The 57518-nt window shown below is 51.1% G+C and carries 53 protein-coding genes and 2 pseudogenes; 32 read left to right on the plus strand and 23 right to left on the minus strand.

The annotated features are described in order from the left end of the window. The 5 genes and pseudogenes from ACHHZ7_RS21050 to dbpA form a co-directional block, all read left to right on the plus strand. The coding region (locus ACHHZ7_RS21050; protein ID WP_019725171.1) for an IS1 family transposase at nt 1-110 on the plus strand (110 nt) is incomplete at its 5' end. Nucleotides 111-127: 17 nt separating this feature from the next. Then, a pseudogene (locus tag ACHHZ7_RS21055) lies at nt 128-1096 on the plus strand (methyl-accepting chemotaxis protein); the annotation flags it as partial. Between the two features lie 154 nt (nt 1097-1250). Continuing rightward, entirely contained in the window at nt 1251-2234 is a 984-nt protein-coding gene (zntB, locus tag ACHHZ7_RS21060) for a zinc transporter ZntB (RefSeq protein WP_032943570.1), read from the plus strand. A gap of 275 nt (nt 2235-2509) precedes the next feature. Further along, nucleotides 2510-2677 (plus strand): hypothetical protein, encoded by a 168-nt coding sequence (locus ACHHZ7_RS21065; RefSeq protein WP_095533097.1) that lies wholly within the window; start codon nt 2510-2512, stop codon nt 2675-2677. 28 nt (nt 2678-2705) lie between these two features. Then, nucleotides 2706-4079, plus strand: coding sequence for an ATP-dependent RNA helicase DbpA (gene dbpA / locus ACHHZ7_RS21070; protein ID WP_008784890.1), 1374 nt, complete (start codon nt 2706-2708; stop codon nt 4077-4079). 78 nt (nt 4080-4157) lie between these two features. Here the strand turns inward: dbpA and ttcA are convergent, their stop codons facing one another. The 7 genes and pseudogenes from ttcA to nifJ form a co-directional block, all read right to left on the minus strand. Then, nucleotides 4158-5093, minus strand: coding sequence for a tRNA 2-thiocytidine(32) synthetase TtcA (gene ttcA / locus ACHHZ7_RS21075; RefSeq protein ID WP_286587527.1), 936 nt, complete (start codon nt 5091-5093; stop codon nt 4158-4160). Between the two features lie 49 nt (nt 5094-5142). Continuing rightward, a pseudogene (locus tag ACHHZ7_RS21080) lies at nt 5143-5421 on the minus strand (tyrosine-type recombinase/integrase); the annotation flags it as partial. 304 nt (nt 5422-5725) lie between these two features. Next, the gene (locus ACHHZ7_RS21085; protein ID WP_032943565.1) at nt 5726-5968 is read right to left on the minus strand and encodes a DinI family protein; all 243 of its coding nucleotides are present in this window, start codon (nt 5966-5968) and stop codon (nt 5726-5728) included. Between the two features lie 186 nt (nt 5969-6154). After that, entirely contained in the window at nt 6155-6589 is a 435-nt protein-coding gene (gene uspF, locus ACHHZ7_RS21090) for a universal stress protein UspF (protein ID WP_003833207.1), read from the minus strand. A gap of 81 nt (nt 6590-6670) precedes the next feature. Beyond that, a complete protein-coding gene (locus ACHHZ7_RS21095; RefSeq protein WP_003833205.1) occupies nt 6671-6883 on the minus strand; it encodes a KTSC domain-containing protein in 213 nt (70 codons plus the stop codon). A 145-nt stretch (nt 6884-7028) separates the two neighbouring features. Beyond that, nucleotides 7029-8180, minus strand: coding sequence for a porin OmpC (ompC, locus tag ACHHZ7_RS21100; protein ID WP_060682149.1), 1152 nt, complete (start codon nt 8178-8180; stop codon nt 7029-7031). 365 nt (nt 8181-8545) lie between these two features. Next, nucleotides 8546-12070, minus strand: coding sequence for a pyruvate:ferredoxin (flavodoxin) oxidoreductase (nifJ, locus tag ACHHZ7_RS21105; protein ID WP_060682150.1), 3525 nt, complete (start codon nt 12068-12070; stop codon nt 8546-8548). A 274-nt stretch (nt 12071-12344) separates the two neighbouring features. On the opposite strand from nifJ, the gene ACHHZ7_RS21110 reads away from it, so the two are divergent. Then, a complete protein-coding gene (locus tag ACHHZ7_RS21110) occupies nt 12345-12611 on the plus strand; it encodes a DUF333 domain-containing protein (RefSeq protein ID WP_003833199.1) in 267 nt (88 codons plus the stop codon). 13 nt (nt 12612-12624) lie between these two features. Here ACHHZ7_RS21110 and hslJ read toward each other — a convergent pair whose 3' ends face one another. Continuing rightward, nucleotides 12625-13044 (minus strand): heat shock protein HslJ, encoded by a 420-nt coding sequence (hslJ, locus tag ACHHZ7_RS21115; protein WP_057069038.1) that lies wholly within the window; start codon nt 13042-13044, stop codon nt 12625-12627. 112 nt (nt 13045-13156) lie between these two features. Further along, complete coding sequence (locus ACHHZ7_RS21120) at nt 13157-14146, minus strand: 2-hydroxyacid dehydrogenase (protein WP_003833196.1); 990 nt, start codon at nt 14144-14146, stop codon at nt 13157-13159. Nucleotides 14147-14762: 616 nt separating this feature from the next. Between ACHHZ7_RS21120 and ACHHZ7_RS21125 the strand changes: the two genes are divergently transcribed. From ACHHZ7_RS21125 to ACHHZ7_RS21140, 4 genes are all read left to right on the plus strand, one after another. Beyond that, nucleotides 14763-17402 (plus strand): YdbH family protein, encoded by a 2640-nt coding sequence (locus ACHHZ7_RS21125; protein ID WP_060682151.1) that lies wholly within the window; start codon nt 14763-14765, stop codon nt 17400-17402. Continuing rightward, nucleotides 17399-17590 (plus strand): YnbE family lipoprotein, encoded by a 192-nt coding sequence (locus tag ACHHZ7_RS21130; protein WP_008784882.1) that lies wholly within the window; start codon nt 17399-17401, stop codon nt 17588-17590. The genes ACHHZ7_RS21125 and ACHHZ7_RS21130 overlap by 4 nt, the downstream gene beginning before the upstream one ends. Nucleotides 17591-17597: 7 nt before the next feature. Beyond that, nucleotides 17598-17924: a YdbL family protein gene (locus ACHHZ7_RS21135; RefSeq protein WP_060682152.1), complete on the plus strand. Its 327-nt coding sequence runs from the start codon at nt 17598-17600 to the stop codon at nt 17922-17924. A 124-nt stretch (nt 17925-18048) separates the two neighbouring features. Beyond that, nucleotides 18049-18237 carry a hypothetical protein gene (locus tag ACHHZ7_RS21140; RefSeq protein WP_060682153.1) on the plus strand — a complete coding sequence of 63 codons (189 nt, stop codon included), beginning with the start codon at nt 18049-18051 and terminating at the stop codon, nt 18235-18237. 46 nt (nt 18238-18283) lie between these two features. Here ACHHZ7_RS21140 and azoR read toward each other — a convergent pair whose 3' ends face one another. Further along, nucleotides 18284-18889: an FMN-dependent NADH-azoreductase gene (gene azoR, locus ACHHZ7_RS21145; RefSeq protein ID WP_003020341.1), complete on the minus strand. Its 606-nt coding sequence runs from the start codon at nt 18887-18889 to the stop codon at nt 18284-18286. Between the two features lie 201 nt (nt 18890-19090). Here azoR and hrpA point away from each other — a divergent pair, with 201 nt between their 5' ends. From hrpA to aldA, 3 genes are all read left to right on the plus strand, one after another. Next, on the plus strand, nt 19091-22993 hold the full coding sequence (hrpA, locus tag ACHHZ7_RS21150) for an ATP-dependent RNA helicase HrpA (RefSeq protein ID WP_060682154.1): 3903 nt from the start codon (nt 19091-19093) through the stop codon (nt 22991-22993). Between the two features lie 85 nt (nt 22994-23078). Next, entirely contained in the window at nt 23079-23870 is a 792-nt protein-coding gene (locus tag ACHHZ7_RS21155; RefSeq protein WP_060682155.1) for a YdcF family protein, read from the plus strand. A gap of 199 nt (nt 23871-24069) precedes the next feature. After that, entirely contained in the window at nt 24070-25509 is a 1440-nt protein-coding gene (gene aldA, locus ACHHZ7_RS21160; protein WP_060682156.1) for an aldehyde dehydrogenase, read from the plus strand. Between the two features lie 41 nt (nt 25510-25550). Here aldA and ACHHZ7_RS21165 read toward each other — a convergent pair whose 3' ends face one another. After that, nucleotides 25551-26477, minus strand: a complete 927-nt coding sequence (locus ACHHZ7_RS21165) for an alpha/beta hydrolase (protein WP_060682157.1) — start codon at nt 26475-26477, stop codon at nt 25551-25553. Between the two features lie 126 nt (nt 26478-26603). Then, the gene (gene gap / locus ACHHZ7_RS21170) at nt 26604-27605 is read right to left on the minus strand and encodes a type I glyceraldehyde-3-phosphate dehydrogenase (protein ID WP_060682158.1); all 1002 of its coding nucleotides are present in this window, start codon (nt 27603-27605) and stop codon (nt 26604-26606) included. A 189-nt stretch (nt 27606-27794) separates the two neighbouring features. On the opposite strand from gap, the gene cybB reads away from it, so the two are divergent. Next, nucleotides 27795-28325 carry a cytochrome b561 gene (cybB, locus tag ACHHZ7_RS21175; RefSeq protein ID WP_008784870.1) on the plus strand — a complete coding sequence of 177 codons (531 nt, stop codon included), beginning with the start codon at nt 27795-27797 and terminating at the stop codon, nt 28323-28325. A gap of 75 nt (nt 28326-28400) precedes the next feature. On the opposite strand, the gene ACHHZ7_RS21180 is transcribed toward cybB, so the two are convergent. Continuing rightward, nucleotides 28401-29327 carry a DMT family transporter gene (locus ACHHZ7_RS21180; RefSeq protein WP_032943549.1) on the minus strand — a complete coding sequence of 309 codons (927 nt, stop codon included), beginning with the start codon at nt 29325-29327 and terminating at the stop codon, nt 28401-28403. Between the two features lie 260 nt (nt 29328-29587). Here ACHHZ7_RS21180 and ACHHZ7_RS21185 point away from each other — a divergent pair, with 260 nt between their 5' ends. The 4 genes from ACHHZ7_RS21185 (at nt 29588) to ACHHZ7_RS21200 (ending at nt 32828) form a co-directional block, all read left to right on the plus strand. After that, a complete protein-coding gene (locus ACHHZ7_RS21185; protein ID WP_060682160.1) occupies nt 29588-30007 on the plus strand; it encodes a translesion error-prone DNA polymerase V autoproteolytic subunit in 420 nt (139 codons plus the stop codon). A 2-nt stretch (nt 30008-30009) separates the two neighbouring features. Then, nucleotides 30010-31278: a Y-family DNA polymerase gene (locus tag ACHHZ7_RS21190; RefSeq protein WP_060682161.1), complete on the plus strand. Its 1269-nt coding sequence runs from the start codon at nt 30010-30012 to the stop codon at nt 31276-31278. A 150-nt stretch (nt 31279-31428) separates the two neighbouring features. After that, nucleotides 31429-32475, plus strand: coding sequence for a porin OmpA (ompA, locus tag ACHHZ7_RS21195; protein ID WP_060682162.1), 1047 nt, complete (start codon nt 31429-31431; stop codon nt 32473-32475). 185 nt (nt 32476-32660) lie between these two features. Then, nucleotides 32661-32828 (plus strand): hypothetical protein, encoded by a 168-nt coding sequence (locus ACHHZ7_RS21200; protein ID WP_192464114.1) that lies wholly within the window; start codon nt 32661-32663, stop codon nt 32826-32828. A gap of 347 nt (nt 32829-33175) precedes the next feature. Here the strand turns inward: ACHHZ7_RS21200 and ACHHZ7_RS21205 are convergent, their stop codons facing one another. After that, a complete protein-coding gene (locus ACHHZ7_RS21205; protein ID WP_079934080.1) occupies nt 33176-33673 on the minus strand; it encodes a DUF3828 domain-containing protein in 498 nt (165 codons plus the stop codon). A 336-nt stretch (nt 33674-34009) separates the two neighbouring features. Between ACHHZ7_RS21205 and ACHHZ7_RS21210 the strand changes: the two genes are divergently transcribed. The 3 genes from ACHHZ7_RS21210 (at nt 34010) to ACHHZ7_RS21220 (ending at nt 37294) form a co-directional block, all read left to right on the plus strand. Next, on the plus strand, nt 34010-34285 hold the full coding sequence (locus tag ACHHZ7_RS21210; RefSeq protein WP_003833178.1) for a metal/formaldehyde-sensitive transcriptional repressor: 276 nt from the start codon (nt 34010-34012) through the stop codon (nt 34283-34285). Between the two features lie 32 nt (nt 34286-34317). After that, complete coding sequence (locus tag ACHHZ7_RS21215; RefSeq protein ID WP_008784862.1) at nt 34318-35436, plus strand: S-(hydroxymethyl)glutathione dehydrogenase/class III alcohol dehydrogenase; 1119 nt, start codon at nt 34318-34320, stop codon at nt 35434-35436. Between the two features lie 169 nt (nt 35437-35605). Continuing rightward, on the plus strand, nt 35606-37294 hold the full coding sequence (locus tag ACHHZ7_RS21220) for a methyl-accepting chemotaxis protein (RefSeq protein WP_032943540.1): 1689 nt from the start codon (nt 35606-35608) through the stop codon (nt 37292-37294). Nucleotides 37295-37334: 40 nt separating this feature from the next. Here ACHHZ7_RS21220 and pcaQ read toward each other — a convergent pair whose 3' ends face one another. Further along, the gene (pcaQ, locus tag ACHHZ7_RS21225) at nt 37335-38258 is read right to left on the minus strand and encodes a pca operon transcription factor PcaQ (RefSeq protein WP_060683723.1); all 924 of its coding nucleotides are present in this window, start codon (nt 38256-38258) and stop codon (nt 37335-37337) included. Between the two features lie 231 nt (nt 38259-38489). Here pcaQ and ACHHZ7_RS21230 point away from each other — a divergent pair, with 231 nt between their 5' ends. The 4 genes from ACHHZ7_RS21230 (at nt 38490) to ACHHZ7_RS21245 (ending at nt 43096) form a co-directional block, all read left to right on the plus strand. Further along, nucleotides 38490-39392, plus strand: a complete 903-nt coding sequence (locus tag ACHHZ7_RS21230) for a manganese-dependent inorganic pyrophosphatase (RefSeq protein WP_060682164.1) — start codon at nt 38490-38492, stop codon at nt 39390-39392. A 119-nt stretch (nt 39393-39511) separates the two neighbouring features. After that, on the plus strand, nt 39512-40855 hold the full coding sequence (locus ACHHZ7_RS21235) for a VOC family protein (protein WP_003020282.1): 1344 nt from the start codon (nt 39512-39514) through the stop codon (nt 40853-40855). 193 nt (nt 40856-41048) lie between these two features. Continuing rightward, complete coding sequence (locus ACHHZ7_RS21240; protein WP_060682165.1) at nt 41049-42704, plus strand: glucan biosynthesis protein D; 1656 nt, start codon at nt 41049-41051, stop codon at nt 42702-42704. Between the two features lie 167 nt (nt 42705-42871). Next, nucleotides 42872-43096, plus strand: a complete 225-nt coding sequence (locus tag ACHHZ7_RS21245; protein ID WP_003833168.1) for a YdcH family protein — start codon at nt 42872-42874, stop codon at nt 43094-43096. Nucleotides 43097-43162: 66 nt separating this feature from the next. On the opposite strand, the gene alr is transcribed toward ACHHZ7_RS21245, so the two are convergent. Further along, nucleotides 43163-44389: an alanine racemase gene (gene alr, locus ACHHZ7_RS21250; protein WP_192464115.1), complete on the minus strand. Its 1227-nt coding sequence runs from the start codon at nt 44387-44389 to the stop codon at nt 43163-43165. 218 nt (nt 44390-44607) lie between these two features. Here alr and rimL point away from each other — a divergent pair, with 218 nt between their 5' ends. Continuing rightward, entirely contained in the window at nt 44608-45153 is a 546-nt protein-coding gene (rimL, locus tag ACHHZ7_RS21255; protein WP_060682166.1) for a 50S ribosomal protein L7/L12-serine acetyltransferase, read from the plus strand. On the opposite strand, the gene ydcK is transcribed toward rimL, so the two are convergent. Continuing rightward, nucleotides 45145-46125, minus strand: coding sequence for a YdcK family protein (gene ydcK, locus ACHHZ7_RS21260; protein WP_060682167.1), 981 nt, complete (start codon nt 46123-46125; stop codon nt 45145-45147). The genes rimL and ydcK overlap by 9 nt on opposite strands. Nucleotides 46126-46238: 113 nt before the next feature. On the opposite strand from ydcK, the gene tehA reads away from it, so the two are divergent. From tehA to ACHHZ7_RS21275, 3 genes are all read left to right on the plus strand, one after another. Further along, a complete protein-coding gene (gene tehA / locus ACHHZ7_RS21265) occupies nt 46239-47240 on the plus strand; it encodes a dicarboxylate transporter/tellurite-resistance protein TehA (RefSeq protein ID WP_003833162.1) in 1002 nt (333 codons plus the stop codon). Next, nucleotides 47240-47836, plus strand: a complete 597-nt coding sequence (gene tehB / locus ACHHZ7_RS21270) for a tellurite resistance methyltransferase TehB (RefSeq protein ID WP_060682168.1) — start codon at nt 47240-47242, stop codon at nt 47834-47836. The genes tehA and tehB overlap by 1 nt, the downstream gene beginning before the upstream one ends. A gap of 155 nt (nt 47837-47991) precedes the next feature. Next, nucleotides 47992-48666 (plus strand): DUF3313 domain-containing protein, encoded by a 675-nt coding sequence (locus ACHHZ7_RS21275; protein ID WP_060682169.1) that lies wholly within the window; start codon nt 47992-47994, stop codon nt 48664-48666. Between the two features lie 37 nt (nt 48667-48703). On the opposite strand, the gene ACHHZ7_RS21280 is transcribed toward ACHHZ7_RS21275, so the two are convergent. Then, the gene (locus ACHHZ7_RS21280) at nt 48704-49612 is read right to left on the minus strand and encodes a DMT family transporter (protein ID WP_032943534.1); all 909 of its coding nucleotides are present in this window, start codon (nt 49610-49612) and stop codon (nt 48704-48706) included. A 184-nt stretch (nt 49613-49796) separates the two neighbouring features. Here ACHHZ7_RS21280 and ACHHZ7_RS21285 point away from each other — a divergent pair, with 184 nt between their 5' ends. Continuing rightward, nucleotides 49797-50666 carry an AraC family transcriptional regulator gene (locus tag ACHHZ7_RS21285; protein WP_057068172.1) on the plus strand — a complete coding sequence of 290 codons (870 nt, stop codon included), beginning with the start codon at nt 49797-49799 and terminating at the stop codon, nt 50664-50666. Here the strand turns inward: ACHHZ7_RS21285 and ACHHZ7_RS21290 are convergent. Continuing rightward, nucleotides 50649-51815, minus strand: a complete 1167-nt coding sequence (locus ACHHZ7_RS21290) for a benzoate/H(+) symporter BenE family transporter (RefSeq protein WP_060682170.1) — start codon at nt 51813-51815, stop codon at nt 50649-50651. The genes ACHHZ7_RS21285 and ACHHZ7_RS21290 overlap by 18 nt on opposite strands. A gap of 105 nt (nt 51816-51920) precedes the next feature. Between ACHHZ7_RS21290 and ACHHZ7_RS21295 the strand changes: the two genes are divergently transcribed. Further along, the gene (locus ACHHZ7_RS21295) at nt 51921-52457 is read left to right on the plus strand and encodes a helix-turn-helix domain-containing protein (protein WP_032943531.1); all 537 of its coding nucleotides are present in this window, start codon (nt 51921-51923) and stop codon (nt 52455-52457) included. 79 nt (nt 52458-52536) lie between these two features. Beyond that, nucleotides 52537-54498, plus strand: coding sequence for a 23S rRNA 5-hydroxycytidine C2501 synthase (rlhA, locus tag ACHHZ7_RS21300; protein ID WP_060682171.1), 1962 nt, complete (start codon nt 52537-52539; stop codon nt 54496-54498). A gap of 3 nt (nt 54499-54501) precedes the next feature. Here rlhA and ACHHZ7_RS21305 read toward each other — a convergent pair whose 3' ends face one another. The 4 genes from ACHHZ7_RS21305 to ACHHZ7_RS21320 all read right to left on the minus strand — a co-directional run bounded on the left by ACHHZ7_RS21305 (nt 54502) and on the right by ACHHZ7_RS21320 (nt 57460). Next, nucleotides 54502-54732: a DUF2554 family protein gene (locus ACHHZ7_RS21305; protein WP_057068178.1), complete on the minus strand. Its 231-nt coding sequence runs from the start codon at nt 54730-54732 to the stop codon at nt 54502-54504. 189 nt (nt 54733-54921) lie between these two features. Continuing rightward, nucleotides 54922-55047: a DUF2474 domain-containing protein gene (locus ACHHZ7_RS21310; protein WP_057068180.1), complete on the minus strand. Its 126-nt coding sequence runs from the start codon at nt 55045-55047 to the stop codon at nt 54922-54924. After that, a complete protein-coding gene (cydB, locus tag ACHHZ7_RS21315; protein WP_060682172.1) occupies nt 55047-56057 on the minus strand; it encodes a cytochrome d ubiquinol oxidase subunit II in 1011 nt (336 codons plus the stop codon). Before cydB ends, ACHHZ7_RS21310 begins: the two co-directional genes overlap by 1 nt. Then, a complete protein-coding gene (locus ACHHZ7_RS21320) occupies nt 56057-57460 on the minus strand; it encodes a cytochrome ubiquinol oxidase subunit I (protein ID WP_060682173.1) in 1404 nt (467 codons plus the stop codon). The genes cydB and ACHHZ7_RS21320 overlap by 1 nt, the downstream gene beginning before the upstream one ends. Nucleotides 57461-57518: the final 58 nt, after the last annotated feature.

The following is a 57518-nucleotide window of genomic DNA, read 5'->3' on the forward strand; positions in this document are numbered from 1 at the left end:
TGAGGCAGCACCTGGCACGGCTGGGACGGAAGTCGCTGTCGTTCTCAAAATCGGTGGAGCTGCATGACAAAGTCATCGGGCATTATCTGAACATAAAACACTATCAATAAGTTGGAGTCATTACCTATTATGCTTATGGTGGTATATGACGAAATACCTGGTCATGCCGATCAATACGGTAAAAAGGAGCATTGAGGAAGTGACGTCTGGGAATCTGGCGATCAGTATTCCAGAGTTTGGTAATAATTGTGCAGGTAGACTAATACCGGGCATCAATAGTTTATCGAGTAATATTTCAACACTCGTTAATGAGATCCGAACATCCTCACAAACGGCGATGGCGCTCTCTGAACAGCTTGCGGAACGCAGCGCCGAGCTTTCAGTGAAAACGGAACAACAATCCGGAGCATTGATGCAGACGGCTGCTAATATGGATGAAATAGCCGTTAATACGCGAAATAATGCTGACAACACGCAGATCGCCAGCGTCCAGGCAACAGTTGCCACGCAATGTGCCATTCAGGGTGGCGAATTAATGGTGCAGGTTGCGACAAATATGCGTTCAATCACCGAATGTGCACAGCAGATGACGGAAATTATTACGCTAATTGATGGTATCGCATTCCAGACAAATATTCTGGCATTGAATGCTGCCGTGGAAGCGGCGAGGGCCGGTGAACATGGCAAAGGTTTTTCCGTGGTGGCCGGTGAGGTCAGAATGCTTGCACACCGTAGTGCGGATGCTGCTAAGAATATTAAGCAGCTGATTGCGCAAACCCATCAAAATGTTCAGCAAGGTGCAGCTATTGTGCGTGAAGCAGAAAAAAATATGCATGATATTGTCGGTGGTGCCGGTCAATTAAACCAACTGATGGGCGAGATATTAACCACTACACAGGAGCAGGAGAAAGGAATTATCAGAATTACTCATGCACTGGCCGAACTGGAGAATGTAACCCAAAGTAATGCCATTATGGTTGATGAGCTTTCTGATTCCTCGGGTATCCTGAAAAACCAGGTGATTGATCTCCAGTCGCGAACACATAAATTTCGCTTAAGTAACGCTCTTGAGTCAGCGAGATGGCAGCGGGCTTAACTGGGCATCTCGATGCAAGCGTCGCAATCGTCGGCGCTTTTTGTATTATCAGATATTTTTATGAATCATTTCAGCACAATGGGACAATGAGATATTGCTTAACATATTCTGACAGCTAGACTAACGAAAAAAGCTGAATGTTTGTGGAGGCGCTGTGGAAGCCATTAAGGGAACGGATGTTAATGTGCCGGATGCCGTGTTTGCCTGGCTGTTGGATGGCCGGGGTGGGGTGAAACCCTTGGAAGATAACGATGTTATCGATAGTCAGCATCCCTGCTGGCTACATCTTAATTATACCCATCCTGAAAGCGCCCAATGGTTGGCGACAACACCTCTTCTTCCCAACAATGTGCGTGATGCGCTGGCAGGCGAAAGTACACGCCCGCGCGTCAGTAGAGTCGGGGAAGGTACGCTGATTACACTGCGCTGTATTAACGGCAGCACCGACGAGCGTCCTGACCAACTTGTAGCGATGCGTTTATATATGGATGAACGTCTGATTGTCTCAACCCGCCAGCGCAAAGTGCTGGCGCTGGATGATGTGGTCAGCGATCTCCAGGAAGGGACGGGACCGGCTGATTGTGGCAGTTGGCTGGTGGATGTTTGTGATGCGCTAACCGACCATGCCAGCGAATTTATCGAACAGCTGCACGACAAGATTATTGATCTGGAAGATAACCTGCTCGATCAGCAGATCCCACCGCGTGGTTTTTTGGCTTTACTGCGTAAGCAGCTAATTGTGATGCGCCGTTATATGGCTCCTCAGAGAGATGTTTATGCGCGTCTGGCGAGTGAACGTTTACCCTGGATGACCGACGACCATCGGAGACGGATGCAGGATATCGCTGACAGGCTGGGGAGAGGGCTGGATGAAATAGACGCCTGTATTGCCCGGACCGGTATTATGGCGGATGAAATTGCGCAGGTGATGCAGGAGTCTCTGGCTCGCCGAACGTATACAATGTCATTGATGGCAATGGTTTTTCTTCCCAGCACATTTTTAACTGGGCTTTTCGGCGTTAACCTCGGCGGTATCCCCGGCGGTGGTTGGCAGTTTGGTTTCTCACTTTTTTGTATTCTGTTAGTGGTCCTGATTGGTGGTGTTACTTTATGGTTGCACCGTAGTAAATGGTTGTAACAACAACGTTTTTTAGTGGCTTTTGCGCATGAAAACGTCCTGATTTTTGAGCGAAGTCAATAAACCATCTACCTATTCGGGGCAATATCTCTCTCGCAGGTGAATGCAACGTCAAGCGATGGGCGTTGCGCTCCATATTGTCTTACTTCCTTTTTTGAATTACTGCATAGCACAATTGATTCGTACGACGCCGACTTAGATTAGTCGGCTTTTTTTTGCCTGCAGGAAATCAGCGTCTACCCTAAAAGAGTCAACCTGAATGACTGGAGGGGTATATGACCTGTCTGATTGCAACGTCGAACACTGATTCGCTACCGACCGATCCGGTTCCCATTCCCGACCCCATACCTCGTCCGCAGCCCATGCCGGATCCGCCGCCGGATGAAGAACCGATTAAATTGTCGCATCACGGGCACAGATCTGCGAGGATACGCGCCTGCTGAATGTGAGTTTTTACCGCGAGATTAAATTGTGACCGCTTTTTCAACCCTGAATGTTTTACCTGCTGCTCAACTCGAGAATCTTAACGAGCTGGGCTATCTTGAAATGACGCCTGTTCAGGCTGCTGCGTTACCGGCAATCCTGGCGGGTAAAGATGTTCGCGTGCAGGCTAAAACCGGCAGTGGCAAAACGGCTGCTTTTGGTCTTGGGCTATTACAGCATATTGATGCCGCGCTGTTTCAGACGCAGTCTCTGGTACTGTGCCCAACGCGCGAGCTTGCCGACCAGGTGGCGGGTGAACTGCGTCGTTTAGCGCGCTTCCTGCCAAACACCAAGATCTTAACGCTGTGCGGTGGGCAACCTTTTGGCGCACAGCGTGACTCCCTGCAACATGCGCCACATATTATTGTTGCCACACCGGGTCGTTTACTTGACCACCTGCAAAAAGGCACCGTTTCTCTGGATGCCCTGAATACGCTGGTTATGGATGAAGCCGACCGCATGCTGGATATGGGCTTTAGCGATGCGATTGATGATGTCATTCGCTTTGCGCCTGCGTCACGTCAGACTTTGCTGTTTTCCGCAACCTGGCCGGAAGCCATTGCTGCTATCAGTGGCCGGGTACAGCAAAATCCATTAACGATTGAAATTGATACGGTCGATGCGTTACCGGCGATTGAACAGCAGTTTTTCGAAACCTCCAGCCACGGAAAAATTCCGCTGCTGCAAAAGCTACTCAGCCAGCATCAACCCGCATCGTGTGTGGTTTTTTGTAACACCAAAAAAGATTGTCAGGCCGTTTGTGATGCACTGAATGCGGCAGGGCAAAGCGCACTGTCATTACATGGCGACCTGGAACAACGCGATCGCGATCAGACGCTGGTTCGTTTTGCCAACGGTAGCGCGCGCGTCCTGGTCGCAACCGATGTGGCTGCACGTGGTCTGGATATCAAATCACTTGAGCTGGTAGTTAACTTCGAACTGGCGTGGGATCCGGAAGTCCACGTCCATCGTATCGGACGAACTGCGCGTGCCGGCAACAGCGGTCTGGCGATTAGCTTCTGTGCGCCGGAAGAAGCGCAGCGTGCCAACATTCTTTCTGAAATGCTGCAACTGAAGCTGAACTGGCTAACTGCGCCAGCTAACGGCTCAATCCTGCCGCTGGAAGCAGAGATGGCGACGTTATGCATTGATGGTGGTAAAAAAGCGAAAATGCGTCCTGGTGATGTTCTGGGGGCTCTGACCGGTGATATTGGTCTGGATGGCGCAGATATCGGCAAAATTGCTGTTCATCCGGCACACGTCTATGTCGCCGTTCGCCAGAACATAGCGCACAAGGCGTGGAAACAATTGCAAAACGGTAAGATCAAAGGCAAGACTTGCCGGGTCCGGTTATTGAAATAACTACCCGTTGGGGCGCCTGATGGCGCTCCGCTTATCAGGCCTACAGGCGCTTATGCACGTTGTAGGCCTGACAGACGCTTACTTCACTTCCACCACGTTCAGGCGTAACTCATCCAGTTGAGCATCATCTTCTTCTGGCTGCCAGCCCGCAGGTTGCAGCGGGATCTCTTCACGATCGAACGCTAAATCCCCGCCGTCCACAACCTCTGAACCGTGCTTAATGCCTTTAAAATCGAACAGATTGATATCGCTCAGATGTGAAGGTACAACGTTTTGCATCGCACTGAACATGGTTTCAATGCGGCCTGGATAGCGTTTGTCCCAGTCACGCAGCATGTCAGCAATGACCTGACGCTGTAGGTTAGGCTGTGAGCCGCACAGATTACACGGAATAATCGGGAAACCTTTCGCTTCGGAGAAACGCTCGATATCTTTCTCACGGCAGTAAGCCAGCGGGCGGATCACGATGTGCTTACCGTCATCACTCATCAGCTTCGGCGGCATGCCTTTCATTTTCCCGCCGTAGAACATGTTTAAAAACAGCGTTTGCAGGATGTCGTCGCGATGGTGGCCGAGCGCAATCTTGGTGGCTCCTAATTCGGTTGCCGTACGGTACAGAATGCCGCGACGCAGGCGAGAGCAGAGCGAGCAGGTCGTTTTGCCTTCTGGGATTTTGTCTTTGACGATCCCGTAGGTGTTTTCTTCGACAATCTTGTACTCAACGCCCAGCTGTTCCAGATACTCTGGCAGAATGTGCTCCGGGAAACCGGGTTGTTTTTGATCGAGGTTAACCGCAACTAAGGAAAAACTGATCGGGGCGCTTTGCTGCAAATTACGCAGGATCTCCAGCATGGTATAGCTGTCTTTCCCGCCGGAAAGGCACACCATAATGCGATCGCCGTCTTCGATCATATTGAAATCGGCAATGGCTTCGCCCACGTTACGACGCAGACGTTTTTGCAGTTTGTTCAGGTTGTATTGTTCTTTCTTTGTAACTTGTTGATTATATTGCATTCTTACCGTTCTCAAAAACCAAAAGGGGCATATAATGGGCAAACTTCAATCACAGGGCTAGTTGGCTATTCAACATTGCAACCCGATCGTCATTCATTTCTTCAATCCATGTACTGTAGACGTCGTACACTATTTGCGCGTTTTCATGCCCCATCTGATTAGCTATAAATGATGGGTTCGCTCCAGCCGATAACAGCCAGCAAGCAAAGGTGTGTCGCGTATGGTACGGATTACGGCGACGAATACCAGCACGTTTTACAGCGGTGTTCCATCTGGCACCAATGCTACTCATAGAGTAGTAAGATTTTTGCTCTTCGTGACCAGACCAGAATAAACTGCGAACAGCATGATTGAATAAAGGTACATGGCCCCGGACAGGAAGCAATTAATCAGCTGAAAGCAGATATTGAAGCGCTGAAGAAAATTGTGGAGCAGTTCACCGCCAGATAATTCAGTTCTGAACTATCAACGAGCAATGTCAGGGAGCGAAACGCAGGGTGTGGCAAACTGCCGCAACCATGCCGTATGCAAGAGCATGGCTGCGGCCGACCGGCAAACGTCCGATAGTGCGAGTATTGAATGATTGCCAGTCACAGCGGATGGTACTTAAGCAATATGACGATTCAAGGTGCTTAATCTGAAACCAGCCACATATCAGCCTCTTCAAACATTTCTTGAACCGTTCGGCTTATCTGTTCTTTTTCATGCTTGCTGGCGTCAGTGTTGATCGCCGGAAGTGTCATCATCGGTTTAACCCGAACTTCAGCATCGGGGAAGATCCGATGAACCCTCTTGGTCAATTCGCCGAGAATAATATCTTTTGCACCGGGCAGACCATCAAAATTCCTTTTGTCATAAACGAGTTCCACGAACATTGCTTATCGCTCTTTTTGCTGGATGTATATACAGTATTTGTACTCTGTTTTTATCCGGGTTTCAAGAGAGGGCGTAATGATGTCACGACATAGCGATACTGAAATGGCCTTGTATGCTTCGATCAGGAATCGTGGGGAAAATGAGGGAGAAACAAAAAGCCCGCAGCGATGTGCGGGCCAGACAGCTTAGCGGACTACCAGTACCGAACACTCCGCGTGACGCACTACAGCCGCGGCGTTAGAGCCCAGCAGGTAGGTGGTGATGTCAGGTCGGTGTGAGGCAATAATGACCATATCGGCCGGTAATTTTTTGGCGATCTCCAGAATCTTATCTTTCGGCGCACCTTCTGCGACATGAACGTGCACTCTGTCCGTTGGGATATTGAACTTCTTGATAATCTCTTCCAGTTGAGATTTCGCTTCGGCTTTCAGATCGTCCATGGCCGGTAACTCTGCCGAGTAGGCCAGTCCCAGGGAAGCGTAATAGGGCAATGACGGAATGACGGTCAAAAAATGAACCTGCGCATCGTCAATCTTTGCTTCTGCTTCAACATGGGCAATAACGCGTTGAGTTAATTCTGAGTCTGAAATATCGATGGGTACAAGAATCGTTCTGTTCATAAAACCTCCTGTTTAAGTATCCACCTAAAGCTTACCGCGTAATGGCACTTTATGTACAATGACAACGATCACATTTTGGCATCACTTTATTTTGATTTCAGGAAATTTGCCTTTTATTACCCCATCGTAAAATCGGCCTTTAGAGACCACGATCAGGAAATCACGAAAAATACGGGCAGGGACCTGCTGATATTGCAGGGTAGCCAACTGGTGAAAGCGAATTTCTAGCGTGCAAGAGGATTCGTCATAGCCGACGGATGCAATACGGGATGATTTTACAGGATGATGATTCATTGCAGGTATCCTCTACTACAGACCTTAATGCAAGATATCATCTATCAGAGATGTGTTTTAACGCAATAGATATAATGTTTTGATCTGGATAATACAGAGTTATTAGAACATAAAGAGAGCCCGCTGTTGCCAGCGGGCTGACGGATTAGAACTGGTAAACCATACCCAGTGCTACGATATCATCGGTAGAAATACCGGCATCTTTGTAGAACTGGTCATCTTCGTCCAACAGGTTGATTTTATAATCAACGTAGGTAGAGAAGTTTTTGTTGAAGTAGTATGTTGCACCAACATCAGCATATTTAACCAGATCTTTGTCATCGTTAGCGCCTTTGTAATTCAGATCCTTACCTTTAGACATCAGGAAGGAAACAGCTGGACGCAAACCGAAGTCAAATTGGTACTGTGCAGTAACTTCAAAGTTTTGGGTTTTATTAGCAACACCACCAACATCGCTATTATCAGTTTTACCGTAAGGAGTCATATTACGGGTTTCAGAGTACATGGTTGCCAGGTAGATGTTGTTCGCGTCGTATTTCAGGCCGGCAGTCCATGCGTCGGCTTTATCGCCACCAGAAATATTTGCATTGTCTGAATTTGACTGTTCGCTGGTACGATCAGAAGAGGTATAGGCAGCCCCGGCACTAAAGCCCATGCCCATATCATAGGTTGTAGAAATACCGAAACCATCACCATTATCGTAACGCACATCATCACCAGCATTGCGGTTGTTGGTGCCTACATTTGCGTCATTCAGGCTCTGGCTTTCGTTTTTACCTTGATACTGCAACGCAACGTTCAGACCATCAACGAGTCCGAAGAAGTCGGTGTTACGATAAGTGGCTACACCATTAGCACGACCAGTCATGAAGTTGTCAGACTGAGTGTAAGAATCGCCACCGAATTCTGGCAGCATATCGGTCCAGCCTTCAACGTCGTACAGCACGCCGTAGTTACGACCATAGTCGAATGAACCGTAGTCACCGACTTTAATACCTGCGAAGGCCAGACGAGTCCAGGAGTTGCTATTATCGCTCTCAGTCGTGTTAGCCTGAACCTGATATTCCCACTGGCCATAGCCGGTGATCATATCGTTAACCTGAGTTTCGCCTTTGAAACCCATACGCATATAAGTCTGATCGCCATCTTTAGAAGAATCATCAGAGAAATAATGCAGGCCGTCTACTTTGCCATAGAGATCTAATTTGTTGCCGTCTTTGTTATAAATTTCAGCAGCATGAGCTGCGCCTGCAGCCAGCAGGGCAGGAATTACGAGAGCCAGTACTTTTCTGTTCATTGAAATAATCCTTTAGTTTTTTTATTAACCTGTGACCACCCATGTAGGGAGTAAAAGCATGCTAAAGGAGAAGTTCCGTAAAGAGATAAATATGAATTGTTACGTCTTAAGTAAAACCTTAAACAAATAATTCTACGGAAATAGTGATAATTGCCGTGAATGAGTTTGTAAAATATATATAAAATAAAAATTATACAATTGAATTTTGTTGGGCTATTCTGCGCGTGTTATATGCCTTTATTGTCACGTTTTATTTTTCGTTGGTATATTGATGACACTTATTAACTAGCCAGCGAATAAATTGACAAGCCCGAACAACTGTTCGGGCTTTTTTTTGGTTCCGGGCTAATACTGAGAAAAACGTATTATTCGGTACCGTTCTTTTCCGCTTTGCCTGCCAGTTGGGCCAGGAAGTCGTAGCGTTTTTGCAAATCAGCCGTTGCATCCTTCCACAGCTGTTCAGCGACTTCTGGCTGTTGGGCGTTCAGGCGGCGGAAACGCTGCTCGTTAAGCAATGTTTCGGCCAGCGCATCTGACGGTGGGCGCGAGTCGAGAGCCAGCGGCAGCTTACCTTCGTCTGCTCGGCGTGGGTCAAAGCGGTACAGCGGCCAGAATCCGGTAGCCGTGAGTTGACGCATCTGATCGTGGCTTAGCGCGAGGTCATAGCCATGCTCCTCACATGGGCTATACGCGATAATCAGCGACGGGCCTGGGTAGGATTCAGCTTCCTGGATAGCTTTGACCGTCTGATTCAACTGGGCGCCCAGAGAAATCTGTGCGACATAAACATGCCCGTACATCATCATGCTGACGCCAAGATCTTTGCGAGCCTTGCGCTTGCCATGCTCACCAAACTTGGTAACCGCCCCAAGCGGCGTGGCTTTCGACGCTTGTCCACCCGTGTTGGAGTAACACTGGGTATCCAGTACCAGAATATTGACGTTCTCGGTGAGACTCAGGACGTGATCCAACCCGCCAAAACCAATATCGTAAGCCCAGCCGTCGCCGCCAATCAGCCAGATGGACTTCTCGACCAGCGCGTCGGCATCGGTTAACAGTTGCTGTGCACCTTCGACATCTTTCAGATGCTGGCGCAGCGCAGCAACTTGCTCACGGCGTACTTCTGGCGTCGCTTCTGCATGCAGGGCGTCATTCAGTTCAGCCGGAATATTATCCGCAAACTGCTCCAGCAAACGCATGACGCGCACACGGTGTTGATCCACCGTCAGGCGGAAGCCCAGACCAAACTCAGCGTTATCTTCGAACAGAGAGTTTGCCCACGCAGGTCCACGACCATTGGCATCGGTCGTATACGGCGTTGAGGGGAGGTTACCGCCATAAATCGATGAACAGCCGGTCGCGTTAGCGATCAGCATGCGGTCGCCATACAGCTGCGTAAGCAGTTTGATATACGGCGTTTCACCACAACCAGAACAGGCGCCGGAATATTCAAACAGCGGAGTGATTAACTGCGAGGTACGGATATCAATGCGTTCAAGCTTGCTGCGGTCGATCTCCGGCAGATTGAGGAAGAAGTCATAGTTAACTTTTTCTTCTTCAACATGCTCAAGGCGCGACATCATATTGATGGCCTTGATTTCCGGGTTTTGGCGATCTTTTGCCGGGCAAACTTCGACACACAGATTACAGCCAGTGCAATCCTCTGGTGCAACCTGCAGGACATACTTCTGACCGCGCATATCGCGTGATTTCACATCCAAAGAATGCAGACTGGCAGGGGCGTTTTCCATCGCTTCAGGTGAAACCACTTTGGCGCGGATTGCCGAGTGCGGGCAAGCGGCAACGCAGTGGTTACACTGGGTACACAGCTCTTCCTTCCAGATGGGGATCTCTTCGGCGATATTGCGTTTTTCCCAACGCGTGGTGCCCATTGGCCAGGTGCCGTCTGGCGGCAACGCTGATACGGGGAGGGCATCACCCAGACCGGCGAGCATTGCCGCGGTGACGGTTTTCACGAAATCAGGTGCGGCATCAGAAACCACCGGTGGTCGGTTTGCGCTGTGCGGATCAACCGGCTGGAGTGCTACTTCGGCGACGGATTCGCGCGCCAGGGCCAGAGCCTGCCAGTTACGTTCAACAAGGTCCTGTCCTTTACTGCTGTAACTTTTCGCAATCGCCCCCTGCAATTCAGCCAACGCGCTGTCGACGGGTAAGATTTGCGTCAAATGGAAGAAGGCCATTTGCATAACGGTGTTAATACGCGCTGCCAGACCGCATTCGCGGGCGATTTTGGCCGCATTAATCACGTAGAAACGGGCTTTCTTCTGATTCAGTACCGCCTGAACTTCCTGTGGCAGACGACCCCAGACTTCATCCACACTGTATGGCGTATTAAGCAGGAAGATACCGCCTGGTTTCAGGCGCTCGGCCATCTGATACTTATCGATAAATTGCAGCTGGTGACAGCCAACAAAATCGGCTTGTGAAACCAAATACGCTGATCGAATAGGTTGCTCGCTAACACGCAGGTGGGAAACCGTCAGACCGCCTGCTTTTTTCGAGTCGTAGACGAAATAACCCTGCGCATACCATGGCGTCGAGTTACCAATAATTTTGATATTGTTTTTGGTGGCTGACACGCTACCGTCGCTGCCCAGCCCGTAAAACAGCGCTTCGAGCTTAGCCGTACCGGGCAGGGTGTTTTCCGGTAACGGTAGCGACAAGTTGGTGACATCATCATAGATACCGACCGTAAAGCGAGGTTTCGGCTTCGCGCTGCTCAGCTCATTAAAGACCGCCATCACGCAGTCTGGACCAAACTCTTTGGAAGAAAGGCCATAACGTCCGCCAATCACGCGCGGCAGCGTTTCTCGCTCGCCACAGTTGAAGGCTTCTGCTAACGCGGTCATCACGTCCAGATACAACGGTTCTGCCTGTGCGCCAGGCTCTTTGGTGCGATCCAGGACGGCGATGCTGCGTACGGTTTCCGGTAGCGCGCGCAGTAAATGTCTGGCAGAGAATGGACGGAACAGACGCACTTTCAGAACGCCGACTTTCTCGCCATGCGCCAGCAGTTCTTCAACGACTTCTTCGCAGGTTCCAATCGCCGAGCCCATTAAGATAATGACGCGCTCAGCCTGAGGATGGCCGTAATATTCAAATGGCTGGTACTGGCGACCTGTCGCTGCGGCGAAATCGTTCATCGCCTGTTCTACATGATCGTAAACCGCGTTGTACCACGGGTTTGTTGCCTCGCGTGACTGGAAATAGGTGTCCGGGTTCGCAGACGTACCGCGAATAACAGGATGCTCAGGATTAAGCGCCCGAGCGCGATGAGCATCGATTTCCGCCTGCGGCATCAGTCCGAGGATCGTGTCGTCGGCCAGTGGCACAATTTTATTGATTTCATGGGATGTACGGAAACCATCAAAGAAATGAATAAACGGAACCCGGCTTTTCAGGGTGGCTATTTGCGAAATCAGCGCAAAGTCCTGTGCCTCCTGAACGCTACTGGCACACAGCATCGCGCATCCTGTCTGGCGCACCGCCATCACGTCGGAATGATCGCCAAAGATCGATAATGCGTGAGTTGCAATTGTGCGAGCCGCAACGTGCAGTACAAACGGGGTCAACTGACCGGCCAGTTTGTACAGCGTTGGGATCATCAGCAACAGGCCCTGCGATGAGGTAAACGACGTAGAGAGCGCACCGGTCTGCAACGCGCCATGAACGGTTGCGATCGCGCCGCCTTCTGACTGCATTTCTACGACGCGAGGGGTATCCCCCCACACGTTCTTAAGCCCGTTCCCGGCCCAGGCATCTGCCTGTTCAGCCATCGTCGAACTGGGCGTAATCGGGTAGATGGCGATAACCTCGCTGGTACGAAATGCGACTGAAGCAACCGCACCATTACCGTCAATTGTGATCATACTGACACCCTTACATTGCGCAAAAAGAGGGACACGCGTAACAGCGGCGAGTCCTGTAGTTATCTTTCTATTTTAGCAAAAGCGCTAAAGACAGATTTTCGCTTTTGTGTCCCTGGAATAAACAGAATGAATGGTTTGATCAAAGGAGCAGGCAAAAAATTGCCAGAAAATGTAAACAGTACGCATAAATGCGTATTTTGCCTCTCGACGGCGGTGTTTCCGCTGCCTATTATTTATGGCTGTGTCGTTTGGTTAATATTCAGAGGGGAGTAAGATGCGCGCAGCGTTTTGGGTAGGATGTGCCGCGTTATTATTATCGGCTTGTAGCAGCGAACCTGTTCAGCAGGCAACCGCCGCACATGTCGCACCGGGCATGAAGGCAGCAATGTCCAGTTCAGGAGAAGCTAATTGCGCCATGATTGGCGGTTCGCTCTCTGTTGCTCGTCAACTGGATGGTTCTGCTATCGGGATGTGTGCGCTACCCAACGGCAAACGCTGTAGTGAGCAGTCGCTTGCCGCTGGAAGTTGTGGGAGCTATTAAGCCACCACGTTTCCTACATTAAATCCGCGAGTTTATACGTCAGCGTTTGTTCTGCTGTCGCCAGCGTTAACTGGTCAGCAGTCAGATCGACCTGTGCGCCTTGCTTAAACATTTCGCTGACGATCCCGTCGAGCGCGTTAAGCTGTGGATCGGCGCACATCATACGCGTCATCGCCATATCTTTTACCTTCAACTCACCGTCGGACAGCTTGCCCTGACCGCGGAATTGATTACACATCTTTCCTGATACCGTCATGTTTTCGCCAAAACTTAACTCAGGTGGGTTGTTGGTGGTGGTGACGGCTTTACCATTCACGCTTTGCAAAACGAAGCGGTGATGCTGCAACTGTTCGCGATTGACGGAAACTTTTCCATTGCTCACACAGCCAGCCATCAGCATGCTGAGCGCAATCAACGTGACAACTTTCTTCATTAAATTTCTCTACGTTTGTGACGGGAATACATTCAATATAATAATGATACTGACTGTTTTATCATCGGTGATTATCTGAAAATGCTCCCCTGACGCCAGGGGAGCACAGGAATTAGAAGAGGGCGTTTGGACAGGTCTCGCCTTTGGAGATTTGGGCCAGATTCTGTAGCGTAGTCTCAGAAATACTGGTCAACGCTTCAGCTGTCAGGAACGCCTGATGTCCGGTGAACAACACGTTATGACAGGCTGACAGACGACGGAACACATCATCCTGAATGACGTCATTGGATTTATCTTCAAAGAACAGATCGCGTTCGTTCTCATACACGTCCATACCCAGAGAACCAATTTTCTGGTTTTTCAGCGCATCGATAGCGGCTTGTGAGTCGATCAATGCACCACGACTGGTGTTAATGACCATCACGCCGTTTTTCATCTGTTCAAAGGCTTCGTGATTGAGCAGATGATAATTCTCCGGTGTTAACGGGCAGTGCAGAGAGATGACATCTGACTCGGCAAACAGCGTTTTAAGATCGACATATTCAACGCCTAGCTCCAGCGCAGCAGCGCTCGGGTAAGGATCGAACGCCAGCAGACGCATACCAAAACCTTTCAGGATCCGCAGTGCAGCAATACCGATTTTACCGGTACCGATCACCCCAGCGGTTTTGCCATACATAGTAAAACCGGTCAGCCCCTCAAGAGAGAAATTGGCATCACGGGTACGCTGGTAGGCGCGGTGAATTCGGCGATTCAGCGTCATCATCATGCCAATCGCATGCTCAGCGACGGCCTCTGGTGAATAAGCTGGAACACGCACCACCTGCAGACCCAGCTCTTTTGCTGCGTCGAGATCGACGTTATTGAACCCGGCACAACGCAGCGCAATGTATTTCACGCCATGCTTTTTCAGTTCTTCCAGAACGGGGCGGCTGCCATCGTCGTTGACGAAAATGCACACAGCTTCACAGCCATGGGCGGTTTTCGCTGTTTTTTCCGTCAACAGAAAGTCAAAGAATTCAAGTTCAAAACCAAAAGCCTCGTTAACCTGCTGCAGATACTTCTTGTCGTACTGTTTTGTACTATAGATGGCGAGTTTCATAAGACTTTCTCCAGTGATTTTGACGTCACATTAATCCAATTCAAATTATTTTACAAAATCTAAAAAGTTATTGATAGTCATAGGCGTAATGAATAATTTCAGCGTATCTGTTGTTAGTGTGGGCAGGTTACACAATTTCAACAACTGGATATTTTTCTATCCAACTCAACACCTGAATATCGCGGCAGGTAAAAAGCCAGCCGAATCACATCCGGACAGCTACGCTTATACAGGTAGCAATTATCGGGAGGGGTTATGCTGACTCACTCTGAAGCAAAACGATGGGCCACCCTAATGCTCAAGGCGGCATTATGCGATGGTATGAAACCTGATGAGATTTCCCGGCAGGTACATCTGGTCTGCGATCATCATGGTAGGGAGTGCCTCGAAGAACTCATTGAGGAAATTCTGATAGAAGCAGGTCGTATCGGACCTAAACATAGCGATGGACAACTTAGGCCTCATTGAGTCTGAATCTTAATATCCCAGACGGCACGTGTAACAGCGTGCCTGGAAATCGGTTATCTATCCTTAATGTGGGCATATCCAGTTAAACATGCCACAATACAGGCCTAAACCGGCTTAAATTTTTGCTAAATCAGGATATTAACTACCCATGAAGGGTAAATATAAAGCCGTTCTGGCACTCCTCTTATTATTGATTCTCGTGCCGCTGACGCTAGTGATGACGCTTGGCCTGTGGGTGCCTACGTTGGTGGGTATCTGGTTACCCGTTGGAACACGCATCGCGCTGGATGAGAGCCCGCGGCTGACACGGCATGGGTTGCATATACCTGAACTCCGCTATCTGGTTGAAGATTGCCCGCTAGCACGCATCACTCAGGCGGATCTGTCTCACCCCAGCCGCTGGTCGCTGAATGTCGGGACCATTGAGTTGGATTCAGCTTGCCTGGCCAAATTGCCGCAGGCAGAGCCATCGCCGGCAGCGCCTAAAACGCTGGCTGAATGGCAGTCAATGCTGCCCAATACCTGGATTAACATCGACAAACTTATTCTTTCTCCATGGCAGGAATGGCAGGGAAAACTGTCACTCTCGCTCACTCCCACCACTCAACAGCTGCGTTATCAGGGTGAAAAAGTTAAATTCCAGGGGCGTTTGCACGGACAAAACCTCACGGTAACTGAGCTGGATGTTGCGGCATTTGAAGGCCAGCCGCCGGTAAAATTGGTCGGTGAATTTACTATGCCACTGGTTCCCGATGGGCTACCGGTAAGCGGTCATGCGGTTGCGACGTTAAGTCTGCCGCAAGAGCCTACGCTTGTGGACGCCGAACTGGAGTGGCAAGAAAACAGCGGACAACTGATTGTCATGGCGCGTGATAATGCCGATCCGCTGCTGGACCTTCCGTGGGAAATAACACGCCAGCAACTGACCATCAGCGACGGACGCTGGAACTGGCCTTATCAGGGATTCCCGTTAAGCGGGCGGTTGGGCATAAAAGTTGAAAACTGGCAGGCCGGACTGGAAAACGCGGTGGTGAGCGGGCGTCTGAACGTTCTGACGCATGGCGACGCCGGTAAAGGAAATGCCGTATTAACGCTGGGGCCAGGTAAGCTTGGCATGGATAGTAGCGATATGCCGCTACAGTTGACCGGTGAAGCGAAACAGGGCGATCTGATCTTCTACGCGAAATTACCCGCCAGACTCACTGGAAGTCTGAACGATCCGCAATTGGCTTTTGAGCCAGGAGCGCTGCTGCGCTCACGTGGGAGGGTGATTGATTCGCTGGATATTGACGAGATTCGCTGGCCGCTGGCAGGCGTAAAAGTCACGCAACGTGGTGTGGATGGGCGTCTGCAGGCTATTTTACGTGCGCATGAAAACCAGATGGGGGGCTTTGAACTGCATCTGGATGGCCTGGCAAATGATTTTCTTCCTGATGCCGGTCGTTGGCAGTGGCGATATTGGGGGGAAGGCAGCTTTACGCCGATGCATGCCCGATGGGACGTCGCGGGTAAGGGAGAATGGCATGACAACACCCTGAAGCTATTTGATCTTTCTACCGGATTTGATCATCTGCAATACGGCACGATGAAGGTTGAAAATCCGCGTCTGGTGATGGACGAACCGATAGTTTGGGTGCGGGATGCAACCAAACCGACATTTAGCGGCGCGCTGTCGCTGGACGCAGGATACACCACCTTCACCGGGGGAAGCGTGTTACCACCATCGACGCTGAAGTTCAGTGTGGAAGGTAGCGATCCGACAATTTTCCAGTTCAAAGGCCAGCTTCACGCTGGGGCGATTGGGCCCGTACAGCTGAATGGTCGTTGGGACGGTATCCGCCTGCGCGGACAGGCCTGGTGGCCAAAACAATCGCTCACCGTATTCCAACCTCTGGTTCCACCTGACTGGAAAATGAAGCTACGTGAAGGTGATCTGTATGCGCAGGTCGCATTTTCGGCAGCCCCGGAGCAGGGCTTTGAAGCAGGCGGTCATGGGGTGTTAAAAGGCGGTAGCGCCTGGATGCCCGATAACCAAATCAACGGTGTCGATTTTGTATTGCCTTTCCGGTTTAGTGAAGGCGCATGGCAACTGGGTACGCGTGGACCTATTTCACTGCGTATTGCGGAAGTGGTGAATCAGGTGACGGTGAAGAATATCGCCGCCGATCTGCAGGGGGCGTACCCCTGGAGTGAAAACAACCCGTTACTGTTGAGCGATGTCAGTGCCGACCTGCTGGGTGGCAAAATCATCATGCAGCAACTGCGGATGCCGCAGCACGACCCGGCCTTATTGCGGGTGCAGAATATCTCTTCCAGCGAGCTTATCAGTGCGGTTAACCCCAAACAGTTCGCCATGTCTGGTCCGGTCAGTGGCGCGTTGCCATTATGGCTGGATAACGAAAAATGGATCATAAAAGACGGCTGGTTGACTAATCCAGGACCGATGACGTTGCGTATTGATAAGGACACAGCGGATGCGGTCGTCAAAGATAACATGGCGGCGGGGGCGGCCATTAACTGGCTGCGTTATATGGAAATAAGCCATTCGTGGACGAAAATAAATCTGGATAACCTCGGTGTCTTAACCATGCAGTCAACCGTGACTGGCAATAGTCGGGTAGATGGCAAAGTAGGTACGGTTAATTTGAATTATACCCACGAGGAAAACGTCTTTACGCTATGGCGCAGTTTGCGTTTTGGCGACAATTTACAGGCATGGCTTGAACAAAATGCAGCGCTGCCGGAAACCCATTGCCCGGAAGGCAAGGAATGTGAGGAACAACAATGAAAACGATAGCTGCCATGCTGGGTCTGCTGACTTCATCTCTGCTGGTAGGGTGTACTCCCAGAATCGAAGTGGCTGCGCCAAAAGAGCCCATCACCATTAATATGAACGTCAAAATCGAGCATGAGATCCATATCAAAGTTGATAAAGACGTCGAAAGTTTATTGAAATCGCGCAGCGATTTGTTCTGAGGTCATGATGAGAAAACAGTTTGCAGTGGCGCTGGTCGTCCTGAGTTTACTCTGCAGCAATGCGTGGGCATTGACCCTGAATGAAGCCAGAACTCAGGGGCGAGTAGGGGAAACGCTCAATGGCTATCTGGTTGCATTGAAAACCGATGCCGAAACGCAGGCGCTGGTGAGTGAGATTAATAAAGCGCGTAACGCCAGCTATCAGCAACTGGCTGATAGCAATAATATTCCGCCAGATGAAGTGGCGAAAATGGCCGGGCAAAAGCTGGTTGCTCGCGCTAAACCGGGAGAGTATGTGCAGGGTATTAATGGTAAGTGGTTGAGAAAAGAGTAAATCGCTTTTTCACACAGCCAGAGGGACACGACGCTGGATTATTCATCGACATCGCAATAGTTGCCACACGGCATAAAATGGATGCTGGTATAGTCCAACACCGGTCGCGTCGTGGGATGAAATCATGTGGCTTCTCAAGTGGTATGTCTGGAATCGTTGGGTATTCAAGCTGTTAAGCCGGGATGTCGCGGAGCCTGAACAATTTTTGCTTCATTGCTGGGAAGAGAATCTGGCGAAATGCAGGGATTATGCAACCATCTGGCGTGATATTAATCGCATTCACGGCAAACAGATACAGATGCAGGGAAAGTAGTAAGTGTCGGAGAAACCCTCCCACCGGATGGTGAGAGGGGGAATTATCAGGCAGCTACCACGCTGTCGATAGCGGCTTTCGCATCGGACTGTGCTTTAGACGCCACTTCCGGGCCGTAAGCAATACCTTCAGCAAAGACGACATTCACGTCGGTGATGCCGATAAAGCCCAGGAATACGTTCAGGTACGGCGTGATCAGGTCGGTTGGTGTGTCTTTATGGATACCACCACGGCTGGTCAGCACCACCGCGCGTTTACCTGTCACCAGACCTTCCGGGCCTTTCTCGGTATAACGGAAAGTCACACCTGCACGGGCAATCAGGTCAAAGTAGTTTTTCAGCTGCGTTGGGATGTTGAAGTTGTACATCGGCGCGGCGATAACAATCACATCATGCGCTTTCAGCTCAGCAATCAGCTCATCGGAAAGCGCCAGCGCTTCTTGCTGACGCGGCGTCAGCGGTGTATCGCTCGGGCGCATCGCACCCACCAGTTCGCCATCCAGTACCGGTACAGGATTTGCAGCCAGGTCGCGGACAGTGATTTCATCAGCAGAGTGCTTTTCACGCCACTGTTCAACAAAATAATCAGACAACTGACCAGACTGAGAGTACCCTGCCAGAATACTGGATTTAAGAACTAATACCTTGCTCATGGGTGTTTCCTTTTATGTGTTTGAAGGGGTAGTGCCCCGTTGCTTGTTGACACTTTATTCACAATCCTGTCGCAGTGATAGCGCAATATATCGAATCCTATGTTCGAAATTATTGAACAACACATGAAAAGCGCCGATGTGGTACTCTATACCCATCATCTAAAAGAGATTTAACCCGGCAGAGCACTGCCTTTTAACGCTATGACAGAACAACAAAAATTAACCTTCAACATGTTGCAGCAACAGCTGGACTCACTGATGCTGCGTGACAGACAGCGTTTTGCCCGCCGCCTGCACGGTGTGAAGAAGGTTAAAAATCCTGATGCACAACAGGCCATTTACCAGGAGATGGCGAAAGAGATTGAGCTGGCAGCCGGTAAAGTTGTGCTGCGTGAAGCGGCGCGTCCGGAAATTAGCTACCCGGAAAACCTGCCCGTCAGCCAGAAAAAACAGGATATTCTGGAGGCTATTCGCGACCATCAGGTGGTGATTGTCGCCGGTGAGACCGGTTCGGGGAAAACCACCCAGTTACCCAAAATATGTATGGAACTGGGGCGCGGGGTAAAAGGGCTGATAGGCCATACCCAGCCGCGTCGTCTGGCGGCGCGCACCGTGGCGAACCGTATTGCGGAAGAGCTGCAGACCGAGCCGGGCGGCTGTATCGGTTATAAGGTTCGTTTCAGCGATCATGTCAGTGATAACACCATGGTCAAGCTGATGACGGACGGTATCCTGCTGGCAGAAATCCAACAGGATCGGCTGCTAATGCAGTACGACACCATCATCATCGATGAAGCGCATGAACGCAGTCTGAATATCGATTTTCTACTCGGCTATCTGAAAGAACTTCTACCGCGTCGCCCGGATCTAAAAATTATCATCACTTCGGCGACCATCGATCCTGAACGTTTTTCAAAGCATTTCAATAACGCGCCGATTATCGAAGTCTCCGGCCGAACGTATCCGGTGGAAGTGCGCTATCGTCCAATTGTTGAAGATGCAGATGACACTGAGCGTGACCAGCTGCAGGCAATTTTTGATGCCGTAGATGAACTGGGGCGTGAAGGGCCTGGCGACATTCTGATCTTCATGAGCGGCGAACGTGAAATTCGCGATACCGCCGATGCGCTGAATAAGCTGGATTTGCGCCATACCGAAGTGCTACCGCTGTATGCGCGTCTTTCAAACAGCGAACAGAACCGCGTGTTCCAGTCGCACAGCGGTCGCCGTATCGTGCTGGCGACCAACGTGGCGGAAACGTCGCTGACCGTTCCGGGAATCAAATACGTAATTGACCCGGGCACCGCGCGTATCAGCCGTTACAGTTACCGCACCAAAGTTCAGCGCTTGCCGATTGAACCGGTGTCGCAGGCCTCTGCTAACCAGCGTAAAGGTCGCTGCGGTCGTGTTTCGGAAGGGATCTGTATTCGTCTGTATTCCGAAGACGATTTCCTGTCGCGCCCGGAGTTTACCGACCCGGAGATCCTGCGTACCAACCTGGCATCCGTTATTTTGCAGATGACCGCGTTGGGGCTGGGCGATATCGCGGCGTTCCCGTTTGTTGAAGCGCCGGATAAGCGCAATATTCAGGACGGTGTACGCCTGCTCGAAGAGCTGGGGGCGATAACCACCGACGAACAGGCAACCGCATACAAGTTAACGCCGTTGGGCCGTCAGCTGTCGCAACTTCCGGTGGACCCACGGCTGGCGCGAATGGTGCTGGAAGCGCAAAAACATGGTTGTGTGCGCGAAGCGATGATCATTACCTCAGCGCTGTCCATTCAGGATCCGCGCGAGCGCCCGATGGACAAGCAGCAGGCTTCCGACGAGAAGCACCGCCGCTTCCATGACAAAGAGTCTGATTTTCTTGCATTTGTGAACCTGTGGAACTATCTCGGCGAGCAGCAAAAAGCGCTGTCGTCAAACCAGTTCCGTCGCCAGTGCAAACTTGATTTTCTGAACTACCTGCGCGTGCGTGAGTGGCAGGATATCTACACGCAACTGCGCCAGGTGGTGAAAGAGTTGGGTATTCCGGTCAACAGCGAACCCGCTGAATATCGGGAGATCCACGTCGCGTTGCTGACCGGTTTACTGTCGCACATCGGGATGAAAGATACCGATAAACAGGAGTTTACCGGGGCGCGTAACGCTCGCTTCTCGATCTTCCCGGGTTCAGGTTTATTCAAAAAACCGCCGAAGTGGACGATGGTCGCGGAGCTGGTGGAAACCAGCCGCCTGTGGGGACGTATTGCCGCGCGTATCGATCCCGAATGGGTGGAACCGGTAGCCCAGCATCTGATCAAACGTTCATACAGTGAACCGCACTGGGAACGCGCGCAGGGTGCTGTGATGGCGACAGAAAAAGTCACTGTCTACGGCTTACCGATTGTTGCGGCCCGTAAGGTAAATTACAGCCAGATCGATCCCGCGTTGTCGCGTGAACTGTTCATTCGTCATGCGCTGGTGGAAGGTGACTGGCAAACGCGCCATGCGTTTTTCCGTGACAATCTGAAGTTACGGGCTGAAGTGGAAGAGTTAGAACACAAATCACGCCGTCGCGACATTCTGGTCGATGATGAGACGCTGTTTGAGTTTTACGACCAACGCATCAGCCATGACGTGGTTTCTGCTCGTCACTTTGATAGCTGGTGGAAAAAGGTCAGCCGTGAAACACCGGATCTGCTCAACTTTGAAAAGAGCATGCTCATCAAAGAGGGTGCGGAGAAAATCAGTAAGCTGGATTATCCGAACTTCTGGCATCAGGGTAACCTTAAGCTGCGCCTGAGCTACCAGTTCGAACCTGGAGCCGATGCGGACGGTGTGACCGTACATATTCCACTCCCGCTGCTTAATCAGATCGAAGAGAGCGGTTTTGAATGGCAAATCCCGGGGCTGCGCCGCGAACTGGTGATCGCCCTGATTAAGTCGTTGCCAAAACCGGTACGACGCAACTTTGTGCCCGCGCCGAACTATGCGGAAGCGTTTTTAGGCCGCGTCACACCGCTGGAACTGCCGCTGCTGGACTCGCTGGAGCGTGAACTGCGCCGCATGACCGGCGTTACCGTTGACCGTGAAGACTGGCACTGGGATCAGGTGCCCGATCACCTAAAAATCACCTTCCGGGTGGTGGATGATAAAAATAAGAAGCTACAGGAAGGGCGTTCGCTGCAAGATTTGAAGGATGCGCTGAAGGGTAAAGTTCAGGAAACATTGTCTGCGGTGGCGGATGACGGTATCGAACAGAGCGGGTTGCACATCTGGAGCTTCGGTCAGCTTCCGGAAAGTTACGAACAAAAACGCGGTAACTATAAGGTCAAAGCATGGCCAGCGCTGGTGGATGAGCGTGACAGCGTCGCCATCAAACTGTTTGATAACCCACTGGAGCAACAGCAGGCGATGTGGTGTGGTTTACGCCGCCTGTTGCTGCTGAATATTCCTTCGCCAATCAAATATTTGCACGAGAAGCTGCCCAATAAAGCCAAGCTGGGGCTGTACTTTAACCCATACGGTAAAGTTCTGGATTTGATTGACGACTGTATCTCCTGCGGTGTGGATCAGTTAATTGACGCCAACGGCGGTCCGGTGTGGACCGAAGAAGGCTTTACCGCGCTGCATGAGAAAGTGCGGGCTGAACTGAACGATACGGTGGTGGAGATTGCGAAGCAGGTCGAACAGATCCTGACCGCAGTGTTTAATATCAACAAACGTCTGAAAGGGCGCGTGGATATGACCATGGCGCTGGGTCTTGCGGATATCAAATCGCAAATGGGCGGACTGGTGTATCGCGGGTTTGTTACCGGCAATGGTTTCAAACGTCTGGGTGATACGTTGCGTTATTTGCAGGCTATTGAAAAACGTCTGGAAAAACTGGCTATCGACCCGCACCGTGACCGTGCACAGATGCTGAAAGTGGACAGTGTGCAGCAGGCCTGGCAGCAGTGGTTCAATAAACTGCCTCCCGCACGCCGTCAAGATGCCGATGTCAAAGAGATCCGCTGGATGATAGAAGAGCTGCGCGTCAGCTATTTTGCCCAGCAGCTTGGTACGCCGTATCCGATCTCCGATAAACGTATTCTGCAGGCGATGGAGCAGATTTCGGGATAAATCGGTACAGGGCCGTAGGCCGGATGAAGCGTAGCCGCCATCCGGCATCTGTACCCGGTAAAGATAAACACCAGGAGTCATCAATATGAGTCAGTTTCCGATACTTTCCGCAACCACCCTTGCGGCTATCAATACCGTAGGGCGATGGCTGGCGCAGAATGATTTTACGGGGAATATCACCGTTCAGTCAGATTGCGTGATTCTGGCAGGAAACGCGGTTATTCCTACCATCGACGCCGCCTGTCGGATCGCGAAAGAGCAACAGATTCCCTTGCTGATTAGCGGTGGTATCGGTCATTCCACGCGCTTTCTGTATGATGCGATTGCCCAGCATCCGCGTTATAGCATCATTCGTACTACCGGACGAGCGGAAGCGGCGATCCTTGCCGATATTGCTCACCAGTTCTGGCAAATTCCGGGTGAGAAAATTTGGGTGGAAGATCAGTCGACAAACTGCGGTGAGAATGCCCGGTTTAGCTGTGTATTACTGAATCAGGCGGCAGAAAGTATTCATACCGTCATTGTGGTGCAGGATCCCACTATGCAACGCCGCACAATGGCCACGTTTCAGCGCGTCACCCGCGATGAGCCGCATGCGCCGCGCTGGTTGAGTTTCCCTGGTTTCATCCCTGAACTGGCCCAACAGCACAACGGCGTGGATTTTGTGCCCGCCGCAGAAGGTCTGTGGCCGGTAGAACGCTATCTTTCTCTCATTACCGGTGAACTTCCGCGCCTGCGTGATGATGCAACCGGCTACGGGCCCTGTGGACACGATTTTATCGTACATGTCGATATTCCTCAGGACGTCGAGCAAGCCTGGCAGCAGCTAAAAAATGATACCGCGCTGACCGACTTACTGGAGAGCCGTTCTCTGTAATTCTTGCTGCCCGTTTGTCGGCGTTTTACGGCAAACGGGCAGAAAGCCCACCCGTTTTTTCTCTTCATCATCACTTTTCCAGACGCTTTTATGAAGCAGTTCACAGAACCGCCACTCCAGCGATAATGCGTCATGCATGATTGATATTAATTAACAATAGTTTTACTTGTTAAAAACAAATCAATCACAGGAGAGCCGCATGTCAGTACCCGTACAACATCCTATGTATATCGATGGGCAGTTTGTGACCTGGCACGATGACGCCTGGATTGATGTCGTCAATCCGGCCACGGAAGAGATTATCTCGCGTATTCCCGATGGGCGTGCCGAAGACGCGCGTAAAGCGATCGATGCCGCGGATCGCGCTCAGCCGCAATGGGAAGCGTTGCCTGCCATTGAACGGGCAAACTGGTTACGCAAAATTTCTGCAGGTATCCGCCAGCGAGCCGATGAAATCAGCGCGTTGATTGTGGCGGAAGGTGGAAAAATTCAACAACTGGCTGACGTTGAAGTCGCGTTTACCGCCGACTATATCGATTACATGGCGGAGTGGGCGCGTCGCTATGAAGGCGAGATCCTGCAAAGCGATCGCCCTGGTGAGAATATCCTGCTGTTTAAGCGTGCACTGGGCGTGACGACGGGCATTCTGCCGTGGAACTTCCCGTTTTTCCTGATTGCCCGCAAACTGGCTCCCGCCTTGCTGACGGGCAATACCATCGTCGTTAAGCCGAGTGAATTCACACCGAATAACGCCATCGCCTTTGCCAAAATTGTTGATGACATTGGTTTACCGCGCGGAGTCTTTAACCTGGTGCTGGGACGCGGTGAAACGGTCGGGCAGGAGCTGGCCGGAAACCCGAAGGTCGCCATGGTGAGCATGACCGGTAGCGTCGGTGCGGGTGAGAAAATTATGGCCGCAGCGGCCAAAAACATCACCAAAGTTTGTCTGGAGTTGGGTGGCAAGGCCCCGGCTATCGTGATGGACGATGCTGACCTTGAGCTGGCGGTGAAGGCCATTGTTGACTCGCGGGTGATCAATACCGGACAGGTATGCAACTGTGCCGAGCGCGTATACGTTCAGAAAGGTATCTATGACCAGTTCGTTAATCGTCTGGGTGAGGCGATGAAAGCCGTGCAGTTTGGCAATCCGGCCGAACGCAATGACATTGCGATGGGGCCGCTGATTAATGCCGCTGCGCTGGCGCGTGTAGAGCAAAAAGTCGAGCGAGCGGTTCAGGAAGGCGCCCGTGTGGTGCTGGGTGGTAAAGCCGTTGCCGGTAAAGGTTATTACTATCCGCCGACGTTACTGTTAGACGTGCGCCAGGATATGGCGATTATGCACGAGGAGACGTTTGGTCCGGTGCTGCCGGTGGTGGCATTTGATACGCTGGAACAGGCGCTGACGATGGCCAATGACAGCGACTACGGACTGACCTCATCGATCTATACGCAGAATCTGAATACGGCAATGAAGGCGATTAAGGGGCTGAAGTTTGGCGAAACCTATATTAATCGCGAAAACTTCGAGGCGATGCAGGGCTTCCACGCTGGCTGGCGCAAGTCCGGGATTGGCGGGGCAGATGGTAAACACGGTCTGAATGAATACCTGCAAACACAGGTAGTGTATTTGCAGTCTTAAGTTTTTCGCCGGGTGAACCTGTACGCCACCCGGCGCAATTCTCACACTTTGGTGGCGATCCAGTTCATCATCATTTCCGGCCAGATGGCCAGCGGTAACCCTTGCGCATCGCGAATACCAAACCCGTGCTTACCGCGTTCAAACAGATGCATTTCGACCGGAACGCCCAGCCCACGTAGCGCATTAAAGAAAACCAGGCTGTTTTCTACTTTCACCGCCGGATCGTCGATGGCGTGTAGCAGGAATGTCGGCGGTGTCGTGTTATCCACTCGCTCTTCCAGAGAATAGTGGCGCAGATCTTCCTTTTCTGGCGTAGCGCCAACCAGCTCAAGACGAGAGCCCGGGTGACCGATGTCTTCGCGCAGAGTAATCACCGGGTAGACCAACGCCATGAACGCAGGACGCGTTGGTTGCTCGTCTATGCTATCAATCGGTGTATAAACCGGTTCGGCAAACCGGGTTCCCAGGCTGGCGGCTACGTGACCACCGGAAGAGAAGCCCAACACACCGATACGATCAGGGTTAATTTTCCATTCATGGGCGTTGGCGCGAATGTAGCGCATGGCGCGCTGGGCATCGGCCAGCGGCGCGTTTGCACCTTCCTCATGGCCATCACCCGGCATGCGGTAGGTCATCACAAACAGGGTATAACCGCGGGCGTTAAAGAACGGTGCCAGTGCGCTGCCTTCTTTATCCATCACCACGCGACGATAAGAGCCGCCAGGAGTAACAAGGATCCCTGTGCCGTTAGGTTTTTCGGGGGCATAAACGGTAATTTCCGGGGCACGAATGCCGGTGGCCGCACGATCATACTGAGATGTTCCTGTATGTCGGGGTTCTGGCGTAAAGACCGCATCGCTGTTTTTTGCTCCGGGGGCTTCACTCTGCGGCCAGAATGAGACGGTGGTTGCGTGGGCAACGGCTTGCTCCATCATGTTTTCTAACGTTTCACGACTCAGTGCTTCCATTACTATGCTCCCTCAGTGGCAAAGGTTAGCTATAGCACAGTCAGTGAATCGAAAACGGGGAGAGACTCACAACGTATTGAATTCGCGGGAAATGAAAGAGGGCGGAGGCAGGCCTCCGCCAGAACATTAGAGCTTGATAAATTTATCCAGCGTACGAATAAGCTGGGTGACAAAACCGTATTCGTTATCGTACCAGGCGACGGTTTTTACCAGTTGCAGATCGCCAACTTCGGTAATCTCGGTTTGTGTTGCATCAAATACCGAACCGAAATGCGAACCAATGACATCTGACGAGACGATTTCCTCGTCGGTATAACCAAACGACTCATTATTTTGCGTGGCTTTTTTCAGCGCGTTGTTGACCTCTTCAGCAGTGACTTTTTTCCCCAATATCGATACCAGTTCCGTGACAGATCCTGTTTTCACCGGAACACGCTGGGCATGGCCTTTTAATTTTCCGCTCAACGCCGGAATAACCAGACCAATGGCCTTGGCGGCACCAGTGGTATGGGGAATGATGTTCTCTGCTGCTGCTCGCGAGGCGCGCAGATCTTTCCCGCGTGGACCATCAACCAGCGACTGCGTTCCCGTGTAGGCGTGGATGGTGGTCATAGTGCCAAGCTGAATACCGAAGCTATCGTGCAGCGCTTTCGCCATCGGTGCCAGGCAGTTGGTGGTGCACGATGCGACCGAGATAATCCGATCGTTCGCATCCATTGCGTCGTCGTTGACGTTAAAGACAATGGTCTTCATGTCGCCAGCCGGGGCGGATATCAGCACTTTTTTGGCCCCTGCATCCAGGTGCGCGTTGGCTTTTTCTGTCGAGGTATAAAAACCAGTGCATTCGATGATTATCTCAGCGCCAGTGGTTTTCCACGGAATATTTTTGGCCTCTTTTTCTGCGTAAACCGCGATTTTTTTACCGTCGACAATCAGCGCGTCTTCGGTAAAGTCGATGCTCCAGGGAAACGGGCCGTAGTTTGAATCGTGCTTTAACAGATAGGCGAGAATTTTGGGCGAGGTGAGGTCATTTATGGCCACAACCTCCACGTTGCTTTTGACTTCCAGTAGCCGACGCAATACCAGACGACCGATACGACCAAAACCGTTAATGCCAATTTTACTCATGGTTTTCTCCTGTCAGGATGAGGCGGTACGACATATTTTCCTTACCAGGCTTAGTCCAGACAGGCATCCTCGGCAATAGCGGTTCTTGCGGTTAAGCGTAAGCGACTGAAAATGGGTGAACAAAAGTTAATGAATTTTTAACAAAAGCCCGTTATGTTGACGCATTATTGTTTTTATTCAGGAAGTGTTATGGGGAATAAGTATTCTGGCCTGCAAATCGGTATTCACTGGCTGGTCTTTTTGTTAGTTATTGTGGCCTATAGCGCCATGGAGTTTCGCGGATTTTTCCCGCGCAGCTATCGTCCCTTATTCAACATGGTGCACGTATCCTGTGGTATCACGATATTAACGCTGATGGTGGCGCGTCTGCTGGTCAGGCTGAAATATCCGGCACCGCCGATTGTGCCAAAACCAAAGCCAATGATGACCGGCATGGCGCATCTGGGGCATCTGGTTATCTATCTGTTGTTTATTGTGCTGCCTATTATTGGGCTGGTGATGATGTACAACCGGGGTAATCCGTGGATTGCATTCGGCATCGTTATGCCGCATGCGGCAGAGGCTAACTTTGATTTAGTGGATATGCTGAAGTCCTGGCACGTGACGCTGGCAAACCTGGGTTATTTTGTTATTGGTCTGCATGCCGTTGCCGCCCTGATGCATCACTATTTCTGGAAGGATAATACGCTGTTGCGCATGATGCCGCGTAAACGCTCCTGATATAACGCTCCGCAAAATTGGACTGCACCCCAAAAGTTGGACATCCAACTGAGTAAGGTGCAGTTTTTTAGCCGATTAATTTTCGCAGGGTGGTGCTTTTCGTACGCTTTGAACCTGGGAGACGCGTTTTTTCAGGCTGACGATAGCCAGCGCAACAACAATCAGCACAATACCGCAGCCTTCAACAACGCCAGGCTCTTCACCCAGCAACCACCAGGAAAACAGAACGCCACAGACAGGTACCGCCAGCGTACTTAAGCTGGCAATACTGGCTGGTAAGTTACGCAACACAAACAGCCATAAACTCCATGCCAGCGCCGTCGCCAGCACGGCGCTATAAGCCAATGCCCAGAAAACGACAGGTTGCCAGTCTGGAGCTCGCTGTGGAACCAGCCAGGCCACCAGGCTCATCACCAGCGCGGCATACAGCATCTGCCATGCGGTCAACGCTAACAGATCGATATTCGGATGGCGGGTATACATTCGCTTGGCGACAATCGCGCTGGCCCCCCAACTGATCCCAGAAAGGATCGCCAGTAGCGCGCTCTGCATTGAGGCAAAGTTCAGTTGCCATGGCTGTAAAACCAGCAATAATCCCGCTGCTGCCACGGCAATGGCGAAATACTGTAAACGCCGCATGCGTTCACCGAGGAAAATGGCGGCCATAATCACCACCCAGAATGGCATGGTATAACTCAGTATGGCTACTTTACCTGCGCCGCCGCTGACTAGCGCCCATTGTGATAATCCAACCATGCCGCATGTTTGTAGTAAGGCGATCGCTAACGTATAGCCGAAAGGTGTCGGGCGCATTCCTCGGCCACGCAGTAACAGAACGATGAATAACAATAATGCGCCAAAAGAACAGCGTAGTGCGGTGAAGTCGAACGCGCCGATGTAGTGCGTGACCTGTTTCATCGCGATCCAGCTGTAGCTCCAGATGAGCGTTAAGGTGATGAGGCCGCCAATGGCCAGCGGATGACTTTTCCCTGCGGTGGTCATAATGTGTCCGTTTTAATGATTTTAGTACGCCACTATACGCGCTTTCAGGGCGCCGTAGTCGTTATCATTCCGGCTGAGTACATGTCGCGAAAATTTGTACTTTCTTCTGTGGAATAAAACCGAAAATTATTTTTCCAGATAGCATAAACGCTTACCGGCAAGATGGTTAAACAACGCTCAGTTCGCCACGTCTGTCACTTGATCACTGTCCTCATTAAAACTACTGTATATAAATACAGTTATATGAGAGGCAGATTATTATGTTGTTTTTCCAGCCAGTAGAACATCGCGAAATCAAACAATTCCCGCTATTTAGCGATCTCGTGCCCTGCGGTTTTCCTTCTCCGGCGCAGGATTACGTTGAGAAACGTATCGATCTTAACGACCTGTTGGTGCAGCATCCCAGCGCAACCTATTTTGTTAAATCGTCTGGCGACTCCATGATGGGGGCAGGGATCGGTGCTGGCGACTTGCTGGTAGTCGACAGTGCCAGAAAAGCGGCCCACGGAGACATTGTGATTGCTGCTATTGAAGGCGAATTCACCGTTAAGCGCCTGCAATTGCATCCGGTGGTGATGCTGACGCCAGAGAACAGCGCCTACGCACCGATCATGATCGGCAGCGAGGACACGCTGGATATATTTGGCGTGGTGACATTTATCATTAAATCCGCGGGCTGATCATGTTTGCGCTGGTGGATGTTAATTCGTTTTATGCCAGTTGTGAATCGGCATTCCGACCGGACCTGAAAGGTAAACCCGTTGTTGTTCTTTCAAATAATGATGGCTGCGTCATTGCCAGCAGCGCGGAAGCGAAGGCGCTTGGCGTCAATATGGGAGCACCATACTTCAAACAGAAAGATCTGTTCAGGCGCTGCGGCGTGTTCTGCTTTAGTTCGAACTACGAGCTGTATGCGGATATGAGCAGCAGGGTAATGTCGATTCTGGAGGAGCTGTCTCCGCGCGTGGAAATGTACAGTATCGATGAAGCCTTTTGTGATTTAACTGGCGTGCGAAACTGCAGGGATCTTACAGATTTTGGTCGTGAAATCAGAGAAACCATTTTACAGAAAACGCGCCTCACGGTTGGGGTCGGTATCGCCCAGACCAAAACCCTGGCCAAGCTGGCGAACCATGCTGCCAAAAAGTGGCAGGAACAGACTGACGGGGTGGTGGATCTCTCGAATATTGAGCGTCAGCGTAAGCTGATGGCTGCGCTCCCGGTTGATGAAGTCTGGGGTGTCGGACGCCGTATCAGTAAAAAACTGGACGCTATGGGCATTAAAACGGTCTGCGACCTGGCGGATACCGATATTCGCTTTATCCGCAAACATTTCAACGTTGTGCTTGAGCGCACTGTGCGGGAATTGCGCGGTGAACCGTGCCTGGCGTTGGAAGAGTTTGCGCCAGTTAAGCAGGAGATCATTTGTTCAAGATCGTTTGGTGAAAAACTCACGGATTACAATGCGATGAGAGAGGCTATTTGTACCTATGCTGCACGTGCTGCGGAAAAATTACGCAGAGAGCACCAGTTCTGCCGGTTTATCTCTACGTTTATCAAAACCAGCCCATTTTCCCTGAATGAACCGTATTACGGTAACAGCGCATCGATAAAACTGCTGACACCAACCCAGGATAGTCGGGAAATTATAAGGGCGGCCACACGAGGCCTGGACGCAATATGGCGGGAGGGGCTGCGTTATCAAAAAGCAGGGGTCATGCTGGGCGATTTTTTTAGTTCTGGCGTTGCGCAGTTGAATCTGTTTGATGACAACGCCCCACGGCATAACAGCGATAAGCTGATGGCCGTTCTGGATACACTCAATGCTGAAAAGGGTAAAGGAACACTCTATTTTGCCGGGCAAGGTATACAACAACCGTGGGCGATGAAGCGAGATATGCTTTCACCACGTTATACAACGAGATATAGCGATTTACTGCGGGTGGGATAGCTATTGTTATCGTAAATAAGCGTCCAGAGCGATTCTAAAACTGTCCAGAAATAAATAAAAAAACGATTATCAGCCTTCATTAAAAATCTTATTGTAGCGCCGACTAACAGATAACTAACTGACAAACGGCAAGTCTATAATAGGAAATTTATGAAAAAGACGCTTATTACACTCATTATTGCAAATGTGCTGACCGCGACTACGGCATTTGCCGCCGCGGATGCGGGAACCTGGTATGCTGGTGGGAAATTTGGTTGGTCGCATTACTTTGATACCAGCGCAAGCCAGCAAACGGGGGCTAATGGTAATAAATATGGTGATGTTGGTTTTGATAGCGATAACGTCGGTGGCGGGGTATTTACAGGCTACCAGATTACTCCATGGCTGGCAGTTGAAGGCGGCTATGATTATTTAGGTAATATGCAATTCAACGGTAAAAATGGTTCTTCTGGTTCTCAAATGAAAAGCCAGGGTCTGCAATTATCGCTGAAAGCAAGTTATGGTTTGACTGATGATTGGGATCTCTACGGTCGTGCAGGGGCAATGGGATATCGCGCGGAGTCAGATATTAAAGGCAATAACCGCTTTGATACTGGTGTGCGTCCGGTTGTGGCTGTTGGTACGGAATATGCCTTTAACAAGAACTGGGCTGGTCGCGTGGAATATCAATGGGTGAGCAATGTGGGTAATGAAAACCAGATTGGCGTATCAAGTGATGTTAGTTCCGTTACCGCTGGGTTGTCATATCGTTTTGGCCAGCATGACGACGCGGAGGTTACGCCTGCACCGGCAGTTGCCGCAACTCCTGCGCCTGAACCTCAGCGTTTTAACTTAAAATCTGATGTGATGTTTGGTTATGATTCAGCAGCATTAACCCCAGAAGGGAAAGCGGCGATTGCGCAGTTATACCGAAATCCCGGTCTGCAACCGGCCAAAGACAAAGCGACCGTTGTTATTGGCTATAGCGATCGCACCGGAGCCGCAGATTATAACCAGCAACTGTCAGCCCAGCGCGCGCAGGCTGTTGCCGATGAATTAGTCGCGTTAGGCATGCCAGCTGCAAATATTACTGCACAAGGACATGGTTCGAGTGATTCTGTCACGGGATCCAGTTGTGATGGGCAGACCGGACAGCAGCTGATTAATTGCCTTGCTCCAGATCGCCATGTCGTTGTTGAGATCACTGATAAGTACTAAATCGGTGTACAAAAGCCCTCCACATTATCGAATGGGGAGGGCTTTTTTATTCGCACAGTGAACTATCATTAACTGTGACAAATTAAAGATGTTAGAGCGTAATTATGTTCATAGAATCCTTAGTTTCGAGAGCTAAAGGTAGATTATGGCGTTATTTTCTGCCACGGTTTACTCTGAAAAATCATGTGGATGATCAAGTATATAATTACTATGGCGTTTATTTTTCGGATGTAAAACAAGAAAAATATCAGCTTGTGAGCCTAAGAGGCAAAAATGTTGTGCTTGAAATGCTGAATAATATCCGTTCCCTCGCGATGGCCTGTGATGAGGTATTGATAAATCTGCTGCGGTGAACCATAAATTAGTAATCCTGGTTGCCCTGGGCGTTATCGTTCGGTTTTTTCATTGGGGTGGAAAGTTCCGTGAATGTTGCGGTGACGTCCTGATCGGGGCAGTGATCATGGTGTTTGCAACAGCTCACCTCCCAAACGTAACGTTCACTATCCCGCAAGTTGGCGAGGTCACATTTACACACAATGAGATCGTGTTTGTGTTGCGTATGCTCGGTTATAAGGGGCTGAAGGAAGTTATCTTCGGGGTATTAAAAAACGGTTTGGTATCGATTTGCGCAAGCTTATAGCGCAACGAAAAAATAATTAAGGGGAATGAAGCCCATACGAATTAACGGGCTTTACATAGATTACTTTAGACTGATGTTCGGCAAGATATCCTGTCTGGCTACAGATTGAACTTTCCAGGCCCCGCCTTCCTGCACCATACAGTCGATAACGGTATGTGCTTTATTCGTTCCAAACGACACATAAACTTGCATACACACGGGATCATAATCTGACGACACAATCTCGATCTGCCGCCAGTCTTCACTATAATCCTGGGCTTTGATAAACATATCAGAGTCCGGTACGTCTTCGGTATTGGGGTCAGCCGCATTAGATTTTTTCAATGCGGCAATCGTGCTGGTAGTGACGTAAGGTTTAAGTCCAGCGTAATCCGTTAAAGGATTTTTCTCTTTTAACAATTGTGCAATATACCAGTGATTAAATTTCAATGCTGCTGCCTCTGGGCCAGTAGGGGAAACAGTCGCGAACGCGGAAGTGCAGATTAATAGGCTGGTAAATATTAATAATTTCATATCAATTGTGCCGAATTTCAATATTTGGGAAATGATATTAGACACTAATCATCAACCAATTAGCTAAACAGTTATACATCAAAATCAGCCGCCCTCGGGCATTTTTTTATTGCCAGTAATCAGCACCCAGCTCCATCGCAGCGTAGTGACTATTAGAAGGTGGTTGACCGCCGCCAGCGGGAACTGGCGACAGTCATTCATACCCACATAGCGCTATGGATATAAACCGGGGGTCCGTTTGCCTGCACAGGCGATAGTAAACGGGTGTCCGCATATATCCGATAACAGCTTAATCTAAGCTACTGATATTAAATAAATCATATATTTTACAGCCAAATAACAAATCTGATAGTATACCCCCCTATAGTATCTGGAGGGCGTATGCCGCATTCACCTGAAGACAAGAAACGCATTCTCACCCGTGTACGCCGTATTCGCGGTCAAGTTGATGCGCTTGAGCGTGCACTGGAATCTGGCGAACCGTGTCTGGCTATCCTGCAGCAAATTGCCGCTGTGCGCGGTGCATCCAATGGCCTGATGGGCGAAATGGTTGAGATCCATCTGAAAGACGAGCTGGTCAGTGGGGAAACTACGCCAGACCAGCGTGCCGTGCGTATGGCTGAAATCGGCCATCTTCTGCGTGCTTATCTAAAATAACATCATCACCTCGCAATAATGGGAAGAGACAAATGAAATCACGTGCAGCAGTTGCATTCGGCCCCGGCCAACCGTTAAAAATTGTCGAAATCGACGTCGCACCGCCAAAGAAAGGTGAAGTGCTGGTTAAAATTACCCATACCGGCGTGTGCCACACCGACGCCTTTACGCTCTCTGGCGACGATCCGGAAGGCGTATTCCCGGCGGTACTTGGCCATGAAGGTGGCGGCATTGTGGTTGAAGTAGGCGAAGGCGTCACCAGTCTGAAGCCGGGCGATCATGTGATCCCGCTGTACACCGCGGAGTGCGGCGAGTGTAAGTTCTGTAAATCGGGTAAAACCAACTTGTGTCAGGCCGTACGTGCGACCCAGGGCAAAGGTCTGATGCCGGATGGCACAACGCGCTTCTCGTATAACGGTGAGCCGATTTATCACTATATGGGCACCAGCACCTTCAGCGAATACACCGTTTGCGCGGAGATCTCTCTGGCGAAGGTTAACCCGCAGGCCCCGCTGGACAAAGTGTGTCTGCTGGGTTGTGGCGTGACCACCGGTATCGGAGCAGTCCATAACACCGCAAAAGTGAAAGAAGGCGACACCGTCGCCGTATTTGGTCTGGGCGGTATTGGTCTGGCGGTAATTCAGGGCGCGGTGCAGGCGAAAGCCGGGCGTATTCTGGCCGTTGATACCAATCCGGAAAAATTTAAGCTGGCAGGTGAAATGGGCGCGACCGATTTCATCAACCCAAAGGATTACGACAAACCGATTCAGGATGTGATCGTTGAGCTGACCGACGGCGGCGTGGATTTTAGCTTTGAATGTATCGGCAACGTTAACGTGATGCGCGCGGCACTGGAATGTTGCCATAAAGGATGGGGCGAAAGCATCATCATTGGCGTGGCGGGAGCAGGGCAAGAGATCAAAACTCGTCCGTTCCAGCTGGTTACCGGGCGTGTCTGGCGCGGTTCCGCGTTTGGCGGTGTGAAAGGGCGTACTCAGCTTCCTGGCATGGTTGAAGAAGCAATGAGCGGGAAAATTCAGTTGGATCCCTTTATTACCCACCGTTTACCGCTGGAGCAGATTAACGAAGCGTTCGATTTAATGCACCAGGGTAAGTCCATCCGTACCGTTATCCACTTTGGCGATAACTGATTCATTGGCCAGCGGATTTAACCGCTGGCACTTTCCTGAATTTTTTAGAATTATGTTGTGAAAGTGTGACGAATCCGGCGCTTTTCACGGTAAGTAAACTTCCCGGATTGCCGATGACTATCTAACGGGCGTGTTTTCACGCATAAACCCTACAAGAGAGTCGACGGTCATGGACAACACTACATCGATGCAAGCCCAGCATAAACTGGGCTTTCTGCATCAAATCCGGCTGGTTCCGCTGTTTTCCTCCATTCTCGGTGGCATCCTTCTGCTGTTCGCCTTAAGTTCCGGACTGGCAAGCTATTTTCTTATGCAGGCTGATCGCGATCAGCGCGACGTGACCGATGAGATTCAGGTCAGGATGGGGTTATCTAACAGCTCTAACCATTTACGTACCGCACGTATCAACATGATCCACGCCGGCGCGGCGAGCCGTATTGCCGAAATGGATGACATGAAGGCCAATATTGCCGAGGCAGAAAAACGCATCAAGCAGTCGCAGGACGGTTTTAACGCTTATATGTCGCGTGCGGTAAAAACGTCTGCTGATGAAGCGCTAGATGCTGAACTGAGCGCCAGCTTCAAAGCCTATACCGACGGTTTACAGCCCATGCTGAAGTACGCTAAAAACGGCATGTTTGAAGCGATCATCAACCATGAAAATGAACAGGCCCGACCGCTGGACTCTGCTTACAATAAGGTATTGTTAAAAGCGATCGACATTCGTACCGCAAGGGCGAACCAGTTAAGCGAACAGGCGCATCAGCGTACACAACTCGGCATGGCTTTTATGCTGGGTGCATTCGTTCTTGCGCTGGTGCTAACCGTGATGACGTTCATTGTTCTGCGTCGTACCGTCATTCACCCACTGCTACGCGCGGCCCAGCGTATTGAGCGAATTTCATCAGGCGATCTGACGATGCACGATGAACCGACCGGGCGTAGCGAAATTGGCCGTCTGAGCCGTCACCTACAGACAATGCAACGATCGTTGGGGAAAACGGTGGGCACGGTACGTCAGGGCGCGGAAGAAATCTACCGCGGTACCAGCGAGATTTCGGCGGGTAATACCGATCTGTCTTCACGTACTGAACAACAGGCCGCAGCGATTGAACAAACGGCAGCCAGCATGGAAGAGCTGACCGCCACGGTGAAGCAAAACGCCGACAATGCGCATCACGCAAGCAAACTGGCGGAAGATGCGTCCGGTAAGGCCAGTCGGGGCGGTCAGATGGTTTCTGGCGTGGTGAAAACCATGGGTAATATCTCAACGAGTTCGAAGAAAATCTCCGAAATCACAGCCGTGATTAATAGCATTGCTTTCCAGACCAATATCCTGGCACTGAACGCTGCGGTTGAGGCGGCGCGGGCAGGAGAGCAGGGGCGTGGATTTGCCGTGGTCGCCAGTGAAGTCCGTACGTTGGCAAGCCGCAGCGCTCAGGCGGCAAAAGAGATTGAAGGATTGATCAGCGAATCGGTCCGACTGATTGACCAGGGCTCCGGAGAAGTCGTCGCGGCGGGCAATACGATGACGGATATTGTCGATGCGGTAAAACGCGTCACCGATATCATGCTGGAAATCGCGGCGGCCTCTGATGAGCAGAGCCGGGGTATCGTACAGGTGAGCCAGGCGATATCAGAAATGGATAAGGTTACGCAGCAAAATGCCTCGTTGGTTGAAGAAGCATCGGCTGCGGCGGCCTCTCTCGAAGAGCAGGCGGCGCGCTTAACGGAAGCCGTAGGTACATTTCGCTTAACGGGAACGAGTGCAATTAAACGCCCTCCCGTAAGCACTACGCCTGACCAATCGCGTCCGCAGACGGCAACGGCCAGTGGCGATAACTGGGAAACGTTTTAACAATAAATTAAGGGACCTGATGGTCCCTTAATATTTGGCATCAAAACGGTACGGTTTTGCGTATTGCGGCGATAAGGATCTGCGCGGCCTGAGAGAGTTGCACATCGACACGGGTAAGAATACCGATGGGTTCACCCGCACCGTGGGTAGGTATCGGCAACGACACCAGCGTCGTCTGGCGTAAATCCTCTCTAACCGCGCCTGAAGGGACAAACCACACGTAGTCGTAATCAACCGTCAGCTGGCGGGAAAGCGATGCTGATAGCGTTTCAATGCAGCCTGGCGGCATTTTACAACCCTGACTTTGCAACAATGCTTCTGCGTGCTGGCGAGGCGCGGTTCCTTTTGGCGAAACCACCACCGGCCACTCCATTACCCGACTTAACGTGATGGTTTCCTGCAACAGCGGATGGTTAGGGCGCACGACCAGTTTAAGTGATTCCAGAAACAACAATTCATAGTTCAGACCGACCATTAATTCCGGATCGGCCATGCGACCAATGCCAAGATCGATTTCCCCGGATTTTAAACCTGCCAGAATCATCGGATTGCTCATGGTGGCGACCTGTAGCGTGGTCTCCATTTGCTGCTTGTGGAAAGGACCAATTACCGCAGGCAGAATGCCCAGTGCCGCGGTGGGTAAGGCCCCGATCCGTACGACGTCAGTCTGCGACTCTTCGCGCTGATTTAACGCTTGTCCGGCGGTGTTGAGCGCATCCAGCACTCTTACCGCGTGGGTAAGAAACTGTTCTCCGGGCAGCGTTAACTGCGCGCCAAGGCGGCCACGCTCAAAGAGACGGGTACCGGTCAGTTGCTCCAGTTCATTTAGCGTTTTGGAGAGAGCCGGTTGGCTCAGGTTAAGGGTCTCAGCCGCGCGCCCCAACGTTCCCTGCTGTGCAACGGCGACAAAAGTATGAAGGTGGCGCAAGCGAATGCGCTGATTGAACAGAACATTTTTTTCCATAAGCGATGTTAAAAACAGAGCCGTATCGGTGACAAGTAAAGTTGTTTGTTTTTGATAACCTGATAGCAAAATATTATTAACATTTATCATGTTTTACTTACAACTGATTTATTTTGCTTATGTTTTGTACAGCATTGCTGGGTGGTGGGATCATGGAAGGGAGTGTGGCCAGTCGTTATACTTTGGTGATTGTTTACTTTTGAACGATTTCTCTTCACAAGGCACTGATGAATGATACATGTAATAGGGCACCTTAATCCCGATAGCGATGCCATCTGCACCGCCGCAATGACGGCGCGTTGGCTTAGTTTACGTGGCCAGCAGGCGACGGCATGGCGTTTGGGCGAGCCTAACCGCGAAACGCAGTTTATCTTTGAGCATGCGGGGCTGACGATGCCTGAACGGTTGACGTTTGAACTGACCGATCGTGATGTCTGGCTGGTCGATTTCACCGAGCCGGCCCAGGGACCGGAATCGTTAACAGAAAGTAACGTGGTGGGAATTATCGATCATCACCGACTTGGTGGGTTAGTCACCCGTCTGCCACCGGAAGTGTGGGTGAAGCCCGTCGGCAGTAGCGCAACCCTGCTGTGGCAACTGATGACGGAGGATGAACGCAATCAATTATCTTCAGCTGAGGCTGTTTTACTGCTCGGCGCCGTATTGAGTGACACTGTCACGCTTCGTTCACCAACGACGACCACTGACGATCGCCTGGCGGTTGATGCGCTGGCCCAAAAAACCGGAGTGGATCTTGACGCTTTCAGTCGCGACCTGCTGTCAGCTAAAACAAGCGTGGAAGGGATGAGCGCCCGGGAACTTTTGCAGAAAGACATTAAAACTTTCACCATCCATGGACATTCAGTCTGTGTAGCACAGCTCGAACTGTATGCGCTGCAACAGGTGGATGTGGTGCTGGACGATCTCCGTCAGGAAATGGCGCGCTATGCAGAAGAAAAGAATGCTGCGTTAGTCGTGCTGATGCTCACTGACATCAATCTGGGTGACACCAGCCTATGGTTTGCTGGATCAGAACTTTCAGACATCCCGCAGCCTTGCAAGGTCGAAGGTATGCTTAGCCGTAAAAAACAGATGCTGCCCTGGCTGGAAAGTCATTTGAAACCACGCCAGTAAGTACTGTTCATCTTTTGTATGGGTGGGAAGTTTACGCGGGTCACACTTTGTAAATTCTTCCCACCGGAGTCAGCGGCGTTTTCTACACTCCAGGTAATATTCACTGGAGGCATGACATTATGGCGAACACCATCACGGCAGATGAGATTCGGGAACAATTTTCGCAGGCAATGTCAGCAATGTACCAGCAGGAAGTCCCGCAGTATGGCACGTTGCTGGAACTTGTCGCTGATGTGAATCTGGCGGTACTGGAAAATAATCCGACGCTGCATGAAAAACTGGCGAATGCGGATGAACTGGCCCGGCTAAACGTTGAGCGTCATGGCGCCATTCGAGTGGGTACCGCGCAGGAGCTTTCTACGCTGCGCCGGATGTTTGCCGTTATGGGCATGTATCCGGTGAGTTATTACGATCTCTCCCAGGCGGGCGTCCCCGTACATTCTACAGCCTTTCGTCCCATCGACGATGCCTCGCTATCGCGCAACCCGTTTCGGGTATTCACCTCGTTATTACGGCTCGAACTAATCGAAAACGCCGCGCTGCGGCAAAAAGCCGCTGAGATCCTCGCGAAACGCGATATTTTCACTCGCCGTTGCCACGAACTACTGGATGAATTTGATGCACAGGGCAGTTTTACATCTGAACAGGCGCAAGAATTTGTGCATGAAGCGCTGGAAACATTCCGCTGGCATCAGCACGCCACGGTCGATGAAGAGACCTATCACGCATTACATAACGAACACCGGCTGATTGCTGATGTAGTGTGCTTCCCCGGTTGTCATATCAACCATCTGACACCGCGAACGCTGGATATTGACCGGGTGCAGTCGATGATGCCGGAATGCGGCATTGAGCCCAAAATACTGATTGAAGGGCCGCCGCGCCGCGAGGTGCCGATTTTATTACGTCAGACCAGTTTCAAAGCGCTGGAAGAGCCGGTGTTGTTTGCCGGTGAAATGCGTGGCACTCACACGGCACGTTTTGGTGAAATCGAACAGCGCGGCGTGGCCCTGACACCGAAAGGCAGAGCGTTGTACGACGAATTGCTGAATAAAGCGGGAACAGGGAAAGACAATCTGACGCACCAGCTACACCTTCAGGAAGTATTCAAGGCCTTCCCGGACAGCGAATTCCTGCTGCGCCAGCAGGGGCTAGCCTGGTTCCGCTATCGTCTGACGCCATCGGGTGAAGCGCATCGGCAGGCGATTCGCCCGGATGACGATCCACAGCCGCTTATTGAACGGGGCTGGCTGGTTGCGCAACCCATCACCTACGAAGATTTTTTACCGGTGAGCGCCGCAGGAATTTTCCAGTCCAATTTGGGTAATGAAACACAGGCTCGCAGCCACGGAAATTCCAGCCGCGACGCGTTTGAACAGGCGCTGGGTTGCGCGGTTTATGATGAGTTTGCGCTGTATCAGGAGGCTCAAGAGCGAAGTAAACGTCGGTGTGGCTTACTTTAACGGAATTTACATGGGATTCGGTCTGTTCCCATCGACATAAAATATTTTCGATTTTGTACAGATAATCGGCGACCAACAATTGGATTATTAATGAATTTTGTCTAGAGTGAGCGGTCAGAAATGTGCACTCTCTTGCCGCTGATTTTGACCGGCGCGGGACCATTTACACGACCAGAAGGACTCACTTTCAGGCATGAATCGCAGACGATTTATTAAAGGTTCAATGGCAATGGCCGCCGTGTGCGGAACCAGTGGTATTGCATCACTCTTTTCCCGCGCCGCCTTTGCGGCAGAGTCTGACATTGCAGACGGAAAAACCGTACGTTTTGATTTTTCCGTTCTGCAATCGATGGCCCATGACTTAGCACAGAAGCCCTGGGGCGGCGCACCGCGCGCGTTACCGGAAACGCTGGCGAAACTGACGCCGCAGGCCTACAACAGCATTCAATATGACGCAGAGCAGTCTCTGTGGAACAATGTTGAAAATCGTCAGCTTGATGCGCAGTTCTTCCACGTGGGAATGGGCTTCCGTCGCCGTGTACGCATGTTCTCGGTTGATGGTAGTACGCATATGGCGCGTGAAATTCACTTCCGTCCGGAACTGTTTAAATACAACGACGCGGGTGTGGATACCAAACAATTGGAAGGGCAGACTGACCTCGGATTCGCTGGATTCCGCGTGTTTAAAGCGCCAGAACTGGCCCGCCGTGATGTCGTTTCTTTCCTGGGCGCCAGCTATTTCCGCGCCGTGGATGACACCTATCAGTACGGTTTATCGGCCCGTGGTCTGGCGGTAGATACCTACACTGACAGCAAAGAAGAGTTTCCTGATTTCACCTCTTTCTGGTTTGAAACGGTTAAACCGGGCGCAACCTCTTTTACCGTGTATGCGCTTCTCGACAGCCCAAGCGTAACCGGCGCATTCAAGTTCGTGATCCACTGCGAGAAAACGCAGGTGATTATGGATGTACAAAACCACATCTATGCGCGCAAAGACATCAAGCAGCTCGGCATTGCGCCGATGACCAGCATGTTCAGCTGCGGCAACAATGAGCGTCGGATGTGCGACACTATTCACCCGCAAATCCATGACTCCGATCGTCTGGCGATGTGGCGGGGCAATGGCGAGTGGATCTGCCGTCCGCTGAATAACCCGCAAAAGCTGCAGTTCAACGCCTATACCGATAACAACCCGAAAGGATTTGGCTTGCTGCAACTCGATCGCGACTTCTCCCATTATCAGGACATCATGGGCTGGTATAACAAGCGCCCAAGCCTGTGGATCGAACCGCGCAACCAGTGGGGCAAGGGGACCATCGGTCTGATGGAGATCCCGACGACCGGCGAAACGCTGGATAACGTTGTCTGCTTCTGGCAGCCGGACAAGAAGATCAAAGCCGGCGATGAGCTGGAATTCAAATATCGCCTGTACTGGAGCGCTCAGCCGCCGGTGCGTTCACCGCTGGCTCGCGTGATGGCGACCCGGACAGGCATGGGCGGTTTCCCGGAAGGATGGGCACCGGGCGAGCATTACCCAGAAAAATGGGCGCGTCGTTTTGCCGTTGACTTCGTTGGTGGCGATCTAAAAGCGGCTGCGCCGAAAGGCATTGAACCGGTGATTACGCTCTCCAGCGGTGAAGCGAAACAGATTGAGATCCTCTACGTGGAGCCTATCGACGGTTATCGCATTCAGTTTGACTGGTATCCGACCTCTGACTCAACCGATCCGGTAGATATGCGTATGTTCCTGCGTTGTCAGGGTGACGCCATCAGCGAAACCTGGCTGTATCAGTACTTCCCGCCAGCGCCGGATAAACGTCAGTACGTTGACGACCGCGAGATGCGTTAAGTCCCCCCTTTACGGCTCTCCTGATGGGGAGCCGTATCTGCATTCATCCTCATAACGACTCTGTACACTATTTACTCGATCCTGTTCGCATTTTTCTGTATGGCAAATGGGTACTCTGTGGGTGTGTATTTCTTATACACGTTCTTGTCCACTAACAGGGAGAAAGTATGTTTCCAGAATACAGAGACCTTATTTCCCGACTGAAATCCGAGAACCCTCGCTTTCTGTCCTTATTCGAAAAACACAACAGCCTTGATCATGAGATCTCCAGACTGGAAGGTTCGGATGGTCGGGGGTATAGTTTGGACATTGTTCGTCTTAAGAAACAGAAACTCCACCTGAAGGAAGATCTGCTCAAAATATTGCAAAAAGAGAGTGTCAGTGAGAGCTAAGTAGAACGGCGCTTGCTGTGTAAAAGGGCTTCCTGCGAGAAACGGAAGCCCTTCCTGTTTTAGGTGTTAATCGACCATCACGCGTTTGTTCGTCGCCCCCCAGAGGATCGACATTTCAGTGAACAACGCGCCGCTAATTTCTTCGACTTCTTCTGCACTAACCTGCGCATTTCCCTGTTTACCGAACAGCACCACTTCATCACCGGATGCAACCTGCGGAAAATCGGTTACATCGACGATCACGGTATTCATGGATGTTTTACCCAGTACCGGAACCCGCTGGCCGCGGATCAGCACGTGCCCTGCATTACTGAACACACGGCGATAACCATCGGCATAACCTGTCGGGATATTGGCCAGAACGGAATCACGTTTAAGGGTATAGGTTCTGTCATATCCGACGGTGTTTCCTTTGGGGTAATGGTTTACCGACGCGATGGCAGATTTAAACGTCATGACGCGTTTGTATTCGGTGCTGGCGATGGTATCGCCATAGAAAATACCGCCAACACGCACCATGTCGAGCCAGGATTCTGGAACGGTCAGGGTAGCGAACGTATTCGCGACATGCAGGGTGACATCTTCGCGCTTAAGCCCGGTAATTTTCAGTACCTGGGCTGATTGCGTATTGAAACGGGCCAGATCGCGTTTTACCACTGCCGCATCTTCTTCCGGGAAATGCGACATGATGCCGACAATTTTCAGGCCAGGTAATGCGGAAATAGCGCGTGCTTCTTCCAGACCTGCAGCGGTACTGACTTCCAGACCGTTACGCGACATACCGCCAGAGTTCAGCGCCAGATGGATACGAATAGTTTTACCTTTCTCCTGAGCGATTGCACTTAGACGCTTAGCCATATCCAGATTACCGATAAGCTCTTCGGTATCGAAATCCGCCGCCTGGCGCATCTCTTTTTCCGTCGCGTTACGCACGCGCATGAGCTGCGATGTATAGCCTGACAGGCGAACGGTACTAATCTCCTCGTTGCTGGCGATGCCAATACATTGCACGCCGTTTTGCATCATCACTGGCGTTACCAGTGAGAGATCGTGGCCATACGCGTCGCCTTTAAGAATGGCGCACATCCGGGTTTTATCTCCCAGCAGTTGCTGAACTTTATGAATGTTATATTCCAGCGCGCTACGGGAAATTTCCAGCGTGGTATTATCCACGACCTGTTGCTTATTGACGGCAAAGGGAACGGGGCCCGCTTGCGTGGTGGAAACAGGTTGGTGACAGGCGGTAATCAGTAAAAGCGGAATAAGTGCTAAACGACCCAAAGGTGCTGCCATGCTTGCTCCTTAGCAATAGAATGAAAGTGTTATTGTCATCATTACGGTCTATCCATGAGGGGATACCCGGATCACCAGAGTAACGGGTTCCACGCCAGAGATTCTTTCTAAGTGATTGCTGTTACAGCATAAAAATAAGACATCCCCGGCGCTAAACAGAGTAATATCGGCTACTGCCAGTCAGAAATGCCCCGTTTACGATCGCAAAGGAGATAAACATGTCAGAAATAATTATCGTTAGTGACGCGCTGGAACTGTGGGCGGTAGAAGAACACCACGTCACCCCTCTGCATCAGTTGGTGCTTAAAAATAAAACCTGGCTCCAACAGTCACTGAACTGGCCGCAGTTTGTCGAATCTGAGGACGACACGCGTAAGAACGTGCAGGGGAATATGATGTTGCACCAGCGCGGCTACGCCAAAATGTTCCTTATTTTCGAACAAGGGGAGGTGGCTGGCGTTATCTCGTTTAACCAGATAGAGCCGCTGAACAAAGCCGCTTATATTGGTTATTGGCTGGATGAAGAGCACCAGGGCAAAGGCATTCTGTCTCAGGCGCTACAGGCAATGATTCATCATTATGCGCAGCGCCAGGAGATTCGCCGCTTCGTGATTAAATGTCGTGTAAATAACGTCAAGAGCAACCAGGTTGCACTGCGCAATGGCTTCCGACTGGAAGGATGTATGCAACAGGCGGAGTTCCTTAATGGCGATTACCATGACGTGAATCTCTACGCCCGCATCATTGATGGCTCTTCAGAATAAACCGGCGATAGGGGTGCGCGTGATACGTTGTTCGCCGTTAATCACTTTTGGCCCGCGCAGATGGATCGCATCGCCATCAAAGGCTTCAACTTGGGCCTGATCGGTTATCTCAATATGATGCTCGATCAGCACTTCACCCAGAATACAGGCATGGCCTTCAATAAGGATGTGACCGTCAAGCTGGAGCGGTCCGCCACGTAATTGCGCATGCCCCCCAACCAGCACGTGGTGTTTCAGCACGCAGTTACCTTCAACCACCGCGTGTTCCGCCACCTGCGAGCTGTAGCGCAGGGTAGGAATGGCGTCTTCATCCGTTCCGGCGATGACGCGTGCATGCCCATAGACTTTGGCACAATCGCAGATCCAGACATTATTCTCTTCGTTGCCTTCTATCCGTGCAAAATCAAAAACTTCAGCCCGATGTTCTATAAAGGCATAATTGATCATCGCATCGCCATAGATTTGCGCCTGATGCACCACGCGTGAATTGCTGACTGCCGCCCGCTCGTAAATTTGCAGGAGCTGGTCGCTTTCACAGGTTAACCCTCTGGCTGCAATGATTTCAGAGTCACACACAATGCGTGCATCACCGCAGATGAGGCACTCACCGCGAACAACAGAATCCTGAATAGTGACGTTGTCACGTATTTGCGCGTTATGGCTGATTTCTGCTCGGTCAATCCAGACGGCATCACCAATCTGCGCGCCGTCTCTGACCACGCTTACCTGTGTAATACGGGCGTCTCCGGTTATCGTCGCGCCGGAAAACGCGAGCGCATTCTCATCGTATATCCAGCAATTACCGCTTTGCGACAGAACGCTTTCATCATCAATCCAGCCACCGAGCGTACCGGATCTAACATCATTAAAATCAATGAGTGCGATGATTTGGCGTAGTAATACACTTTTTTTATTGCCATTATCCTGGTAACTAAAGGAGCGAGATTCATCGCTTAGACGGTATTTGGTCATAGCTCATTTCCATGTTGCGCACCTTAGTTAAACGTAGCAAAGTTTTCTGCACTGGCTAAACCGGCAGATATTCCATAAAATGCATTTCAAATATACTTTAAAAAATAAACAAAATGAGTAAGAACAAACAGAGTGAACGGGTCCTCAATCTTCCGGCCGGTTATTTTGGCATGGTACTGGGTACAATTGGGATGGGATTTGCGTGGCGTTACGCCAGCCAGGTGTGGCCGGTGAGCCACTGGATTGGTGATGGCTTAGTCATCCTTGCGATGGTCATCTGGGGATTGCTGACGCTGGCATTTGTGAATCGCTTACTACGTTTTCCGCACAGCGTACTGGCGGAAATTCGTCATCCGGTGATGAGCAGTTTTGTCAGTCTGTTTCCAGCAACAACGATGCTGGTCGCGATTGGTTTTGTACCGTGGTATCGACCGCTGGCGTTAGGATTGTTCAGCATCGGCGTGGTGATACAGCTGGCGTACGCCGCCTGGCAAACGGCAGGGCTGTGGCGTGGGGAGCATCCGGAAGAGGCCACCACGCCGGGTCTGTATCTGCCAACCGTTGCCAATAACTTTATCAGCGCCATGGCCTGTGGTGCACTTGGGTTCAACGATGCCGGGTTGGTTTTTTTGGGCGCCGGGGTATTTTCCTGGCTCAGCCTGGAGCCGGTGATTCTGCAGCGTTTACGTAGCTGCGGTGAACTGCCGACGGTTTTACGGACTTCACTTGGTATACAGTTGGCACCCGCGCTGGTGGCCTGTAGCGCCTGGCTTAGCGTCAACGGCGGCGAGGGGGATACGTTAGCTAAAATGCTATTTGGTTATGGTCTGCTGCAACTTCTGTTCATGCTACGCCTTATGCCGTGGTATTTGTCACAGCCATTTAATGCGTCATTCTGGAGCTTCTCGTTTGGCGTGTCTGCGTTGGCGACAACGGGATTGCATCTTGGACACGGCAGTGAATCAGGATTTTTTCATACGCTGTCTATCCCACTGTTTATTTTTACCAATTTTATCATTGCATTATTACTGATACGTACGTTTGCATTGCTGATGCAGGGGAAACTGCTCATCCGCACGGAGCGTGCTGCATTACTGAAATCTGAGGATAAATAATGACCCTTTGCGACGAAAACTACTTTACTGAAAAATATGATTTAACCCGTACGCATTCCGATGTCGTTGAAGCGGCAAAAGTGGTTGCACCAGGTAAAACGTTAGATCTGGGCTGCGGTAACGGCCGAAACAGCCTGTACCTGGCGGCAAACGGCTATGACGTTACCGCATGGGATAAAAACCCCATGAGCATCGCTAACCTTGAGCGCATCAAAGCGGCTGAGGGGCTGAGCAACCTGAACGCGAAGGTCGCTGACCTTAATGCGTTACGTTTTGAGGGTGAATACGATTTTATTCTATCTACCGTTGTGCTGATGTTTCTTGAAGCCAAAACAATCCCTGGCCTTATTGAGAATATGCAACGTTGTACTAAACCGGGTGGATATAACTTAATCGTCGCAGCGATGGATACTGATGATTTTCCGTGCACAGTTGGTTTTCCGTTCGCGTTTAAAACCGGAGAATTACGCAACTATTACAGTGGGTGGGATCTGCTGAAATATAACGAAGACGTAGGTGAACTTCATCGTACAGATGAAAACGGTAATCGAATTAAACTGCGCTTTGCCACCATGCTGGCACGCAAAACTTCCTGAACCTCCCGTTTGGGTTAACTCTTTCTGCGTTCAGCATTTTTTGTGCTGAGCGCAGAGATAAAATTGTGCGGTGCTTACCATTTTTAGTACATCCAAAATGAAACTGTTTTGCTATCCTTTTTAGGCATCATTGCGAAAACTAAAGGGATCGTTTCATGCGTACTCAAACTTTATTTAAAGTTGCAGTGCTTACTGGCTTGTTGGTATTATCCGGCTGTGCGTCAAAAGTGACCGAGCCGGATAAATATTCTGGGTTTTTAAAAAATTACTCTGATCTGAAGGAAACAAAATCAGCATCGGGACAAACGGTACTCCGTTGGGTTGATCCGAGCTACAACGAATCCAAATATGACAACATCGTGTATAACCCGGTAACGTATTATCCGGTTCCTAAACCTACTACACAGGTAGGGCAGCAGGTTCTTGATCAATTACTGACCTATACCAATACGAAGTTGAAAACGGCGATCGGTCAGCGTAAACCTCTGGTTACAACCCCAGGGCCACGTAGCCTGATTTTCCGCGGAGCGATTACCGGTGTTGCGACCAGCAAAGAAGGACTGCAGTTCTATGAAGTGGTCCCGGTTGCACTGCTGGTTGCAGGAACGCAAATGGCGACGGGTCACCGTACCATGGATACCAACCTCTATTTCGAGGGTGAGTTGATTGATGCAGCGACCAATAAACCGGTGATTAAAGTTGTACGTAAGGGTGAAGGTAAAGACCTGAACAACGAAAGCACGCCGATGGCGTTCGAAACGTTGAAGAAAGTTGTTGATGACATGGCGACCGATGCCTCCATGTTTGATGTGAACAAAAAACCACAATAAAAATGATGAACGCACCATCTCAGGATGGTGCGTTTTTTTATGCCACACGACGACGATAGAGTAGTTTACCCATCAGCGCTTCCGGTCGGGCAAACATCACCAGATTTCCCAGTAAGATCAACACCAATCCGGCAATCGCATTAACTTGCCAGATGTATCCTTCATACAATGTTGACAGCGTCAGCGCCACCAGCGGGAACAGCAGCGTGCTGTATGCCGCCTTACTGGGACCAATGCGACCTACCAGCGTGAAATAAGCGCCAAAGGCAATCACTGAGCCGAAAATAGCCAGATATAACAGCGCGCTAAGATAGCTGAATGTCCACTGTGGCGTGAAGTTGTCGCCGCGCACCAGCGCAATGGCCGCGATCAGCAATGTGCCGTACAGCATGGCCCAGCTGTTGGTCGTTAACACTTCTAACCCTTTTTTCTGGTGACGCAGACTGATCATATTGCCCAGTGAGAAGCCGAAGGTCCCGAGGGCGCTTAAGCCGATGCCCAGCAGCAGTGAATGATTAAACCCGCTGTTGAGCAAATCCTGCCAGAACAGAGTCACGATGCCCGTCAGTCCCAAACCCGCTGCAATATAGAAGCGCAGCGGTGGTTTTTGCCCAAAAAAGATGAAGCTATTGACTGCATTGAACAGGACGGCCATCGAGAAAATCACCGACTCCAGGCCGGTATTAATCCACGCCGCAGCCGTATAAAAACACCAGAAGTTAAAGCAAAAAACGCATCCGCCCTGTAACAGACAAAACAGATGATCGCGGCCAGACAGTTTGCGTAATTTACCGCTTAGCAACAGGATCACTATCATCACTGAGCTGGCAACGGCGAAGCGCCAAAAGATAGAAACCGGCGCAGAAACCGGACCTTGCTGCAAATAAATCGCAATCCATGTCGTTCCCCAAATAACCACCACCAGGCAGTACAACAGTGCGTTCATACGACTCTCTCTTTATTCATTCAGACTTACACTGTGTCACGACGGAATGCAGGAGGCTTTCATCGGCTTGCGGTGGACTTGCAAAATCTTGCGCTTTTTTTAGCGTAATAGTGAAAAGGCAGCTGTTAACGATATGTAGCTGATATAGACTGAAAGCCTGCTAACTTATTTTGAATGTGATGGTATGTCTCAGCCCTACGGTGCCTTTGAAAACTTGCGCAAACATAATGCCGTGCTGCATGAATCGGTTGCGTTACATTCAGGGATCCAACTGGCGGCCTGGTCGAACAAACGCGATACCATCACCCAGTATTGCGATCACCATACGCTGAGTTTATACATCGCAGATGGTTACGAGAGTTACCACAAGACGGCGGGAGGCTGGAAGAATGGCGGGGGACCAGACCGTTTTTGCCTGATGCCGAAAGAGAGTGAGTCCAGTTGGGATATTCGTGACGATCTTTCCTTTGTTCATCTCTATTGTACGGACGCGCATTTGCGCGAAGTGGGTGAAAAAGTCTGGGACAAAAGCCCCTATAGCTTCACGCTGGACGAGCATACGTTTGGCAGTGACCCGGGGATCACGGCGGTTTACCGTCAGTTTTTGCTTGGTAACGACTGGCAGCAACCGGCCAATCACCTCACGCTTAGTGCAGCATCTTCACTACTGTTAACGCATCTGATCCAGCATTACAGCAATGTGCAATGGCGACTTCCCGTTGTCACCGGAGGGCTTGCGCCTGCCACATTGCGCAACGTGCTGGCCTATATTGAAGCACATCTGGCGTATCCCATAACGTTGAGCGATCTGGCAGGTGAAGCAGCGCTAAGTGAATTCCATTTTGCCAGAATGTTTCGCCAGTCGATGAATATGGCGCCTCATCAGTACGTCATGCAACGCCGTATGGCGCTGGCGCAGCAACTGGTCTGTTATTCATCACGCAGCCTGTCGGATATTGCAATGGCCTGCGGGTTCAGTTCGGCGAGCCATTTCAGTAACCGGTTTAAACAAGTGACGGGTAAAACGCCAACGCAGTTACGCGCGGCGAAATAACGTCAACACTGAGTAGCAGATACCGCCGACGATCAGCCCCCAGAATGCAGACCCAACACCAAATACCGTCAGACCACTGGCCGTAACCAGAAAAGTCACGATGGCCGCATCGCGTTCTGCTTCATTATGTAAGGCTTGATATAAACTACCGCTAATCGTGCCAAGCAATGCCAGACCAGCAAGCATCTGGATCCAGCTTACGGGCAGGGCTGCCATCAGTCCTGTGACCGAACCGCCAAACACCCCAGCCAGAATGTAAAAGACACCCGCTGCCGCTGCGGCGAGCCAGCGTCGATTTGCATCTGGATGGGCTTCGGGGCTTTGGCAAATTGCTGCGGTTATGGCGGCGATGCAGATGGAATAGACGCCAAACGGCGAAAATAGCAGTGCCAACAGACCCGTAAAAACAATCAGGGGTGAAACGGGTAACGAATATCCAGATGCTTTCATGGTCGCAATACCGGGGGCATTTTGCGAAGCCATAGTGACCAGAAACAGCGGTAGCGCAATACTGATACTGTGGGCTAATGAAAAGTGTGGTGCAATAAACGCTGGCAACACCGGTGACAGATTAACACCATCGGTGACAATGTCACCTTTAACCAGGGCGATGGCTATACCTACCAACATTGCCGCGATAACGGCATACCGTGGGGCAATTACTTTTAGTACCAACCACGCCAGCAGCATGCTGCCGCACAAGATAAGCTCACTGTTCAGACTATTGAACGCCTGCAAACCAAAACGCAGCAAGATCCCGGCCAGCATGGCCGATGCCAGCGAGTGGGGAATAATTTTCATCAGGCGGGCAAACAGCCCGGTTATACCGCACAGCACAATCAATGCATTAGCTACGATAAAAACACCGATAGCATCCTGAATCGATACCCCGTGCAGGCCCGTCACCAGCAGCGCGGCACCGGGCGTTGACCATGCGGTGAGAACAGGGGCGCGATACCACAATGTCAGCGCCAGCGTACTGACCCCCATTGCTAGCCCCAGTGCGGTCATCCAGCCTGCGATTTGTCCGGTCGTCGCACCTGCGGCGAGCGCCGCTTGCCAGATAATGGCCGCTGAACTGGCGTAGCCGACCAGGACAGCCACAAAACCCGACAAAACTGTAGGCAAGGGGATGGAAAATGTGCGCATAGCAACTCCGCGTGCGTTATAACGGTCAGTTACTGTAGCACTGTGCGTTATAGCGTACAAGTGCTAAGCTGTAGCCCCGAGAAAGGAGAGCGACGAAGGAGAAAAATGGACAACTTAACCCACTATCTGGCCACAACGCTCAAGACGCTACGTCACCAGCGTGAATGGAGCCTTTCGCGTCTGGCGGAGGAAACTGGCGTCTCAAAAGCGATGCTGGGGCAGATTGAGCGCAACGAATCCAGTCCAACGGTGGCGACATTGTGGAAAATTGCCACTGGACTGAACGTCCCGTTTTCAACGTTTATTTCACCACCAGAGTCAGAAGGCACGCTAACATTCGATCCCCAGCAGCAGGCGATGGTCGTCACGCCGTTGTTCCCGTGGGATCCGCAACTGTGCTTCGATCATTTTTCGATACTGCTGGCACCCGGCGCGCTCAGTGAATCTACTCCGCATGAAACCGGCGTAATTGAGCACGTGGTGGTGATTAGTGGTCTGCTGGATATGTGTATTGAGGGGCAGTGGCGCACCCTTAAATCCGGTGAAGGTGTCCGTTTCGCCGGAGATACGGCACATAGCTACCGTAACAGTAGCGAGCAAACGGTTCATTTTCACTCGCTGATCCATTACCCACGCGGTTAATCGGGAAAACTATTTCGAAACGCCGCGCTTGTGACTACAATAACCGCCATTTTTACCGCTTGTGGATGGTAACAACTGTATGCGCCAGCAGCCTCATCACCTTGAATTGTTAAGCCCGGCTCGGGATACCGCCATTGCGCGCGAAGCCATTTTGCACGGCGCAGACGCCGTTTACATTGGTGGACCAGGTTTTGGCGCGCGTCATAACGCCAGTAATAGCCTGAAAGATATTGCCGAATTAGTGCCTTTTGCCCATCGTTACGGGGCAAAAATCTTTGTGACGCTAAATACGATCTTGCATGATGATGAGCTGGAGCCCGCACAACGGTTAATTACCGATCTGTATCAGACCGGCGTTGATGCCCTGATCGTGCAGGATATGGGGATTCTTGAACTGGATATTCCCCCGATTGAACTGCACGCCAGCACCCAGTGCGATATTCGCAGCGTTGAGAAGGCGAAATTTCTATCCGATGTGGGATTCACCCAGATTGTGCTGGCGCGCGAACTGAGCCTTGAGCAGATTAATGCTATCCATCAGGCTACCGATGCGACCATTGAGTTTTTCATTCACGGTGCGCTGTGCGTTGCCTATTCAGGGCAGTGTTATATTTCACATGCACAAACAGGACGCAGCGCTAACCGCGGCGACTGTTCCCAGGCTTGCCGTCTGCCGTATACCCTGAAAGACGATCAGGGGCGCGTGGTATCCTATGAAAAACATCTGCTGTCGATGAAAGATAACGATCAGACCGCCAACCTGGGTGCGTTGATTGACGCAGGTGTGCGTTCCTTCAAAATTGAAGGGCGCTATAAGGACATGAGTTATGTGAAGAATATTACCGCGCATTATCGCCAGATGCTCGACGCCATCATTGAAGAACGCGGCGATCTGGCCCGTTCATCAGCAGGACGTACCGAACATTTCTTTACCCCATCCACAGAGAAAACCTTCCATCGCGGCAGCACCGATTATTTTGTGAATGCCCGTAAAGGGGATATCGGCGCATTCGACTCACCAAAGTTTATCGGTTTGCCGGTCGGCGAAGTCCTGAAGGTGGCGAAAGATCATCTCGATGTTGAGGTGACTGAACCGCTGGCAAACGGGGATGGCCTGAACGTGTTAATCAAACGTGAGGTTGTTGGATTTCGCGCCAACACCGTGGAAAAAACGGGGAACAATCGTTATCGGGTATGGCCGAATGAAATGCCCGCCGACCTGCACAAAGTGCGTCCGCATCATCCGCTGAATCGCAACCTCGATCATAACTGGCAGCAAGCGTTAACAAAAATTTCCAGCGAACGCCGTGTTGCGATCGATATTGAGCTCGGCGGCTGGCAGGAGCAGTTGATTCTGACGCTCACCAGTGAAGAGGGCGTGAGTATCACCCATACGTTGGACGGCCAGTTTGAGGAAGCGAACAATGCGGAAAAAGCGTTGAGTAACCTACAGGATGGACTGGCAAAACTTGGTCAGACGATGTACTACGCCCGTAATATTCAGGTGAATCTGCCGGGCGCGCTGTTTGTGCCAAACGGTCAACTAAATCAGTTCCGGCGTGAAGCCGTTGATATGCTGGATGCAGCGCGCTTGCAAAGCTATCAGCGCGGTAGCCGCAAACCGGTATCTCAGCCAGCGCCGGTTTATCCACAAACGCACTTGAGTTTCCTGGCTAACGTCTACAACCAAAAAGCGCGTGAGTTTTATCACCGTTATGGCGTTCAGTTGATTGATGCAGCCTATGAAGCACATGAAGAAAAGGGCGAAGTGCCGGTGATGATCACCAAACATTGCCTGCGTTTCGCCTTTAACCTGTGTCCGAAACAGGCGAAAGGTAACATCAAAAGCTGGAAAGCAACACCGATGCAACTGGTTAACGGCGATGAAGTCCTGACGCTGAAATTTGATTGCCGACCGTGCGAAATGCACGTAATCGGCAAGATGAAGCATCACATTCTGAAGATGCCGTTGCCGGGCAGCGTCGTGGCTTCGGTCAGTCCAGAAGAACTGATGAAGACACTGCCGAAGCGCAAAGGTTAATCGTTAGCTCAGATGTGTATCGGGTTTGCGTGATTTTTGCCAGTGATGGTGCTCACGAAGATCGGCGGCGGATTCTTCCGCCGTCATTCGAAGTTCATCGCTGTCGGCCGTGTGTCGTAGTAAATGATCGGCATCCTGCACCTGAAGATATTCATGTCCCTGATTAGTAGCGAAAAGTTGACCGGAAAAAAGCGCGCTGGCCAGCAATAACACCGTTAACCCTTTCTTAAACATCATGCACCCTCTGGTACGTTAGCTGCGGAATTGGCGATAATTTCGCCTGGTGACTATTCAATATTTTAATCGGGTTAATGACAATCTCTGTTTTGCCATTTCGATGTTTTTTACATATTTGTTTAGCCAGTGTTGGGATTTGTCACAACCGGGCAATACAGTGCTGCCCGGTTGTTTGCAAGGATAGTATCAGGACTTAAATCCGGCGGCTGTCATCAGGAGACGAAAGAACATACCAACGGCGGCCAGGGCCAGCACGCTGCCGCCCCAGAGGAGCACCAGCCACATCAGGCGTTTCCAGATTGTTTGTTGCATCAATGATACCCCTCACCATGTTGAACTTTGCCGCGGAAAACGTAGTAGCTCCAGAAGGTGTACACCAGGATTATCGGGATAATCAGCAGTGCGCCAACCAACATAAAGCCCTGACTTTGTGCCGGAGCCGCCGCCTGCCATAGCGTAATAGACGGTGGAATGATATGTGGCCAGATACTGATCCCCAGCCCGCTAAACCCGAGAAAAATCAGCCCCAGCGTTAATACAAAAGGCAGTGTATGGCAGTTATGTTGCCCCAGCGAATGCCACAGCCAGAGACTGATAAGCGCAACCAGCAGCGGAACAGGCATCAGGAACCACAGGTTGGGCAGGCTAAACCAACGCTCGGCAATCGCGCTATGTGCCAGTGGTGTCCACAGGCTGATAATGGCAATCACAACCAACATTGCCAGCAGCAGTTGTTTGGCCACACTGCGCATTTTATCCTGCAACGGATTTTCGCTTTTCATCACCAGCCATGTCGCCCCCAGCAGGGCGTAAGCCACGACCAGACCAACACCGCAGAACAACGTGAACGGGGTCAACCAGTCGAAAGGACCGCCGCTGTAGCTGCGTCCGGTAACGGAAAATCCGTTGAGTACGGCACCCACCACGACACCTTGCGTGAATGTCGCGAGGATTGAACCGCCGAGAAAGGCTTTATCCCAGAATGGTCGGTGAGCCGGTGTGGCTTTGAAGCGAAACTCGAACGCGACGCCGCGAAAAATCAGGCCGATTAGCATCAGGGTCAACGGGATCGTCAGCGCATCGACAATCACCGCATAGGCCAGGGGGAAAGCGCCGAATAATCCGGCTCCGCCCAACACCAGCCAGGTTTCATTGCCGTCCCATACCGGGGCGACGCTGTTGACCATAACATCGCGGTCGTCAGCGTCCTGAATCGCTGGGAATAAAATGCCAATCCCGAGATCAAAACCGTCCATCACGATATACATCAGCGTGGCGAAGACGATAATCACAAACCAGATAACTGATAAATCGATACCCATTAGCGATGTGCCTCCGGTTGAGAATCGAGGACGGCGGCTGAAAGCGGCCGGGCAGGCGTGCCTGTTGGCGGAATGGTCGGGTCATCTTCCTGTGGCCCTTTACGGATCAGGCGGATCATGTAGCTGTAACCCACGCCAAACACTGAGCTGTACACCACAAAGAAGGACAGCAGGCTGATGCTCATATGTAAATCGCCATGTGCAGAAACCGCATCCGCCGTACGTTGCAGACCGTAAACCACCCAAGGCTGACGGCCAACTTCAGTGGTCACCCAACCGGCAAGGATGGCAATCAGACCGGAGGGGCCCATCCATAAGGCAAAGCGCAGAAAAGGGCGCGAGGTGTATAAACGCTGCTTATAGCGCAGCCACAGGGCAAACGCGCCCAACAGGATCATCAGCATGCCTAGCCCGGCCATTATGCGAAACGACCAGAACACCATGGTGGAGTTGGGCCTGTCTTCTTTAGGAAACTCTTTTAGGGCCGGGACCTGTTTGTCCAGACTATGGGTCAGGATCAGACTGCCCAGCGCCGGGATTTCCAGCCCATAGCGGGTGCGTTCCTGCTCCATATCCGGCCAGCCGAACAGCAGCAGCGGAGTCGGCTCACCGGGGCGATTTTCCCAGTGTCCTTCAATCGCAGCAATTTTTGCCGGCTGATGCTTCAGCGTATTCAAACCGTGCATATCGCCAATCAAGGCCTGCAGTGGAGCGACGATTAATGTCATCCACAGCGCCATCGAAAACATCGCTCGAATTGCTGGTGTGTTATTCCCGCGCAGCAAATGCCATGCCCCCGAGGCAGCAACAAACAACGCGCTGCTCAGGAAGGCGGCAACCGACATATGCAGCAGACGATAGGGGAATGAGGGATTGAAAATAACGGCGAACCAGTCGACGGGAACGACCTGGCCGTTAACTATTTCATAGCCTTGCGGTGTCTGCATCCAGCTGTTGGAGGCGAGGATCCAGAAGGTTGAAATAATGGTACCCAGTGCGACCATGCAGGTGGCAAAGAAATGAAGTCCTGGACCAACCCGATTCCAGCCAAACAACATCACCCCAAGGAAACCAGCTTCGAGGAAGAAGGCGGTTAATACTTCATAGGTCAGCAACGGCCCAGTGATACTCCCGGCGAACTCGGAAAAACCACTCCAGTTGGTGCCGAACTGATAAGCCATCACCAGCCCGGAAACTACACCCATACCAAAATTTACGGCGAATATTTTCGACCAGAAATGGTAAAGCGATCGCCAGGTGGGATTTTTCGTTTTTAGCCATAGCCCTTCCAGCACAGCCAGATAACTGGCGAGCCCGATAGTAATAGCCGGAAAGATGATGTGAAAGGATACCGTAAACGCGAACTGGATCCTTGCCAGGTGAAACGCGTCAAGACCGAACATGCTTAACTCCGCAGGCAAAATTGATTTAGCGCAATTCTAAGTCTGAGGAGCAGTGGAA

Origin of the sequence: Citrobacter freundii complex sp. 2024EL-00216, from assembly GCF_043945515.1 — a bacterium.
GTDB lineage: Bacteria > Pseudomonadota > Gammaproteobacteria > Enterobacterales > Enterobacteriaceae > Citrobacter > Citrobacter portucalensis.

What these genes read in the sequence shown, in the direction of transcription:
- ACHHZ7_RS21065 (WP_095533097.1), top strand. Translation starts at nt 2,510, where the DNA reads ATGACCTGTCTGATTGCAACGTCGAACACTGATTCGCTACCGACCGAT.
- ttcA (WP_286587527.1), bottom strand. Translation starts at nt 5,093, where the DNA reads ATGCAATATAATCAACAAGTTACAAAGAAAGAACAATACAACCTGAAC.
- ACHHZ7_RS21085 (WP_032943565.1), bottom strand. Translation starts at nt 5,968, where the DNA reads ATGTTCGTGGAACTCGTTTATGACAAAAGGAATTTTGATGGTCTGCCC.
- uspF (WP_003833207.1), bottom strand. Translation starts at nt 6,589, where the DNA reads ATGAACAGAACGATTCTTGTACCCATCGATATTTCAGACTCAGAATTA.
- ACHHZ7_RS21095 (WP_003833205.1), bottom strand. Translation starts at nt 6,883, where the DNA reads ATGAATCATCATCCTGTAAAATCATCCCGTATTGCATCCGTCGGCTAT.
- ompC (WP_060682149.1), bottom strand. Translation starts at nt 8,180, where the DNA reads ATGAACAGAAAAGTACTGGCTCTCGTAATTCCTGCCCTGCTGGCTGCA.
- nifJ (WP_060682150.1), bottom strand. Translation starts at nt 12,070, where the DNA reads ATGATCACAATTGACGGTAATGGTGCGGTTGCTTCAGTCGCATTTCGT.
- ACHHZ7_RS21110 (WP_003833199.1), top strand. Translation starts at nt 12,345, where the DNA reads ATGCGCGCAGCGTTTTGGGTAGGATGTGCCGCGTTATTATTATCGGCT.
- hslJ (WP_057069038.1), bottom strand. Translation starts at nt 13,044, where the DNA reads ATGAAGAAAGTTGTCACGTTGATTGCGCTCAGCATGCTGATGGCTGGC.
- ACHHZ7_RS21120 (WP_003833196.1), bottom strand. Translation starts at nt 14,146, where the DNA reads ATGAAACTCGCCATCTATAGTACAAAACAGTACGACAAGAAGTATCTG.
- ACHHZ7_RS21125 (WP_060682151.1), top strand. Translation starts at nt 14,763, where the DNA reads ATGAAGGGTAAATATAAAGCCGTTCTGGCACTCCTCTTATTATTGATT.
- ACHHZ7_RS21130 (WP_008784882.1), top strand. Translation starts at nt 17,399, where the DNA reads ATGAAAACGATAGCTGCCATGCTGGGTCTGCTGACTTCATCTCTGCTG.
- ACHHZ7_RS21135 (WP_060682152.1), top strand. Translation starts at nt 17,598, where the DNA reads ATGAGAAAACAGTTTGCAGTGGCGCTGGTCGTCCTGAGTTTACTCTGC.
- ACHHZ7_RS21140 (WP_060682153.1), top strand. Translation starts at nt 18,049, where the DNA reads ATGTGGCTTCTCAAGTGGTATGTCTGGAATCGTTGGGTATTCAAGCTG.
- azoR (WP_003020341.1), bottom strand. Translation starts at nt 18,889, where the DNA reads ATGAGCAAGGTATTAGTTCTTAAATCCAGTATTCTGGCAGGGTACTCT.
- hrpA (WP_060682154.1), top strand. Translation starts at nt 19,091, where the DNA reads ATGACAGAACAACAAAAATTAACCTTCAACATGTTGCAGCAACAGCTG.
- ACHHZ7_RS21155 (WP_060682155.1), top strand. Translation starts at nt 23,079, where the DNA reads ATGAGTCAGTTTCCGATACTTTCCGCAACCACCCTTGCGGCTATCAAT.
- aldA (WP_060682156.1), top strand. Translation starts at nt 24,070, where the DNA reads ATGTCAGTACCCGTACAACATCCTATGTATATCGATGGGCAGTTTGTG.
- ACHHZ7_RS21165 (WP_060682157.1), bottom strand. Translation starts at nt 26,477, where the DNA reads ATGGAAGCACTGAGTCGTGAAACGTTAGAAAACATGATGGAGCAAGCC.
- gap (WP_060682158.1), bottom strand. Translation starts at nt 27,605, where the DNA reads ATGAGTAAAATTGGCATTAACGGTTTTGGTCGTATCGGTCGTCTGGTA.
- cybB (WP_008784870.1), top strand. Translation starts at nt 27,795, where the DNA reads ATGGGGAATAAGTATTCTGGCCTGCAAATCGGTATTCACTGGCTGGTC.
- ACHHZ7_RS21180 (WP_032943549.1), bottom strand. Translation starts at nt 29,327, where the DNA reads ATGACCACCGCAGGGAAAAGTCATCCGCTGGCCATTGGCGGCCTCATC.
- ACHHZ7_RS21185 (WP_060682160.1), top strand. Translation starts at nt 29,588, where the DNA reads ATGTTGTTTTTCCAGCCAGTAGAACATCGCGAAATCAAACAATTCCCG.
- ACHHZ7_RS21190 (WP_060682161.1), top strand. Translation starts at nt 30,010, where the DNA reads ATGTTTGCGCTGGTGGATGTTAATTCGTTTTATGCCAGTTGTGAATCG.
- ompA (WP_060682162.1), top strand. Translation starts at nt 31,429, where the DNA reads ATGAAAAAGACGCTTATTACACTCATTATTGCAAATGTGCTGACCGCG.
- ACHHZ7_RS21210 (WP_003833178.1), top strand. Translation starts at nt 34,010, where the DNA reads ATGCCGCATTCACCTGAAGACAAGAAACGCATTCTCACCCGTGTACGC.
- ACHHZ7_RS21215 (WP_008784862.1), top strand. Translation starts at nt 34,318, where the DNA reads ATGAAATCACGTGCAGCAGTTGCATTCGGCCCCGGCCAACCGTTAAAA.
- ACHHZ7_RS21220 (WP_032943540.1), top strand. Translation starts at nt 35,606, where the DNA reads ATGGACAACACTACATCGATGCAAGCCCAGCATAAACTGGGCTTTCTG.
- pcaQ (WP_060683723.1), bottom strand. Translation starts at nt 38,258, where the DNA reads ATGGAAAAAAATGTTCTGTTCAATCAGCGCATTCGCTTGCGCCACCTT.
- ACHHZ7_RS21230 (WP_060682164.1), top strand. Translation starts at nt 38,490, where the DNA reads ATGATACATGTAATAGGGCACCTTAATCCCGATAGCGATGCCATCTGC.
- ACHHZ7_RS21235 (WP_003020282.1), top strand. Translation starts at nt 39,512, where the DNA reads ATGGCGAACACCATCACGGCAGATGAGATTCGGGAACAATTTTCGCAG.
- ACHHZ7_RS21240 (WP_060682165.1), top strand. Translation starts at nt 41,049, where the DNA reads ATGAATCGCAGACGATTTATTAAAGGTTCAATGGCAATGGCCGCCGTG.
- ACHHZ7_RS21245 (WP_003833168.1), top strand. Translation starts at nt 42,872, where the DNA reads ATGTTTCCAGAATACAGAGACCTTATTTCCCGACTGAAATCCGAGAAC.
- alr (WP_192464115.1), bottom strand. Translation starts at nt 44,389, where the DNA reads ATGGCAGCACCTTTGGGTCGTTTAGCACTTATTCCGCTTTTACTGATT.
- rimL (WP_060682166.1), top strand. Translation starts at nt 44,608, where the DNA reads ATGTCAGAAATAATTATCGTTAGTGACGCGCTGGAACTGTGGGCGGTA.
- ydcK (WP_060682167.1), bottom strand. Translation starts at nt 46,125, where the DNA reads ATGACCAAATACCGTCTAAGCGATGAATCTCGCTCCTTTAGTTACCAG.
- tehA (WP_003833162.1), top strand. Translation starts at nt 46,239, where the DNA reads ATGAGTAAGAACAAACAGAGTGAACGGGTCCTCAATCTTCCGGCCGGT.
- tehB (WP_060682168.1), top strand. Translation starts at nt 47,240, where the DNA reads ATGACCCTTTGCGACGAAAACTACTTTACTGAAAAATATGATTTAACC.
- ACHHZ7_RS21275 (WP_060682169.1), top strand. Translation starts at nt 47,992, where the DNA reads ATGCGTACTCAAACTTTATTTAAAGTTGCAGTGCTTACTGGCTTGTTG.
- ACHHZ7_RS21280 (WP_032943534.1), bottom strand. Translation starts at nt 49,612, where the DNA reads ATGAACGCACTGTTGTACTGCCTGGTGGTGGTTATTTGGGGAACGACA.
- ACHHZ7_RS21285 (WP_057068172.1), top strand. Translation starts at nt 49,797, where the DNA reads ATGTCTCAGCCCTACGGTGCCTTTGAAAACTTGCGCAAACATAATGCC.
- ACHHZ7_RS21290 (WP_060682170.1), bottom strand. Translation starts at nt 51,815, where the DNA reads ATGCGCACATTTTCCATCCCCTTGCCTACAGTTTTGTCGGGTTTTGTG.
- ACHHZ7_RS21295 (WP_032943531.1), top strand. Translation starts at nt 51,921, where the DNA reads ATGGACAACTTAACCCACTATCTGGCCACAACGCTCAAGACGCTACGT.
- rlhA (WP_060682171.1), top strand. Translation starts at nt 52,537, where the DNA reads ATGCGCCAGCAGCCTCATCACCTTGAATTGTTAAGCCCGGCTCGGGAT.
- ACHHZ7_RS21305 (WP_057068178.1), bottom strand. Translation starts at nt 54,732, where the DNA reads ATGTTTAAGAAAGGGTTAACGGTGTTATTGCTGGCCAGCGCGCTTTTT.
- ACHHZ7_RS21310 (WP_057068180.1), bottom strand. Translation starts at nt 55,047, where the DNA reads ATGCAACAAACAATCTGGAAACGCCTGATGTGGCTGGTGCTCCTCTGG.
- cydB (WP_060682172.1), bottom strand. Translation starts at nt 56,057, where the DNA reads ATGGGTATCGATTTATCAGTTATCTGGTTTGTGATTATCGTCTTCGCC.
- ACHHZ7_RS21320 (WP_060682173.1), bottom strand. Translation starts at nt 57,460, where the DNA reads ATGTTCGGTCTTGACGCGTTTCACCTGGCAAGGATCCAGTTCGCGTTT.